This is a genomic window from Halorubrum sp. Eb13 (genome assembly GCF_002252895.1).
Taxonomy (GTDB): Archaea; Halobacteriota; Halobacteria; order Halobacteriales; family Haloferacaceae; genus Halorubrum.
Genome location: NZ_NHPE01000072.1, coordinates 1 through 53,352, shown reverse-complemented (window position 1 = coordinate 53,352; position 53,352 = coordinate 1). Strand labels below are relative to the sequence as shown.

At 70.2% G+C, this 53,352-nt stretch carries 59 protein-coding genes (1 of these 59 only partly in view); 18 read left to right on the top strand and 41 right to left on the bottom strand.

The genetic code is table 11. The annotated features are described in order from the left end of the window. Window positions 1–702: the 5' portion of an amidohydrolase family protein gene (locus DJ75_RS08460; protein ID WP_094524062.1), read on the bottom strand. The gene continues 129 nt to the left of window position 1, outside the view; 702 of the gene's 831 nt are visible here — the first part of the coding sequence; it begins with the start codon at window positions 700–702; its stop codon lies beyond the left edge, outside the window. A gap of 150 nt (window positions 703–852) precedes the next feature. On the opposite strand from DJ75_RS08460, the gene DJ75_RS08455 reads away from it, so the two are divergent. After that, window positions 853–1,320 carry an N-acetyltransferase gene (locus DJ75_RS08455; protein WP_094524061.1) on the top strand — a complete coding sequence of 156 codons (468 nt, stop codon included), beginning with the start codon at window positions 853–855 and terminating at the stop codon, window positions 1,318–1,320. 24 nt (window positions 1,321–1,344) lie between these two features. Here the strand turns inward: DJ75_RS08455 and DJ75_RS08450 are convergent, their stop codons facing one another. Together DJ75_RS08450 and DJ75_RS08445 are read right to left on the bottom strand one after the other, a co-directional pair. Then, window positions 1,345–2,526 carry a redox-regulated ATPase YchF gene (locus tag DJ75_RS08450; RefSeq protein WP_094524060.1) on the bottom strand — a complete coding sequence of 394 codons (1,182 nt, stop codon included), beginning with the start codon at window positions 2,524–2,526 and terminating at the stop codon, window positions 1,345–1,347. Between the two features lie 86 nt (window positions 2,527–2,612). Next, window positions 2,613–3,203: a hypothetical protein gene (locus DJ75_RS08445; protein ID WP_094524059.1), complete on the bottom strand. Its 591-nt coding sequence runs from the start codon at window positions 3,201–3,203 to the stop codon at window positions 2,613–2,615. A 148-nt stretch (window positions 3,204–3,351) separates the two neighbouring features. Between DJ75_RS08445 and DJ75_RS08440 the strand changes: the two genes are divergently transcribed. Beyond that, the gene (locus DJ75_RS08440) at window positions 3,352–3,885 is read left to right on the top strand and encodes a halocyanin domain-containing protein (protein ID WP_094524058.1); all 534 of its coding nucleotides are present in this window, start codon (window positions 3,352–3,354) and stop codon (window positions 3,883–3,885) included. Window positions 3,886–3,995: 110 nt separating this feature from the next. On the opposite strand, the gene DJ75_RS08435 is transcribed toward DJ75_RS08440, so the two are convergent. Then, window positions 3,996–4,514: a hypothetical protein gene (locus DJ75_RS08435; RefSeq protein ID WP_094524057.1), complete on the bottom strand. Its 519-nt coding sequence runs from the start codon at window positions 4,512–4,514 to the stop codon at window positions 3,996–3,998. Window positions 4,515–4,654: 140 nt separating this feature from the next. Here DJ75_RS08435 and DJ75_RS08430 point away from each other — a divergent pair, with 140 nt between their 5' ends. Then, a complete protein-coding gene (locus tag DJ75_RS08430; protein ID WP_094524056.1) occupies window positions 4,655–4,930 on the top strand; it encodes a cytochrome C oxidase subunit IV family protein in 276 nt (91 codons plus the stop codon). Window positions 4,931–5,089: 159 nt separating this feature from the next. Then, a complete protein-coding gene (locus DJ75_RS08425; RefSeq protein ID WP_094524055.1) occupies window positions 5,090–5,839 on the top strand; it encodes a GNAT family N-acetyltransferase in 750 nt (249 codons plus the stop codon). Between the two features lie 46 nt (window positions 5,840–5,885). On the opposite strand, the gene DJ75_RS08420 is transcribed toward DJ75_RS08425, so the two are convergent. Both DJ75_RS08420 and DJ75_RS18610 read right to left on the bottom strand, forming a co-directional pair. Further along, entirely contained in the window at window positions 5,886–6,878 is a 993-nt protein-coding gene (locus DJ75_RS08420; RefSeq protein WP_094524054.1) for an NAD-dependent epimerase/dehydratase family protein, read from the bottom strand. A gap of 73 nt (window positions 6,879–6,951) precedes the next feature. Then, window positions 6,952–7,098, bottom strand: a complete 147-nt coding sequence (locus DJ75_RS18610; protein ID WP_170938263.1) for a hypothetical protein — start codon at window positions 7,096–7,098, stop codon at window positions 6,952–6,954. Between the two features lie 79 nt (window positions 7,099–7,177). Here DJ75_RS18610 and DJ75_RS08415 point away from each other — a divergent pair, with 79 nt between their 5' ends. Further along, a complete protein-coding gene (locus DJ75_RS08415) occupies window positions 7,178–7,663 on the top strand; it encodes a zinc ribbon domain-containing protein (protein WP_094524053.1) in 486 nt (161 codons plus the stop codon). 91 nt (window positions 7,664–7,754) lie between these two features. Here the strand turns inward: DJ75_RS08415 and DJ75_RS08410 are convergent, their stop codons facing one another. Then, window positions 7,755–10,253 (bottom strand): cbb3-type cytochrome c oxidase subunit I, encoded by a 2,499-nt coding sequence (locus tag DJ75_RS08410; RefSeq protein WP_094524052.1) that lies wholly within the window; start codon window positions 10,251–10,253, stop codon window positions 7,755–7,757. After that, entirely contained in the window at window positions 10,250–11,098 is an 849-nt protein-coding gene (gene coxB / locus DJ75_RS08405; RefSeq protein ID WP_094524051.1) for a cytochrome c oxidase subunit II, read from the bottom strand. Before coxB ends, DJ75_RS08410 begins: the two co-directional genes overlap by 4 nt. Before the next feature lie 231 nt (window positions 11,099–11,329). Between coxB and DJ75_RS08400 the strand changes: the two genes are divergently transcribed. After that, window positions 11,330–11,785 (top strand): hypothetical protein, encoded by a 456-nt coding sequence (locus tag DJ75_RS08400; protein ID WP_094524050.1) that lies wholly within the window; start codon window positions 11,330–11,332, stop codon window positions 11,783–11,785. Between the two features lie 103 nt (window positions 11,786–11,888). Here the strand turns inward: DJ75_RS08400 and DJ75_RS08395 are convergent, their stop codons facing one another. After that, a complete protein-coding gene (locus DJ75_RS08395) occupies window positions 11,889–12,089 on the bottom strand; it encodes a hypothetical protein (RefSeq protein ID WP_094524049.1) in 201 nt (66 codons plus the stop codon). Window positions 12,090–12,251: 162 nt separating this feature from the next. On the opposite strand from DJ75_RS08395, the gene DJ75_RS08390 reads away from it, so the two are divergent. Further along, window positions 12,252–13,361: a GTP-binding protein gene (locus tag DJ75_RS08390; protein WP_094524048.1), complete on the top strand. Its 1,110-nt coding sequence runs from the start codon at window positions 12,252–12,254 to the stop codon at window positions 13,359–13,361. Between the two features lie 62 nt (window positions 13,362–13,423). Here DJ75_RS08390 and DJ75_RS08385 read toward each other — a convergent pair whose 3' ends face one another. Then, window positions 13,424–14,572: an acyl-CoA dehydrogenase family protein gene (locus tag DJ75_RS08385; RefSeq protein ID WP_094524047.1), complete on the bottom strand. Its 1,149-nt coding sequence runs from the start codon at window positions 14,570–14,572 to the stop codon at window positions 13,424–13,426. 281 nt (window positions 14,573–14,853) lie between these two features. Between DJ75_RS08385 and DJ75_RS08375 the strand changes: the two genes are divergently transcribed. Continuing rightward, complete coding sequence (locus tag DJ75_RS08375; RefSeq protein ID WP_094524045.1) at window positions 14,854–15,651, top strand: RIO1 family regulatory kinase/ATPase; 798 nt, start codon at window positions 14,854–14,856, stop codon at window positions 15,649–15,651. A 19-nt stretch (window positions 15,652–15,670) separates the two neighbouring features. Here DJ75_RS08375 and DJ75_RS08370 read toward each other — a convergent pair whose 3' ends face one another. From DJ75_RS08370 to DJ75_RS08350, 5 genes are read right to left on the bottom strand one after another with little or no spacing between them, the layout of a single operon-like run. Further along, a complete protein-coding gene (locus DJ75_RS08370; RefSeq protein ID WP_217900378.1) occupies window positions 15,671–16,453 on the bottom strand; it encodes an ABC transporter ATP-binding protein in 783 nt (260 codons plus the stop codon). Beyond that, complete coding sequence (locus DJ75_RS08365; protein WP_094524044.1) at window positions 16,450–17,238, bottom strand: ABC transporter ATP-binding protein; 789 nt, start codon at window positions 17,236–17,238, stop codon at window positions 16,450–16,452. Before DJ75_RS08365 ends, DJ75_RS08370 begins: the two co-directional genes overlap by 4 nt. Continuing rightward, window positions 17,231–18,412, bottom strand: a complete 1,182-nt coding sequence (locus tag DJ75_RS08360; protein WP_094524043.1) for a branched-chain amino acid ABC transporter permease — start codon at window positions 18,410–18,412, stop codon at window positions 17,231–17,233. Before DJ75_RS08360 ends, DJ75_RS08365 begins: the two co-directional genes overlap by 8 nt. Further along, complete coding sequence (locus DJ75_RS08355; RefSeq protein WP_094524042.1) at window positions 18,409–19,368, bottom strand: branched-chain amino acid ABC transporter permease; 960 nt, start codon at window positions 19,366–19,368, stop codon at window positions 18,409–18,411. Before DJ75_RS08355 ends, DJ75_RS08360 begins: the two co-directional genes overlap by 4 nt. Before the next feature lie 9 nt (window positions 19,369–19,377). Further along, window positions 19,378–20,721 carry an ABC transporter substrate-binding protein gene (locus DJ75_RS08350; RefSeq protein ID WP_094524041.1) on the bottom strand — a complete coding sequence of 448 codons (1,344 nt, stop codon included), beginning with the start codon at window positions 20,719–20,721 and terminating at the stop codon, window positions 19,378–19,380. Between the two features lie 182 nt (window positions 20,722–20,903). Between DJ75_RS08350 and DJ75_RS08345 the strand changes: the two genes are divergently transcribed. Beyond that, window positions 20,904–21,794: a proline dehydrogenase family protein gene (locus DJ75_RS08345; RefSeq protein WP_094524040.1), complete on the top strand. Its 891-nt coding sequence runs from the start codon at window positions 20,904–20,906 to the stop codon at window positions 21,792–21,794. Between the two features lie 71 nt (window positions 21,795–21,865). Here the strand turns inward: DJ75_RS08345 and DJ75_RS08340 are convergent, their stop codons facing one another. Next, complete coding sequence (locus DJ75_RS08340) at window positions 21,866–22,603, bottom strand: helix-turn-helix domain-containing protein (RefSeq protein WP_094524039.1); 738 nt, start codon at window positions 22,601–22,603, stop codon at window positions 21,866–21,868. 89 nt (window positions 22,604–22,692) lie between these two features. Here DJ75_RS08340 and DJ75_RS08335 point away from each other — a divergent pair, with 89 nt between their 5' ends. Then, the gene (locus DJ75_RS08335) at window positions 22,693–24,213 is read left to right on the top strand and encodes an aldehyde dehydrogenase family protein (protein ID WP_094524038.1); all 1,521 of its coding nucleotides are present in this window, start codon (window positions 22,693–22,695) and stop codon (window positions 24,211–24,213) included. Window positions 24,214–24,257: 44 nt separating this feature from the next. Here the strand turns inward: DJ75_RS08335 and DJ75_RS08330 are convergent, their stop codons facing one another. From DJ75_RS08330 to DJ75_RS08300, 7 genes are all read right to left on the bottom strand, one after another. Then, entirely contained in the window at window positions 24,258–25,250 is a 993-nt protein-coding gene (locus tag DJ75_RS08330) for a DUF5821 family protein (RefSeq protein WP_094524037.1), read from the bottom strand. 118 nt (window positions 25,251–25,368) lie between these two features. Further along, window positions 25,369–25,686: a CGCGG family rSAM-modified RiPP protein gene (locus DJ75_RS08325; protein ID WP_094524036.1), complete on the bottom strand. Its 318-nt coding sequence runs from the start codon at window positions 25,684–25,686 to the stop codon at window positions 25,369–25,371. A gap of 138 nt (window positions 25,687–25,824) precedes the next feature. Further along, on the bottom strand, window positions 25,825–26,499 hold the full coding sequence (locus tag DJ75_RS08320; protein ID WP_094524035.1) for a helix-turn-helix domain-containing protein: 675 nt from the start codon (window positions 26,497–26,499) through the stop codon (window positions 25,825–25,827). Between the two features lie 214 nt (window positions 26,500–26,713). Next, window positions 26,714–27,256, bottom strand: coding sequence for a halocyanin domain-containing protein (locus DJ75_RS08315; RefSeq protein WP_094524034.1), 543 nt, complete (start codon window positions 27,254–27,256; stop codon window positions 26,714–26,716). A 126-nt stretch (window positions 27,257–27,382) separates the two neighbouring features. Beyond that, a complete protein-coding gene (locus tag DJ75_RS08310) occupies window positions 27,383–27,604 on the bottom strand; it encodes a DUF2249 domain-containing protein (protein WP_094524033.1) in 222 nt (73 codons plus the stop codon). A 111-nt stretch (window positions 27,605–27,715) separates the two neighbouring features. Beyond that, complete coding sequence (locus tag DJ75_RS08305) at window positions 27,716–28,291, bottom strand: hypothetical protein (RefSeq protein ID WP_176451430.1); 576 nt, start codon at window positions 28,289–28,291, stop codon at window positions 27,716–27,718. After that, window positions 28,288–28,671, bottom strand: coding sequence for a DUF2249 domain-containing protein (locus DJ75_RS08300; RefSeq protein WP_094524032.1), 384 nt, complete (start codon window positions 28,669–28,671; stop codon window positions 28,288–28,290). Before DJ75_RS08300 ends, DJ75_RS08305 begins: the two co-directional genes overlap by 4 nt. A gap of 134 nt (window positions 28,672–28,805) precedes the next feature. Here DJ75_RS08300 and DJ75_RS08295 point away from each other — a divergent pair, with 134 nt between their 5' ends. Both DJ75_RS08295 and DJ75_RS08290 read left to right on the top strand, forming a co-directional pair. Further along, window positions 28,806–30,200 carry a hypothetical protein gene (locus DJ75_RS08295; protein ID WP_094524031.1) on the top strand — a complete coding sequence of 465 codons (1,395 nt, stop codon included), beginning with the start codon at window positions 28,806–28,808 and terminating at the stop codon, window positions 30,198–30,200. Window positions 30,201–30,313: 113 nt separating this feature from the next. After that, window positions 30,314–31,123, top strand: coding sequence for a hypothetical protein (locus tag DJ75_RS08290; RefSeq protein WP_094524030.1), 810 nt, complete (start codon window positions 30,314–30,316; stop codon window positions 31,121–31,123). A gap of 127 nt (window positions 31,124–31,250) precedes the next feature. Here the strand turns inward: DJ75_RS08290 and DJ75_RS08285 are convergent, their stop codons facing one another. The 7 genes from DJ75_RS08285 to DJ75_RS08255 form a co-directional block, all read right to left on the bottom strand. Next, window positions 31,251–32,267, bottom strand: coding sequence for an ABC transporter permease subunit (locus tag DJ75_RS08285; RefSeq protein WP_094524029.1), 1,017 nt, complete (start codon window positions 32,265–32,267; stop codon window positions 31,251–31,253). Further along, on the bottom strand, window positions 32,260–32,997 hold the full coding sequence (locus DJ75_RS08280; protein ID WP_094524028.1) for an ABC transporter ATP-binding protein: 738 nt from the start codon (window positions 32,995–32,997) through the stop codon (window positions 32,260–32,262). The genes DJ75_RS08285 and DJ75_RS08280 overlap by 8 nt, the downstream gene beginning before the upstream one ends. A 2-nt stretch (window positions 32,998–32,999) precedes the next feature. Beyond that, window positions 33,000–34,541, bottom strand: coding sequence for a nitrous oxide reductase family maturation protein NosD (nosD, locus tag DJ75_RS08275; RefSeq protein WP_094524027.1), 1,542 nt, complete (start codon window positions 34,539–34,541; stop codon window positions 33,000–33,002). Then, entirely contained in the window at window positions 34,541–35,302 is a 762-nt protein-coding gene (locus DJ75_RS08270) for a hypothetical protein (protein WP_094524026.1), read from the bottom strand. The genes nosD and DJ75_RS08270 overlap by 1 nt, the downstream gene beginning before the upstream one ends. Before the next feature lie 48 nt (window positions 35,303–35,350). Then, complete coding sequence (gene nosZ / locus DJ75_RS08265) at window positions 35,351–37,429, bottom strand: TAT-dependent nitrous-oxide reductase (protein WP_094524025.1); 2,079 nt, start codon at window positions 37,427–37,429, stop codon at window positions 35,351–35,353. Beyond that, on the bottom strand, window positions 37,426–37,809 hold the full coding sequence (locus DJ75_RS08260) for a BlaI/MecI/CopY family transcriptional regulator (RefSeq protein WP_094524024.1): 384 nt from the start codon (window positions 37,807–37,809) through the stop codon (window positions 37,426–37,428). Before DJ75_RS08260 ends, nosZ begins: the two co-directional genes overlap by 4 nt. Window positions 37,810–37,900: 91 nt before the next feature. Further along, window positions 37,901–38,668: a helix-turn-helix domain-containing protein gene (locus tag DJ75_RS08255; protein ID WP_094524023.1), complete on the bottom strand. Its 768-nt coding sequence runs from the start codon at window positions 38,666–38,668 to the stop codon at window positions 37,901–37,903. Between the two features lie 161 nt (window positions 38,669–38,829). On the opposite strand from DJ75_RS08255, the gene DJ75_RS08250 reads away from it, so the two are divergent. After that, entirely contained in the window at window positions 38,830–39,627 is a 798-nt protein-coding gene (locus tag DJ75_RS08250) for an aldo/keto reductase (RefSeq protein ID WP_094524022.1), read from the top strand. A 31-nt stretch (window positions 39,628–39,658) separates the two neighbouring features. Here the strand turns inward: DJ75_RS08250 and DJ75_RS08245 are convergent, their stop codons facing one another. Continuing rightward, window positions 39,659–40,669, bottom strand: a complete 1,011-nt coding sequence (locus DJ75_RS08245; RefSeq protein ID WP_094524021.1) for a phosphotransferase family protein — start codon at window positions 40,667–40,669, stop codon at window positions 39,659–39,661. Between the two features lie 145 nt (window positions 40,670–40,814). Between DJ75_RS08245 and DJ75_RS08240 the strand changes: the two genes are divergently transcribed. Further along, the gene (locus DJ75_RS08240; RefSeq protein ID WP_094524020.1) at window positions 40,815–42,917 is read left to right on the top strand and encodes a hypothetical protein; all 2,103 of its coding nucleotides are present in this window, start codon (window positions 40,815–40,817) and stop codon (window positions 42,915–42,917) included. A gap of 68 nt (window positions 42,918–42,985) precedes the next feature. Beyond that, window positions 42,986–43,129 carry a hypothetical protein gene (locus DJ75_RS18605; protein WP_170938366.1) on the top strand — a complete coding sequence of 48 codons (144 nt, stop codon included), beginning with the start codon at window positions 42,986–42,988 and terminating at the stop codon, window positions 43,127–43,129. A 38-nt stretch (window positions 43,130–43,167) separates the two neighbouring features. Here DJ75_RS18605 and DJ75_RS08235 read toward each other — a convergent pair whose 3' ends face one another. Next, complete coding sequence (locus tag DJ75_RS08235) at window positions 43,168–43,623, bottom strand: DUF5799 family protein (protein ID WP_094524019.1); 456 nt, start codon at window positions 43,621–43,623, stop codon at window positions 43,168–43,170. A gap of 99 nt (window positions 43,624–43,722) precedes the next feature. Between DJ75_RS08235 and DJ75_RS08230 the strand changes: the two genes are divergently transcribed. Continuing rightward, window positions 43,723–44,139 (top strand): halocyanin domain-containing protein, encoded by a 417-nt coding sequence (locus DJ75_RS08230; RefSeq protein WP_094524018.1) that lies wholly within the window; start codon window positions 43,723–43,725, stop codon window positions 44,137–44,139. Window positions 44,140–44,160: 21 nt separating this feature from the next. On the opposite strand, the gene DJ75_RS08225 is transcribed toward DJ75_RS08230, so the two are convergent. Continuing rightward, window positions 44,161–45,312 carry a mandelate racemase/muconate lactonizing enzyme family protein gene (locus DJ75_RS08225; RefSeq protein WP_094524017.1) on the bottom strand — a complete coding sequence of 384 codons (1,152 nt, stop codon included), beginning with the start codon at window positions 45,310–45,312 and terminating at the stop codon, window positions 44,161–44,163. Window positions 45,313–45,315: 3 nt separating this feature from the next. Next, window positions 45,316–46,245, bottom strand: a complete 930-nt coding sequence (locus DJ75_RS08220) for a 1,4-dihydroxy-2-naphthoate polyprenyltransferase (protein WP_094524016.1) — start codon at window positions 46,243–46,245, stop codon at window positions 45,316–45,318. Window positions 46,246–46,351: 106 nt separating this feature from the next. Here DJ75_RS08220 and DJ75_RS08215 point away from each other — a divergent pair, with 106 nt between their 5' ends. Next, the gene (locus DJ75_RS08215) at window positions 46,352–46,894 is read left to right on the top strand and encodes a carboxymuconolactone decarboxylase family protein (protein WP_094524015.1); all 543 of its coding nucleotides are present in this window, start codon (window positions 46,352–46,354) and stop codon (window positions 46,892–46,894) included. A gap of 73 nt (window positions 46,895–46,967) precedes the next feature. Continuing rightward, complete coding sequence (locus DJ75_RS08210; protein ID WP_094524014.1) at window positions 46,968–47,291, top strand: hypothetical protein; 324 nt, start codon at window positions 46,968–46,970, stop codon at window positions 47,289–47,291. A gap of 466 nt (window positions 47,292–47,757) precedes the next feature. On the opposite strand, the gene DJ75_RS08205 is transcribed toward DJ75_RS08210, so the two are convergent. The 7 genes from DJ75_RS08205 to ribH form a co-directional block, all read right to left on the bottom strand. Next, window positions 47,758–48,264: a DUF5797 family protein gene (locus DJ75_RS08205; RefSeq protein ID WP_094524013.1), complete on the bottom strand. Its 507-nt coding sequence runs from the start codon at window positions 48,262–48,264 to the stop codon at window positions 47,758–47,760. A 117-nt stretch (window positions 48,265–48,381) separates the two neighbouring features. Continuing rightward, a complete protein-coding gene (locus DJ75_RS08200) occupies window positions 48,382–49,116 on the bottom strand; it encodes a hypothetical protein (protein ID WP_254921912.1) in 735 nt (244 codons plus the stop codon). 90 nt (window positions 49,117–49,206) lie between these two features. After that, window positions 49,207–50,514 carry an Asp-tRNA(Asn)/Glu-tRNA(Gln) amidotransferase subunit GatA gene (gene gatA / locus DJ75_RS08195; RefSeq protein WP_094524012.1) on the bottom strand — a complete coding sequence of 436 codons (1,308 nt, stop codon included), beginning with the start codon at window positions 50,512–50,514 and terminating at the stop codon, window positions 49,207–49,209. After that, window positions 50,515–50,817, bottom strand: a complete 303-nt coding sequence (gene gatC / locus DJ75_RS08190) for an Asp-tRNA(Asn)/Glu-tRNA(Gln) amidotransferase subunit GatC (protein WP_094524011.1) — start codon at window positions 50,815–50,817, stop codon at window positions 50,515–50,517. Between the two features lie 85 nt (window positions 50,818–50,902). Next, window positions 50,903–51,415, bottom strand: a complete 513-nt coding sequence (locus DJ75_RS08185; protein WP_094524010.1) for a universal stress protein — start codon at window positions 51,413–51,415, stop codon at window positions 50,903–50,905. Between the two features lie 133 nt (window positions 51,416–51,548). Further along, the gene (locus DJ75_RS08180; protein ID WP_094524009.1) at window positions 51,549–52,703 is read right to left on the bottom strand and encodes a pyridoxal phosphate-dependent aminotransferase; all 1,155 of its coding nucleotides are present in this window, start codon (window positions 52,701–52,703) and stop codon (window positions 51,549–51,551) included. A 34-nt stretch (window positions 52,704–52,737) separates the two neighbouring features. Next, window positions 52,738–53,142, bottom strand: coding sequence for a 6,7-dimethyl-8-ribityllumazine synthase (ribH, locus tag DJ75_RS08175; RefSeq protein ID WP_094524008.1), 405 nt, complete (start codon window positions 53,140–53,142; stop codon window positions 52,738–52,740). Between the last annotated feature and the right edge of the window lie 210 nt (window positions 53,143–53,352).

Sequence of the window (53,352 nt, the reverse complement as noted above, 5' to 3'; positions counted from 1 at the left end):
CGGCGCGCCGGAGCCGAAGAGGACGCGGTCCGGGTGCTCCAAGACGCCGCGTTCGAGCACCTCTCGGTAGCGCACGGCGCTCGTGTCGACGTAGAGCCGGTCGTGATCGTCGAGCAGGTCGAGGGTCTCGTTCATCAGGTCGGCGTCGAGCGGGTAGCCGCCGAAGCTCGCGAGGACGACCGGGAGGTCGTAGTCGAGCAGCTCGCGCTCGACCGCCTCGGGCGGGAACTCCCTGCCGGCGTGGACGATGAGCGGGAGGTCGGCCGCCTCAAGCCGCCGCAACACGTCCTCGTTCGGGAGCCCGTCGACGTGGGGGACGAGCGTGAACCCGTGGAACCGGTCGTCGTAGGAGTACTGCTCGACGTCGTCCGGGCGGGCGTGGTGGTCGTCGCGCTCGGCGTAGAGGTTCCGGATCGCCGGAAGGGGGCCGGTCCCCGGATCGCGCGGGCCGTTGAGCCGGGCGAACGCGACGAACGGCCGGTCGATCGAGAGCCGCGCGACCGCGTTGTTCGCGCGGAGGTAGCTCCGGCCGGGCGAACGGCGACCGGGGCTCGCGACCGCGCGCACGACGCCCGCTTGGAGCATCTCGCGCTCCAACCGCTCGGGGGAGATGTCCCGGCCGTGCGTGGCGACCGAGGACTCGTCGGGGTCCAGCGTCGCGCGGGTGTCGACGATCCGGAAGTCGTGTTCCAGCCCGAGCATCTATCGGCCCGTCTCGGGGGATCCGCATGTGCCTGTCGGTCTCACGCCGGATCGCTCCGCGAATCCGGACCGGACCGCGGCGCGGGCGCCGGACGCGACGGCGACGCGCGCCGGACCAATACTGAAGGGCCGTCGCCGCGGTGGGCCGGCATGGAACTCGTCGAAGCCACCGAGGGCGACCTCGACGCGCTCGTCGAGCGGTGGTACGACCTCGCGACGTCGATGGTATCGTACTCGGAGCTGAACGAACTCGCATACGCCGACGCGAGCGAGGTCCCGGACGAGGGGTTTCGCGAGCACCTCGAGGACCCGTCGACGACCGATTACCTCGTCTCCGTCGACGGCGACACCGTCGGGTTCGTGACGCTCGAAACGGGTCACCGTCCCTCCCGAGCGCGGTCCCATTACCTGAAGATCGTGAACCTCGCCGTCGACGAGGAGCACCGAAACCGGGGCTACGGCGCGGCGGTCGTGGAGCGCGTGCGGGCGATGGTTGGCGACCGCGACTGCGACTACCTCACCGTCTCCTGCGAGTGGGACAACGACGGCGCGCGACGGTTCTATCGCGACGCGGGGTTCGAGCCGAAGCAGGTGACGTACGCGCAGCGGGTGGAGTGAGACCGACGGCGGCCCCCGGCGGTCTCAGTTCGTGCTGACGATCCGTATCACGTCGCCCTCGCTCAGCTCGTGGCTCTCGCCGATCCGCCGCGAGGAGCGCGCGTCGACCGCGTGGAGGTACCCCTCACCGATATCGGTGTGGACCGCGTACGCCAAGTCCGGCGGCGTCGCCCCCGACGGGAGGAGGAACGCGTCGGGGAGGACGTTCCCCGTCCCGTCCGTCCACTTCGAGGCGTCCTGCACCGGGTAGACGGTGATGCGATCGAGCAGGTCGTAGACGGCGGCGTTCAGCGCGGTCTGAACCCCGGTGCCGCCGTGTTCGTCCATCACGCCGCGGATCGCGTCGAGTCCCTCCCGCTGCCCATCTGAGAGCTCGTCGAGGATCTCGAACTCCTCGTCGCCCGGGTCGTAGTCGACGACGCCCGCCTCGGCCGCGCGTCGGAGGCCCAGCTCGCCGTCCGCCGTCGCCGGAACGACGGGCTTGTCCGTTCCCTCGCGGATCCGGTCGAGCGCGCCGTCGGGCGCGGCGTCGATCTTATTCGCGACGACGACGATCGGCTTGGTTCGCCGGCGGGTCGCCCGCGCGAGCGCCTCGCGGTCCTCGCCGGTCCACGCCTTCGGGTCGTCCGGGTACTCCAGCCCGCGGAGGACCGCCGTCACGTCGTGTTCGGTCGCGCCGAACCCGGTCAACAGGTCCGTGATCGACGCTTCCAGGTCGAAGTCGGGCGAGCGCGACTTGCGCTCGACGCCCTCCCAGTTGCGGTCGACGATGCCCGCGAGCCACAGGTCCATCTCCTCCTCGACGAAGTCCACGTCGTCGAGGGGGTCGTGCGAGCCGACCGCCACCGGTTCGCCCTCCGCGTTCGTCGCGCCCGAGGCGTCGACGACGTTCAACACGACGTCCGCGTTCGTCAGTTCGTCGAGGAACTGATTTCCGAGCCCCTTCCCCTCGTGGGCGCCGGGGACGAGCCCGGCCACGTCGAGGAGCTCGACGGGGACGTACCGCTTCCCGTCGCGGCAGTTCTCGTTGCCGCACCGCTCCTCGCGGTCGAGACACGGGCACTCGGTCCGGACGTGCGTGACCCCGCGGTTCGCGTCGATCGTCGTGAACGGGTAGTTCGCGACGTCGACGTCGGCCATCGTCGCGGCCGTGTAGAACGTGGACTTCCCGGCGTTCGGCTTCCCCGCCAACGCGACCGTGATCATGGTCGAGGGTCGCGGCGCGGCGAAAAGCGCCTTTCGGTCGCACGCGCCGCGGTCGGCGTTCCTCCGCCGTCACCACCGCGCGGGGGTCACGGGAACTCGACGAGGTCGTCGTCGACGCCCCGGAGGCTCTCCGCGAGCCGCGAGTCCCGCGGCACGGCGTCGAGGAACGCCGCGGAGCCGAACGGGACGTCGCCGTTGACCGACACCATCCCGAGGTCGGCGGGATCGCCGTCGAGTCCGGTGAGGAACGCGACCGTGCGGACCGCCGGGACGTCGTCGACGCGGGCCGCGACGTCGACCGACCCGTACAGCGACCGGTGCGTGGCGACGTGGTGAACGCAGGTCGGCGTGGGCGCGAAACAGAGGAGATAGCGCGCGCCCGGCTCGGTGCGGCCCAGCTTCGGTCGGATCGCGTGCCGTTCGTCGGCGTGGAAGTACCGCTCCATGCGCCGGTACTGCCGCAGGACCTCGTTCGCGCCGGTCGCCCGGCGCACGGCGGCGTCGCCCTTGAGTTCGATCACGTGGTCGACCCGCTCGGGCGTCCGCAGCCGGACGTACGCGTCGACCACGCCGCGTCGCCCCTCGGCGTCGTACGGCTCCTCCAGCCGGACCTCGAGGTCGTCGTGGGCGGCCGCGTAGTGGTCGACCACGGCGGTCGCCAGCTCGTCTTCCCGCATACGTCCCGTTCAGGGCGCCGGCGGGGAATAAATCCGCCGACGGCGCGGTCCCGGCCGACCGGCAGAGGGGCTACTTAACCCCTGCGGCCGTTCCGGCGATCCGGTGTGTATCAAGAGGTTTGTAAGGCTCGACGGCGTATCTAAACTGATGTCTGATAAGCTGAGTAGACGGCGGTACGTCGCCGGAACCGGAGCCGCGCTCGCCCTCGGAACGATCGCCGGCTGTTCCGGCGGTGGAGGGGACGGCTCTGACGGCTCCGACGGCGGAGACGGCTCCGACGGCGGCGACTCGGGCGGTTCCGGGGAGCCGCGCGACGACGTCCCGAGCGAGATCGACGACTACCTCGCGGACGCCCGGATGTACGACGGCACCATCGCGGACTACACCGGACAGGACCAGGTCACCGTCTCCGTCGGCGCCGGCGAGGGGCTGGCGTTCGACCCGGCGGCGATCCGGATCACCTCCAGCACGACCGTCGTCTGGGAGTGGACCGGCGAGGGCGGCGCCCACAACGTCGCCTCCGTAGAGGGGTCCGAGTCCGACTTCGACAGCGGGAGCGCGGTCAGCGAGGAGGGGACGACCTTCGAGCAGTCGTTCGACAACACCGGCATCCAGCTGTACAAGTGTACGCCCCACGAGGGGGTCGGGATGCTCGGCGGCATCGAAGTCGTCGAGAGCTAACGCCGCACTGCGCGCTCCTCAGTAGGCGTTCGATTTTTCCGAGGCGCGACGGCGACGACACCCGTAGCGGAAGCACCGGTCAGGTCGAATCGCCGGCATCGGCGTCGGACTCACGGGAGGAACGACCAGCGCACGTCGACGATGCGGTCGTGCTCGCTCGTCACGGTCGGGCGAGCGAGGTGGTCGTTCGCGTTGACGCCGGCCTCCGCCAGTCCGGTGAGGGCGTCTTCGAGAGACCGGTCCGAGCGCTCGACCGCGGAGTCGCGCTCGTAGGGGGCGTCGATCGGCTCGTCGGGCGCGTTCGCGACGTCGACCTCGTCGGCGAGGTCGCCGCCGATGGCGCGCGGCGGCTGGTGGAAGCGCCAGTCGCCGACCGCGAGGAACAGCCAGACGTCGCCGTTGATCGCGTGGTACTCGCCGGTGACGTGCGCGTCCTCGTGGGCGACGATACGTGAGAGGACCGCCGTCTTCGTCCGGTAGAGGGCGTCTTTCCGGGCGGAGCGGACGTTGCTCTCGGTGACGTCGCCGCGGTCGTAGGCGGCCGTCGCCTCGTCGGCGAACTGTTTCGCGACCTTGTTGACCACGTACAGCGATTCGAGCAGGTCGTCCGTCGGTTCGAGCGGGTCCACGGTGATGCCTCGGGGAGTGATCGCCGTGAGGTCGGCGCGTCGAGGCCAAAGGCGTTTCGGGGTCCTGCGGGCCTCGAACGCGCCGCCGCCCGGTCGGATGGTTAATTCTTTAAGCACGCGGCCGAACGCTCATTCAAGCAATGTCGGACGACTCGCTCAAACTGTACACAGCGATATACGTCGCGCTCCTGGTCGCGGCGACGCTGAACTTCGTTCTCTTCGAGGCCGAGTTCCTCAACTTCACGTACGCCCAGGCGCTCGGCGGGACGCTGGTGATCGCGACCGTCAAGACGCTCCTCATCGTCGCCTACTTCCAGCACCTCCGGTGGGAGAACCGCTCGCTCAGCTACGTGATGGCGCTCGCGCTCGCGCTCACGATGCTGCTGATGGCCGCGGCGACCTACTCCATCTCTTAACCCCGACGTCTCTTCGGTCCCCGGCACGCTCGCTTCTGCTCCGCTCCGTCCCGTCGAGCCGCCGCGCTCGTTCTCTCCGCTCCGAGTCACGACCGTACCGACCCGGCAGTTCTGACACGTTCGGCCGTGTTTTTTGTAGTCGTATGCGAACGGTACAGTATGGAACTCCGCGACGCCACCGCAGCCGACGTCGACGCGATCCGGGAAGTCGCCCGCGAATCACTGCTCGCCTCCTACGGGCACGCGGTCGACGAGGCACTGCTCGCCGAGGCGGTCGACGAGTGGTACGACCCCGACGACCTCGTCGCGGACATCGGCGACGAGGGGACCGTGTGTCCCGTCGCCGTCGTTGACGAGGACGTGGTCGGGTTCGCCGAGAGCTACGTCGTCGGCCGCCGCGAGCGGGTCGGGGAGATCGACTGGCTCCACGTCCACCCCGACCACCGCGGCTCCGGCTTCGGCTCCGCGCTCCTCGAACGCGTCGAGGCGGAGCTCCGGGAGGCGGACGTCGACCGCATCGAGGCGCGCGTGCTCGTCGCCAACGAGGCCGGCACCGCGTTCTACGAGGCCGAGGGGTACGAGCTCGTCGGGGAGCGCCGGGTGGAGATCGGCGAGGAGACGTTCGACGAGCGCGAGTACCGCAAACAGGTCAGTCGCCTGACCGGCATCTCCGAGGGCGTCGTGGAGACGGGCACCGGCGACACCGTTTACGTCGCCTTCGACGAGAGCGAGCGCGGCTCCGAGGGCCCCTTCTACGTCGCGTACTCCGACCCCGAGCGGGAGCGGCGCTACGGCTACTTCTGCGGGAACTGCGAGGGAACGGACGTCGCCATCGACACGATGGACCGCATGGAGTGCGGCGACTGCGGGAACCGGCGGAAGCCGTCGCGCTGGGACGCCGCCTACTGAGCCGCGCGCGGCGATCGACCGATCGGTACGCGACGAGCCGGCCGACCTACAGCGTCTCTTTCACGCCTAACACGCGCTCTTCAGCCTCGCGACCGGGGTCCCACTCGCTTCCGTCTCGGTCGGTCTCCCGGTGTTCGGCGACGGTCCGCGCCATCGCCTCGTCGACGGGCGTCGACTCCCAGCCGAGACCGGCGAGCGCGCACGTGTCGAGCAGGTGCGGGTACTCCCTGTAGAGCGTGAAGTCGTCCGGTTCGAGCCCGCCGGCCGCGAGCGCGTCCCCGCTCGCGGGTACGACCTCGCAGTCGGTCCCGGCGGCCTCGGCGATCGCCTCCAGCGTCTCTTCGAGGGTGAGCGCTCGCCGGTCGCCGACGTTGTAGGCCGAGCCCGGCTCGCCGCGCTCGGCGGCGATCCGGAGCGCGCTTGCGACGTCTTCGACGTACGCGCGGTGCCAGAGGTTCTGGCCGTCGCCCGGGACGACCACGCGGTCGTGCGAGAGGACGCGGTCGATCCAGTAGTCGAGCCGCTCCGTGTAGTCGTACGGGCCGTAGACGATACAAGGGCGGACCGCGGTCGCGTTGACTCCCGCCTCGGCGGCGTCGAACACGATCCGATCGCCTTCGGCCTTCCGGTTGCCGTACGTCTCCATGCTCTCGTCGGCCGCCTGTTCGGGGGAGCACGGGTGCAGCGGCGTCTCCCCCTCTCGCTTCGGGATCTCCTCGGCGGCGTAGCTCGAGCCCGACGAGACGTACACGTAGCCGTCGACGTCGGCGAACACGTCGACCGCGGTCTCCACGTCGCCGGGGTGGTAGGCGACGCAGTCGATCACGATTTCGGGCTCCGCGGAGAGCTTCGCCGTCCGGAGGTCGCGCTCGTTCGTCCGATCGCCCTCGACGTGCGTGACGCGGTCGTCGTCCGAGAACGGGTTCTCGTGGTTCCCGCGGTTCAGCATCGCCACCTCGTAGCCGTTCGCGAGCAGATCGGAGACGGTGTGTCGCCCGATGAACCGCGTGCCGCCGATGACGAGCGCCGTGTCGGTCATATCCTCTCTCGGTCCAGCGAGTTCAAAAGCGTGACCGAACCGGAACCCGGCGTGCGGAGGCGACGACCGGAGTTCAGTCGTCGCGGTTCGCGCGCGGCCCGTCGCCGCGCCAGCGCCGGTAGAGCAGGTACGCGATCCCGAGCCCGAGGAACCACGTGCCGACCCCGAACAGCGCGAACCCGATCCCGATCAGGAACTCTCCGGCCGGGAGTCCGAACATATCACGACTCGGCGTCTCGGCCACATAAACGCTCCGAGCGAGGGGCAGTTACACGGTCCCGGCGCGCGAACGTCGCCCCATGACAGACCGCAGTCGACGCCGACCGTGGCTCGCGGCCGTGCTCGCGCTCGTCGTCTCCGGCCTCGGACACGCGTACCTCCGCCGGTGGGGGCGCGCGCTCGGGTGGTACGTCGCGGTGACCGCGACGCTCGTCGTTATCGTGCCCGACGCGGCGGTGGAGGGACTCATCGCCGGCGACGCGCCGCCGGTCGCCGACGTCGCGCCGGCACTGCTCGTCGTCGCCGCCAGCGTGATCGACGCGTACGTCCTCGCGCTTCGGAACAACCGCGATCACGAACGCGAGCGACGCTCGGCGGCCGCGGAGCGGGCCCGGCCGGAAGCCTTCTCCGGGCGAACGGAGGCCGCGGTACCGCCCGACAGCTCCGGTCAGCCGACGGTCGACCGCGACGGAGAGACGGCCGCGATGTCGTGTCCGCACTGCGGCCGCGAGACCGACCCGTCGTTCGACTTCTGTCAGTGGTGCGCCGAGCCGGTTCCCGAGTGAGAGACCCGCGGCGTACCGCGCGGGCTAACGGGCGCGGTCGGCGGAAAAAAGCGAGCGCGACGGAAAACGGAACTCGGCGGCGAACGCCGGCTCAGAAGAGGTAGAACAGCGGGAAGATAAACACCCAGACGATGTCGACGAAGTGCCAGTAGAGGCCGAAGTACTCGATCGGCCGCTCGTCCTCCATGTAGTGTCCCTGGTAGGCCCTGTAGAACAGGAAGCAGGCGATCAGGAGCCCTCCGACGACGTGGATGCCGTGGAGCCCGGTGGTGACGTAGTAGATCGACGCTTGGATCGGGTCGCCGTGGGCGTTCGAGCCGATCATCACGCCGCGGTCGAACACCTCGTGGTGCCATTCCCAAAGCTTGATTGCCAGGAAGGTGAACCCGAGCAGGATCGTCGCGCCGAGCGAGGCCAGCAGGCCCTTCCGGCTCTTCCGGTGGGCCGCGACGAGCGCCAGGATCACCGTGAACGATGAGGTGATCAGCACGAACGTGTTTATTAGGCCGGGGAGCGACTCCGTCAGCGGCTCCCACGTCATCCACCCGGCGTTGTACCGGACGAAGATGGCCGCCGAGAGGAACGCGCCGAAGACGATCACGTCGGATGCCAGGAAGAACCACATCCCCAGCTTCACCTTCTCGACGCCGTTGAAGGGCCACCGCTCGGCGAACTCGCTCGGCGGCGCGTAGAAGTCCTCTAACCCCCACTTCACGCCGCTGGCGATCATCCCGACGAGGCCGACGATGATGAACACCGGGTACACGACGTTCGATATCTCGACGCTCGTCGACGCGAGCGACTCGCCGACGACGAACGTGACCGCGTCGGCGAACCCGGAGAGCCCGAACATGAAGAATGCGGTCATCAGCGAGAGGGCGAACGGCCAGATGCTCGCGTGGCTCGGGTGTTTGTCCCAGTACGGGTACTCCTTGATGTGGTCGGAGTGCGTGTCGCCGCCGTCGGTCGCGGCGTTGCCGTCGCCGTCGGTCTTCACCGCGGGCCCGCCGTCGGGGACGAAGTCCTTCACGAACTCGAGCTTACCGGACGCGTACGACGGCCGGTTCGGCCAGTTCTCAAGCGGCGGCGGCGAGGAGACCGCCCACTCGGCGGTCCGCGAGTAGTCCCACGGGTTGTCGCCGGCGGGCTCGCCCGCGACGTAGGACTTCGCGAAGTTGTAGAACATGATGAAGAAGGAGAACCCGAGGATGAACGCCCCGATCGTCCCGATCTGGTGGAACGTCTGGAACTCGGGGTTGTACTCGAAGACGCGGCGCGGGGTCTCCCAACCGAGGAACATCGAGAAGTACACCATATTGAAACTGACGAAGAAGATCACGAAGTGGAGCTTCCCGAGCAGCTCGTCGTACATCTTCCCGGTGATCTTCGGGAACCAGTAGTAGGCCCCGCCGAACAGCGCCGTCGCCCCACCGAACATCACGTAGTGGAAGTGCGCGACCACCCAGTAGGTGCCGCGGAACTCGTAGTCGAGCACGATGGCGCCGAGGAACACCCCCGTTATGCCACCGAGGATGAAGAGTAGGAGCGCGCCGAACGCGAAGAGGAACGGCGTCGTGAACTGGATCCGCCCCTTGATCAGCGTGTAGATCAGCGAGAACACGACGAGGTCGAAGGGGAGCGAGATGCCGATGGTGGTCGCCATCATCAGCGTCTTGATCTCCAGGTTGATCGTCGTGAGGAACATGTGGTGCATCCACACGAGGAACGACTGGACGGAGATGAGACAGATGGAGATGATGACCCACTTCCGCCCGACGAGCCGGCGACCGGAGAACGTCTGGAACAGCTCCAGCATGACGCCGAGCGCCGGGAAGAAGACGATGTACACCTCCGGGTGACCGAAGAACCAGAACAGGTGCCCCCACAGGAGGGAGCCGCCCTCGGTCGCCGAGAAGTACACAGAGCCGAGCACGCGGTCGGAGGCGAGAATAAGCCCTGCGGCGAGCATCGCGGCGAACGCGAACAGCATCATCCAGACGGTCGCGAGGATGCTCCACGTGAACATCGGCATATCCATGATTCCCATCCCCTCGGCACGCGAGTGGTGGATCGACACGAGGAAGTTCACTGACGAGGCCGTGACTCCGATGATGAACACCGCGAGCGCGAGGACCGCCCCCGTCGACCCGATGCTCGGCGTGTACATCGGGATATTGAGCGGGGCGTACATCGTCCAACCGGCGCTCAGCGTGCCGCCTTGGAAGAAGCTGATCCCCAGCAGTACGCCGGAGAAGACGTACATCCAGTACGAGAGCGCGTTCAGCCGCGGGAACGCCAAGTCGTCGGCGCCGATCTGTAGCGGGACGAAGTAGTTCGCGAAGCCGAAGGCGAACGGCGAGAGGAACCAGAACACCATTATCAGCCCGTGGGCCGTTACCGCCTCGTTGTACGCGAGTCCGGAGAGGACCTGGTTCGCCGGGTCCCAGAGCTGAACGCGGATCAGAAGCGCCAGCACGCCGCCGAACAGCAGGAAGAACAGCGCCGTGATCGTGTACAGAATCCCGACGTCCTTGTGATTCGTCGTCACCAGCCAGCGCTTGACGGAAGTCGTCGGCGGAAGCTCGCTCATGCGGGAACACCTCCGGCGACGGCGCCGCTCACGCTGACGGCGTCGTCGATGCTGGCGGATTCGTTGCCGGTGGCGGAATCGTTGCCGGTGGCGGATTCGTTGCCGGTGGCGGATTCGTTGCCGCTCCCGGAGTCGTCACCCTCGGTGCCCTCGTACCACTCCTCCCACTCGTCCTGCGGGAGGACCGTGATCTGGCCCTTCATCGCCGAGTGTCCGGAGCCGCACAGCTCGAAGCATTCGACTCTGAACGTCGCTTCGCCGCCCTGCGCCTCAACCTCTTCGGAGCTCACGGAGAACCAGTTGGAGTTGGTCTCTCCGGGGATAGCGTCGGACTTTATCCGTAATTCCGACGAGCCGAAGTTGTGCCACACGTCCCGCGAGGTCACCTCGATGTCGATCCGCTGGTCGGCCGGCACGATCATCTCGCCGGTCGTGGTGTGGCCGTTCGGATACTCGTACTCCCAGCCGAACTGGTACCCCTCGACGAGGATCTCGATGTCGCCCTCCTCGCCGGTGTCGGGGCCCTCCTCGACGTAGAGGAGGATCCCGTACGCGTACACGACGAGACTGATGACGACGATCGCGCTCAGTCCGAACGAGAGGAAGAGCTTCTTCGCCTTCGGACCGCCCTGTCCCGTCGGGAGCTCGCCGACCGTCGGCGCGTCGAAGCCCTCTTTCGGTTCGCCCCCGTCGTCGCGGTACTTGTACACGTTCCACAGCGTGTACGCGACGACGATCGTACCGACGAGCGTACCGAGCGCGAGGAAGACGAAGAAGATCTCGTCGAAGACCTCCGCCTGCGCGCGCCAGTCGCTCCCCTGTTGCAGGATAATTGGATCTATCATGTTCGTCTGTCTGCTCTTGTTTCTCCCTTGGCGATGGCACACTTAGCTCTTGTGTAGCGTGACCGGAAGAGCCAGCTCGCGCGCCCGACCGAGCCGCCCTGACGACGTCGACATCGCAGGGTGACGGCGGGTCGATCCGCGCCTGACCGAGCGGTTCCGGCACGTCGTCCCGGGCGTGTATACGAAGGCTATTTGTACACGCGAACGGACCGCCTAATAACGAAACCCACCATGGTCTCACTCACGCTCTTGAGCACGGCACTAATGGGGCTGCTCGTCGCGGCCACATTCCTCGCCGTCGCGAAGGTCGGCGCGCAGCGAACGGCGCCCGGAACCGACGCGTCGCCCGACAGATACGCCGCGGTCGTCGGGGCGCTCCGGGACGTCTCGCAGAAACCGGTCGTCTGGGCCGTCGCGTTCGTCGCCATCGCGGTCGGCGTGGGCGGACTCGCCCTGCTGGCGGTCGGCGACTTCGGACTCCCGGAGGGGCTCTCGGGGAGCCTCCTCGGCGTCACGTACGCCGCGGTCGGACTGCTGGTGACCGGGTTCGTCTTCCTGGGCGCCTATTTCAGTGCCCGGGGGCGCGGGCTCGGCAACGCACACGGCGTCGCGGCGGGCTCGTTCGCCGCCGGACTCGTCTTCCTCGTCCTCATCGCGGTCCAGCTCCTCGTCGGCGTCGTCGGCTGAGTACGGTTCCGCTCCTCGTTTTCCGTTCGATCGTCTCGTTTCGACCACGGCCGTCCGATCGTCTCGCGTCGACCACGGGCACGCCCCGCAGCGGGGAGACGCGCTACGCGACCGCGACGCCGTTCCGGGCGAGGAAGTCGCTCGCGGCCTTGATTTCGACGGGGCTACCGATGATCCGGTAGTAGCCGTCGGCCTCGACGACGGTCACGGTGAACCGCTCCCGGAGCCGCTCTCCGAGGCCCTCGAGGGCGTGACACGGGAGGACGATCTGGGTGCTGTCACGGAGGCTCGACGGGTCGGGCATTCGACGTGCGAAACCCATCGCACGTCGCGGATATAACCGTGTCGAAGCGTCGACACGATCGTGGCGGGTTCGCACGGTCCGGGGTGGCGTCGGGTTCGCGGTCGGATCCCCAGGCGGGCCGAAGGAACACCTTTAACGAGCCGAACGGCCGACTGTACGCCAATGGGACTGGAAGAGGAGATTGAGGACCTCCGCGAGGAGATCGCCAACACGCCCTACAACAAGGCCACGGAGGCCCACATCGGGCGCCTGAAGGCGAAGCTCGCGGAGAAGAAGGAGAAGCTGGAGAACCAGTCCTCCGCCGGCGGTGGCCACGGGTACGCGGTCGAGAAGCACGGCGACGCCACGGTCGCGCTCGTCGGGTTCCCGAGCGTGGGGAAGTCCACCCTCATCAACGCCCTCACCAACGCCGACAGCGAGGTCGGATCCTACGAGTTCACGACGCTCGACGTCAACCCCGGCATGCTACAGTACCGCGGCGCGAACATCCAGATCCTCGACGTCCCGGGGCTGATCGAGGGCGCGGCGGGCGGCCGCGGGGGCGGGAAGGAGGTCCTCTCGGTCGTCCGGACCGCCGACCTCGTCGTGTTCATGCTCTCGGTGTTCGAGATCGAGCAGTACGACCGCCTCCGCGAGGAGCTGTACGCCACCAACATCCGCCTCGACACGGAGCCGCCGAACATCAACATCCGGAAGACCCACAAGGACGGGATCGGAGTGACGATGAGCGACGACGTGAGCCTCGACGAGGGGACCGTCAAGCAGGTGCTCCGCGAGTACGGCTACGTCAACGCCAAGGTGACGATCCCCCACGACCTGACCATCGACGAGCTCATCGACGCGGTGATGGACAACCGGGAGTACCTCCCGTCGATGGTGACGGTGAACAAGGCCGACCTCATCGACAAGAGCTACCTCCCGACCGTCAAATCGGAGCTCCGCGAGCGCGACCTCGACCCCGACGACGTGCTCTTTATTTCCGCCGAGAAGGAGCTCGGGCTCGACGGGCTCAAAGACCGGCTCTGGAAGGAGCTCGGGCTCATCCGGATCTACATGGACAAGCCCGGTCGCGGCGTCGACTACGAGGAGCCCCTGATCCTGTTCGAGGGCGACACGGTCGGCGACGCCTGCCAGAAGATCGGCGGGGAGTTCGAGGAGCGGTTCAAGTTCGCTCGCGTCTCCGGCGAGAGCGCGAAACACGACGACCAACAGGTCGGGAAGAGCCACGAGCTGGCGGACGAGGACGTGCTTCGGATCGTCGCGCGGAAGTGAACGGGCCGAAGTGAACGCGCGAACCGGTCGCGCCCGACGCCCGCGGACCACGAGACCGCGACCTACAGGCCGAGTTCGCGCCCGAGCACGACGTGCTGTATCTCGCTGGTCCCCTCGCCGATCTCCATCAGCTTCGCGTCGCGGTAGAAGCGCTGGGGCGCGAAGTCGGTGGTGTAACCGTACCCGCCGAGCGTCTGGACCGCCTCCTCGGCGACCTCGCGGGCGGCCTCGCTGGCGTCGAGCTTCGCCAGCGCCGACTCCCGGGTGACGGACTCGCCGGCGTCGTACCTCGCGGCGGCCTTGTGCGTGAGCAGCCGGGCGCGTTCCGTCTGGCGGTGCATGTGGACGACCTTGTCCCGGATGGCGTCGAACTTCGCGATCGGTTTCCCGAACTGCTCGCGCTCGCCGGCGTACTCCTTCGCGGCCTCGTAGGCGCCCTGCGCGAGCCCGACCGACAGCGCCGCGATGGAGATCCGGCCGCCGTCGAGCGTCTTCATCGTCTGCGTCCAGCCGTCTCCCTCCTCCCCGAGCAGGCGGTCCTCGAGGATCCGCACGTCGTCCAGTTGTATCTCGCAGGTCGGCGAGGAATTAAGTCCCATCTTGTCCCAGACCGTCGTGATCTCGAAGCCGTCGTCGTTCTCCGGGTCGACGATGAACGTCGAGATGCCGTCGTAGCCGGCGCCCGGGTCGGTGACGGCCTTCACCAGCACGCTGTTGGCCACGTTGGCGTTCGTGATGAACTGCTTCGTCCCGTTCAACACGTACTCCCCCGCGTCCGCGTCGAACTCGGCGGTCGTGTCCATGTCGGAGGCGTCGGAGCCGCTCCCGGGCTCCGTGAGCGCCCAGGCGCCGATCTCGCCGCCCTCGGCGAGCGGGCGGAGCCACTCCTCCTTCTGTTCCGGCGTCCCGAACAGTTCGATCGGCTTCGCGCCGAGAGAGGTGTGCGCGGCGTACGAGAGGCCGATCCCGCCGGAGACGCGGCCGATCTCCTCGGTGACGAGGGCGTACATGAGCTGGTCGCCGCCGAGCCCGCCGTACTCCTCGCTCACGGGCACGCCCATCATGTCGAGGTCGTTCAGGTCGGCGAACACCTCGTCGGGGAACCGGTGCTCGTCTTCGATCTCCTGGGCGATCGGCCGGATCTCCTCCTCGCAGAACTCCCGCACCGTGTCGCGTATCATCCGGTGTTCCGCGGGCAGCTCGAAGTCCATAGGCAAGAATTGCGACCCGTCGGCATAAACGATGCGAACGACCGTGATCGATCGCGGGCGCTTCGACCGTCCCCGTTCTCCGCCATCGGTCTCCTTCGGCGGGCCGACTCCCGAGCGCCCGTGCCGGCCGTACGACTTGTTCCACGACCGAGCGGCCCGCCTCGGTCCCGACGCGGTCAGCGTCGGGGACCCCTCCCTGAACCGCCGCGGCTCCGAGACGCTCGCGCGGCGATCCCGCCCGAGGACGTGATTTAAGCGTCGCCGTCGCGTTCGGTCCTGACATGGAGCTCCGCCGGCTCGTACGCGGTCGCGTGGACTGGCCCGACATCGAGCGGGTCGCCCGAGAGCTGGCGGACCGGTACGACCGCGAGGAGATGCGGGTCCGGTTCCTCGACGCCGACAACTGGCTGTCGACGCCGATGGTCCTCGACGACGACCTGTTCGTGAAGGTGATCACGAAGCAGAACACGCTCGTCCACACGCTGTTCACCACCGGGCGGAACCTCGGCGCCGTCTCCGCCGGCACCGAGGGGTTCTTCGAGCGCTACGAGACCCCCTACGAGATGGCTCGCCACGAGCTGGAGGCGACCCGAGAGGTCAGGGAGCTCGGAGTCAACGCCCCGGAGCCGATCGAGGCGCTGGAGGTCGGCGACCTCGGCGTCCTCGTCCTGGAGTACCTCCCCGAGTTCCGGACGCTCGGCGAGCTCGATCGCGAGGCCGTCGCCGGGCTGGCGCCCGAGCTGTTCGCGACGCTCCGGACGATCCACGACGCCGGGCTCGCCCACGGCGACCTCCGGGCGGAGAACGTCCTCGTGCGGGACTGCGACCTGTACGTCATCGACGCGACGAGCGTGAGCGAGGAGGGTCGCGAGTCGGCGCGGTCGTACGACCTCGCGAGCGCGCTCGCCGCGCTGGAACCCCTGATCGGCGCGCCGGACGCGATAGACGCCGCGCTCGAGAGCTACTCGACCGACGAGCTGCTCGCCGCCCGTCAGTTCCTCGACTTCGTCGCGATCCGTCCGGACCACGACTTCGACGCCGCGGAGCTGAAAGGGGAGCTGGAGAAGCGGACGACGTAGGGACGAGGCCGGACGGAGTTCAGCCGCCCAGGTACAGCTGCGAGACCTCGTCGTCGCTCAACAGCTCCTCCGGGGTGCCCTCGAACCGGACGGTCCCCTGGTCGAGGACGTAGCCGCGGTCCGAGATGCCGAGCCCCTTCGTCACGTTCTGCTCGACCATGAGGATCGCCGTGTCCATGTCGTTGACCTCCTGGACGTCCTCGAACACGTCGTCTGCGGTGTTCGGCGCGAGCCCCGCGGACGGCTCGTCGATGAGGAGCACGTCGGGCTCCATCACCAAGGCCCGGGCGAACGCGAGCACCTGCCGCTGGCCGCCCGAGAGGGTCCGCGCCTTCGCGTTCCGCTTCTCGTCGATGATCGGGAAGCGGTCGTACAGCGTCGCGATCACCTCGTCGAGCCCGCCGTCGCGGGCACCGCCGCCCATGCGGAGGTTCTCGTCGATCGTCAGCGAGCCGAACACGTTGTCGGTCTGCGGGACGTAGCCGATCCCCTCGCGGACGATCTCCTCGGGCGCCATCCCGCCGATGTCGCGGCCGTGGTACTCGACGCTTCCGACCCACGGGGTCAGCATGCCGAAGGCCGTCTTGAGGACGGTCGACTTCCCGGCCCCGTTCGGACCGACGAGACAGACGATCTCGCCCGGATCGAGCCGGATCGAGCAGTCGTCGAGCACCTGCACTTCGCCGTACCCGCTGTCGACGTTCGACAGCGAGAGCACGGGATCGGTTCCGTCGCCGGCCGCTTCCGCGGGCCCGGTTCCGCCGTGAGCCCCCTCCGCGGGGCCGATGGTGTCGTCGCTCATGCGCCGCCTCCGAGGTACGCGTCGATGACGCGGTCGTCGCCGCGGACCCCGTCCGGCGTCCCCTCGGTGAGGACGTGCCCCTGATCGAGGACGACGATCGGGTCCGCCAGGTCCATCACGAACTCCATGTCGTGTTCGATGAGCAGGAACGTCGTCCCCTGCTCGTTGAGCCTACGGATCTGCGACTTCAGCTTCTTCGCGAGCGTCGGGTTCACCCCCGCCACAGGCTCGTCGAGCAGGAGGACCTCCGGCTCGGCGAGCATCGCGCGTGCGAGCTCGACGAGCTTCATCTGGCCGCCGGAGATGTCGGTCGCGGGCTGCGCCGCGAGGTGGTCGATCTCGAACTCCTCGAGGATCCGCTCCGCGTCGGCGAGGTTCGCCGACTCGCTCTCGCCGACCGAGCCGGGCGAGGCGAACAGCCTGAGAAACGACTCGCCGGGCTGGTTCCGCGGGCCGACCAGCATCGCCTCGCGGACCGTCATCCCCTCCAGCTTGCGCGGGGTCTGGAACGTCCGGATGAGCCCGTGTTCGGCGACCTGGTACGGCTCCATGCCGGTCACGTCGGTCCCGTTCACTTCCACGGTCCCGCCGTCCGGCTCGTAGAAGCCGGAGATGAGGTTGAACAGCGTCGACTTTCCGGCGCCGTTCGGGCCGATGAGCCCGGTGATCGTGCCGCGCTCGACGGCGAACGTCGCGTGGTCGGTCGCCGCGAGCCCGCCGAACGACTTCTGAAGGTCGTCGACCCGGAGGACGGCGTCGTCCTTGGGGAGGGCGCCCTCACTCATCGCCCCCACCTCCCTTGCGCTCCCGGACGCCGCTGTCCGGCGTCTCGGGCGCCCCGCCTCCGTCGACCGCGCTCGGCCAGATCAGCTCGCGCTGCGGCGGCAGGATTCCCTGCGGCCGGTAGCGCATGACGGCGACGATCACGACCCCGATCAGCAGCAGCCGCAGCGGCGCGGGGTCGATCGGGAGCGCCACGTCGTTCAGGAAGCGCGTCCCCTCGCGGATGGTGACGATCACGACCCCGCCGAACAGCGCCCCGCGGTTGGAGCCGCTGCCGCCTAAGATCACGGCGACCCACGCGTAGAACGTCGTGATCGGGTCCAGGTCGCCCGGCCCGACGTACAGGTTCAGGTGCGTGTAGAACACGCCGGCCAGCGCCATGATCAGGCTGCCGAGGACGAACGACTGCATCTTGAACGAGTACGTGTTCTTCCCGAGCGCCCGCGCGAGGTCCTCGTCGGATCGGATCGTGCGGAGCACGCGACCCCACGGGGACCGGTGCGCGCGCCGGAGGATTACGTACACCGCCCCCGCGAACGCGAGCACCAACAGGACGTTCAGCAGGGCCTGCCAGAACGAGGCCTCGAGGAAGATGGGCGATCCCGGAACGATCTCGAGGCGGAGCCCAGGCATCGCCTCCGGGAACGTTGACAGCACGGGCCAGCCCTTGAAGAACCCCGGGATCCCGCGGACTCCCGCACTGCCGTTCGTCAGCCACCGCTCGTTGAGCACGATCAGCCGCATGACCTCCGCGAGCCCGAGCGACGCGATGGCGAGGTAGTCGGCCCGGAGCCGGAGCGTCGGGATCCCGATCAGCAGCGCGAGCGCGAGCGCGACGACGAGCGCGACCGCGAGTCCGACGAGCGGGTTGAACCCGCCCGCGATCGGCGAGCCGCTCGCGGTCATCAGCGCGGAGCCGTACGCGCCGATCCCGAAGAACGCGGCGACGCTGAAGTTGATCAGGCCGGTGAACCCCCACTGGGCGTTCAGCCCGAACGACAGCAGCGCGTACATTCCCGCCAGTCCGACGAGGAACAGGAAGTAGGTCGGCCCGAGCGCGCCCGTGAGCAGCGCGGCGAGCAGGAACAGCAGGAACGCGACGCTGACGCCGAGCACCCACCCCTCCGGGCGGGTCAGCTCCGCGATCGCCCCCTTCGGATCGGTGAGGGCGCTCATGTGGCCGCCTCCCCGGCGATACCGTTCGGCCGGACGAGCAGCACCGCGACCATGATCACGAACGCGATGGCGTTCGCGTACTCGATGCTTATCAGGCTCTCCAGCGCCGCCGCGAGCCACCCCGGCCAGATCGGGAGCGCTTCGACGACGGTGGAGAAGAACGGCGTTAGCTGGTTTATCATGCCGATGAGGAAGCCGCCCGCCATCGCGCCGTAGACGGAGCCGATCCCGCCGAGGATCACCGCGGCGAAGATGACTAGGAGGAGGTTGAACCCCATCCGCGGCGCGAGTTGGTTGAACAGCCCGAGGAACACGCCGCCCGCGCCGGCGAGGCCGGCGCCGATGACCCACGTCCAGAGCTTGACTCGCTTCGTTCGGATCCCGCTGACCCGCGCGAGGTCGGGATTATCGGCCATCGCGCGCATCTTCCGGCCGAGGTCGGTGTACTGGAGCAGCACGTGGAGCCCGACGACGAGCACCACCGCCGAGCCGACGATCGCGACGTCGTGGAGCGTCACCCGGACGCCGTACGGCACCAGCGACTCGATCGGTCGCTGCGCCCGGATGTCGAACCGCGTGAAGTCAGACCCGAACCGGATCTGGATCAGCGCGCGGTAGATGAACGCGATCCCGATCGACGTGATCAGCAGGCCGATCGAGTCGATGTCGAGCGGCTCGTAGATCAGCTTCTCGGTGGCGACCGCCACGACCGCGGCCGCGGCGATCCCGACGACGAGCGCGAAGAAGAAGCCGAACGGGAGCCCGAGCACCGCGCCGCCGAGCCCGCCGACGGCGCCGAACGTCACGAGCGCCGCGTACGCGCCGATGGTCATCGTGTCGCCGTGCGCGAAGTTCGCGAAGTCGGCGATGCTGTACACGAGCGACAGCCCGATGCTCCCGAGGACGATGATGCTGCTGAACACCAGCCCGTTGGCCAGGTATCCGAGGACGGTCATGGGTCGGGATTAGCCTTCGACGAAGTCGATGCCTTCGTACGCGTGGTCTTGGACCTCGAGGACCTGCAGGAAACCGACCGGGTCCCCGTCCTCGTTGAAGTCGATGGGGCCGCTGACCCCCTGATAGTCGACGTCGTCCGGCCCGCCGCCGTTCGCGAGGATCTCGCTCGCGGCCGCGAACGACGTCACCGTCTCGCCCTCGGGGCCGGAGACGCGCCGGACGGTCTCCTGGAGCGCCGCGCCGGTGAACTCGTCGGCCGCCTGGATCGCGAGCGCGGCGTTGATGACGCAGTCGAAGGCGTACGACGCCCACGACGTCGGCTGTTGGCCGTATTCCGACTCGAAGGCGGACGCGAACTCCTGGTAGTTCTCCTCCTCGATCGGCGCGGAGGGAACGACGATCTTCATGCCGTTCATGCTCCCCTCGGGCGTGTTCTCGAGGACGCTGTCGCCGGAGACGGAGTCGGCGCCGTAGAACTGCGCCTCGTATCCGGAGGAGAACGCCTCGTTGACCATCGTCGCGAACTCGGCCTGATACGTGATGAACAGCCACGCGTCCGCGCCGGAGCCGTTCATCTCCGAGATGACGCTGGAGTACGACTGCTGTTCCTGGTCGTGGGGGTTGTTGTAGACGACGTCGCCGTCGTACGCGTTCACGAACGCGTCGGTGAGGCTCTGCCCGTAATCGTTGTTGACGTAGGTGACCGCGACCTCGTCGTACCCGTCGTCGGCGATGATGTTCGACAGCGCCAGCGACTGGCTGCGACCGGACGGCGACATCCGGAGCAGTCCCGGGAAGTCGGTGAGGCTGAGGCCGGTGGAGTTCTGGCTCAATTGGACGACGTCGGTCCCCTCGACGACGCTCTCGTAGATGGCGAGCGAGACGCCCGAGCCGACCGCGCCGATGAGGAACGGGACGCCGTCCTGGTTGACGAGCTTCTGTGCGGCGGCGATCCCGCCCTGGTTCTCGCTCTCGGAGTCCTCGACGGCCAGCGAGAGCTCTCGCCCGTCGATGCCGACGTCGTTGACGCGGCTCAAGGCCATCTCGGCGCCGCGCTGGTTCCGCTCGCCGAACGCCGACAGCGACCCCGTCAGCGAGTCGACCATCCCGATCTCGTACGGATCCATCGACTCCCCGCCGTCGTCGCCGTCGCTCCCGTCATCGCCGTCGGAGCCGTCGGAGCCGTCGTCGCCGTCGCTCCCGTCATCGCCGTCGCCTCCGTCGGAGTCGTCGCTCCCGTCCCCGCCGTCGTCGGTCGTGCTCAGACAGCCCGACAGGGCGAGGAGCCCCGCACCGCCGGTCAGTTTCAGCAGCGTACGCCGGTCCGCCACGTCCGTGGTATCTCGTGACATATGTGACCTGATATTTCAGTTGCCATCCGGGTATCTTAACCCCGGCCCGTCCATGGTCGGGCCGGCCGCAGATGTTCCCCTCGGCCGCCGCGCGGTCCGTCACGGCGTTTTATTCGTTTTCAAGGACCTCACAACAATTGGTCGGGTGCCCATATATACGGGTGGAGATCCGCTGTCTGCACATGATTCCGCCCATCGCGAGTAACTTTGTCGCCGGAGAGACTCCCGAGGCGGCGCTCGCCCACGTCGAGGGGCTCAACGACCGCGGCGTGGCCGGCATCCTGAACCTGCTCGGGGAACACTACGAGGAGCGACCCCCCGCCGACGCCGACGCCGACGCGTACGTCGACCTCGTCGAGGCGATCGCGGAACGCGACGTCGACGCCTGCGTCTCGGTGAAATCGAGCCAGATCGGGCTGGACGTCGGCGACCGCGTCTTCGAGGAGAACCTCGCGCGCATCGTCGAGGCGGCCAACGCCCCGACGGCGACCGACGGCGACGACGGCTCCGACGGCGACGAGAGCGGCACGTTCGTCTGGATCGATATGGAGGACCACGAGACCACGGACGTGACGCTCGACGCCTTCGAGCGACACGCGGTCGAGACGGACGGTAACGTCGGCGTCTGCGTGCAGGCGAACCTGAAGCGGACTCGGGACGACCTCGAACGGCTCGCCGACCTCCCCGGGAAGGTCCGGCTGGTCAAGGGCGCGTACGACGAACCCGCCGAGCTGTCATATAAAAAGAAGGCCCGCGTCGACGAGTCGTACCGCGACTGCCTCGCGTACATGTTCGGGGCGTTCGACGGCGGCGTCGCCGTCGGGAGCCACGACCCGGCGATGATCGAGTACGCGACGGAGCTGTACGCCGACCACGGGACCCCCTACGAGGTGCAGATGCTGACCGGCGTCCGGGAGTCGGCGCAGTTCGAGCTCGCGGCCGACCCCGACACCGACGCGGAGGTGTACCAGTACATCCCGTACGGCTCCAAGTGGTTCTCCTACTTCTACCGGCGGATCCGGGAACGCAAGTCGAACGCGCTGTTCGCGCTGCGGGCGATCGTCGGGAACTGAGCGGCCCTCAAAAACTGAGCGGCCCTCGGGAACCGAGCGGGCTTCGGGAATCGGGCGAGCGTCTGCCCGAGCTACGGGTCCAACAGCTTCGACTCCGCCTTCCGGAGGTGTTCGAGCAGCGTCGTCTTCGAGACGCTCAGCTCCTCGGCGAGCTCGCGGGTCGACGCCTCGCGGGGCCACTCGTAGTACCCGGCCTCGCGGGCGTGTTCGTACACCTCGCGCTGGGTCGTCGTCAGCGTGTCGAGCCGCTGCTCGCGGGGCGTGCGCCCCGCGTACCCCGACGACGACATCGACTCCACGGTCACTTCGGCGCCGGAGTCCGCCTGAACGCCGTCGAGCGACTCCCGGATGTCGGTGCGCTCGCCGACGAAACACACCTGCCACTCCTCGCGGCCGTCCTCGATCCGGACCGGCGCGCTGTGAACGAAGCCGTGTTCGAGCAGCGTCGGACACACCATGTCGGCCGGGTCGTACTCCAGGAAGAACTCGCGGACGACGTTGCCCGGCGCGTCCCGCGCGCGTCCGAATCGCTCCTTCAGTTCGAGGAGGTTGCCCGCGCGGTCGGAGTCGCGGATCGCGTCGAGCAGTTCCTCGACCTCCTCGTTCGTGTCGGCGAACGCGGTGAACAGGCCGTTCACCGAGTTCGGCGCGTCGGCGTCGGTCCGCGGCGAGTTGTAGATGGCGTGCGCGAGGACGCCGCCGTCGGTGCTGCTCGTCGCGTCGATCGCCCAGCAGTTCGGATGCCACAGGTCGAGCGTCAGTCGAGTCCCGGCCCACTCCTCCGCCCCGTTCGCGTCGGTCGTTGCCATTAGTACCGTTTCAATGGTACCGCATCACAAAGGCTCTGCCGACCATGGTCGGGTGGGATATTTGAACGTGGCGGCGGAAACGACCGCCCATGGCGCAACCGTATCAACACTACATCGACGGAGAGTGGGTCTCGGGCGAGGGCTCGGAGACGTTCGAGAGCGAGAACCCGGCGACCGGGGAGTCCCTCGGCGAGTTCCGGCGCGGCGCCCCCGAGGACGTCGACCGCGCGGTCGACGCGGCGGACGAGGCGTTCGACGAGTGGCGCGAGCTGTCCCGGATCCAGCGCGCAGAGTACCTCTGGGACGTGTACCACGAGCTGCGCGAGCGAACCGACGAGCTGGGCGAGATCGTCACCAAGGAGTGCGGGAAGGAGATCAGCGAGGGGAAAGCCGACGTGGTCGAGGCCGCGCACATGGTCGAGTGGGCCGCGGGCGACGCCCGCCACCCGTCGGGCGACATCGTCCCCTCGGAGATCCCGTCGAAGGACGCGTACATGCGGCGGAAACCCCGCGGCGTCACCGGCTGTATCACCCCGTGGAACTTCCCCGTCGCCATCCCCTACTGGCACATGGCCATCGCGCTGGTGGAGGGGAACACCGTCGTCTTCAAGCCGGCCGAGCAGACCCCGTGGTGCGCGCAGATCATCGCGGAGATGTTCGACGACGCCGGGATCCCCGACGGCGTGTTCAACATGGTACAGGGGTTCGGCGACGCCGGCAACGCGATCGTCGAGAACGACGACGTCGAGACGGTCATCTTCACCGGCTCCGCCGAGGTCGGCCACCTGATCCAGGACAAGCTCGGCGGCGTCGCCGGCAAGCGCGCCGCCTGCGAGATGGGCGGCAAGAACGCGATCGTGGTCACGGAGGAGGCGGACCTCGACGTCGCGGTCCACTCCGCGGTGATGTCCTCATTCAAGACCACCGGCCAGCGCTGCGTCTCCTCCGAGCGCCTGATCGTCCACACCGACGTGTACGACGAGTTCAAAGAGCGGTTCGTCGAGGTCGCCGAGAGCGTCGCCGTCGGCGACCCGCTCCAGGAGGACACGTTCATGGGGCCGCTCATCGAGGCGGAACACCACGAGAAGGTCGCCGAGTACAACCAGCTCGCCCGCGATGAGGGCGTGAACGTCCTCGTCGACCGCACCGACCTCGACGCCGACGAGATCCCCGACGGCCACGAGGAGGGCCACTGGATCGGGCCGTTCGTCTACGAGGCCGACCCCGACGAAGACCTCCGGTGTACCCACGAGGAGGTGTTCGGACCGCACGTCGCCCTCCTCGAGTACGACGGCGACATAGAGCGCGCGGTCGAGATCCAAAACGACACCGAGTACGGGCTCGCCGGCGCGATCGTCTCCGAGGACTACCGGCAGATCAACTACTACCGCGACCGCGCCGAGATCGGGCTGGCGTACGGGAACCTCCCCTGTATCGGCGCCGAGGTCCAGCTCCCCTTCGGCGGCGTCAAGAAGTCCGGCAACGGCTACCCCTCCGCCCGAGAGGCCATCGAGGCGGTCACCGACCGCACCGCGTGGACCCTGAACAACTCGAAGGAGATCGAGATGGCGCAGGGGCTCTCGGCCGACATCAAGACGAAGGACGACTGAGACCGGTCACCGCCGCGCCGCATCCGTTTTATTCATTTCATCAGTTATTCGACCGCGTCCAGCGCCGCGGCGACGGCCTCGCTCGGACCGTCGGCGTCGGCGAGCGCGCCGCGAGCGACCAGCCGCTCACGGGGGCGGCCGACCGGCTGCGGGACCGACTCCGTCGCGAGCAGTCCCGCCTCCCGGAGTTCCCGTTTGATCCGCGTGAACGTCGCCGAGCTCCCGAGGCCGGCCTCCTCGCAGGCGCGACGCAGGTCGCGGTCGAGCGCGCCGTGGCGGACGCCGACGACGTACGCGCGACGCCGCGCGTCGGCCAGGTCCGGCTCGTCGGGTTCGATCGCGGCGTCCGCGGCGCCCGCGACGCCGTCGCCCTCGACGGCTCCGGGGTCGATCGCCCGGACCACGTCGTCCGCGACGGCGACGCCGCAGCGCTCCCGGACCGACTCGTGCATCCGCCGGCGGCTCGGCGTTCGCAGGCGGCGCTCCTCGGCCGATTCGACGAGCGGAACGTAGCGTTCCCGGAGCGCCGGATCGTCGCCCACGCGACACCACCTCGCCGGCGAGTCGGCGCTCGCATCGACGCCGTCTCGGTATCCGCCGGCGACGAGCACGGACCCCGTTTCCCGACCGACGAGCGCCGCGTTCGGCTGCGGCTCCGTCAGCGTCAGGAACTCCACCGCGCCCGTCTCCGCGAGCGCCGCGAGCCTGCTCGCGGGTCGGAATCCGTCGGTGACGGCGTCGACCGCGCGGTCGCTCGCGAGAACGGCGAGCGCCGGGAGCGACGAGGAGAGCGTGTCCGACCGGTCGGGGCGGTCTCCCGTTGCGGCGGGAGCCTCCGTCGCGGCCGGTGAATCACCACCCGACGCCTCGGCTCGCAGCGTCTGGACGGACGGCTCGACGACCTCCGGCGCCGCCGCGCGGTACGCCTCGACGACCGCCGTCAACAGCGACGGAGTCGGGTCCACGAGCACCGGATCGACGAACCCGCCGATCGGTTCGGGTCCGTCAGCGAACGGCAGCGTCGGCTCGGTGGACACACCCGCACCTACGCCGCGGACGAATTAAGAATGGCGGCGGATGCCCGCTCTCGGCACCGCCGGCCGGGAGGTATCGGTCCGTTCGGCCCGCGTTCGCCCCCGTCCGATCGTCCGCGTCTCAGGGAACGTCAACGCGGGTGACGTGACCGCCGCAGCCGCACCGTTCGACGTACTCTGGGTCGACGTCGCCGCGCTCCTCCCGGAGCGCGTCGTAGAGGAACTCCTCGGGGTGGCCGAGGTCGCCGTGAGTGACCAGGTTGACGTGGTTTCCGGCGGTCGTGTGGTCGATCGCCGCGAGCGCGTCGCGGACCGCGAGCTCCGGGGCCCCGGCGTACTTCGGCGTCTCCAGGTTCGCTGACCAGGAGTTGTCGTGGACTCGGTCGGTGATCGGTTCGGCGGTCTCGTCGTGGTCGTGGTCGTCGGTGGATGCGGTCATGGGTGTGTCGTCGGTGGTCGTCAGGGGTCGGTAGTCGTCAGGGGTCGGTGGTCGTCAGGGATCGAGAGTAGCTGTCTGGGGCCGTCGGCGATTGTCCGGGGCGACGGACGGTGCGGCCGCGGTCCCGGCCGAGCCGGTCTACGGATCGACGGCCGCGACCTCCGTCTCCTCGTCGACGGGGTGACTGGGCAGGTCGTCGACGAACTCCCGGACCACCGTCCGCTCGACGCGCTGGAGCGTCTCGCTACAGGTCGACTTCGCGATGCCGACGTGCTCCGCGACCTCCGTCAGGGTGGCTCGGCGCGGCACGTCGTAGTAGCCGAGGTCGACGGCCGCGAGCAGTAGTTCCCGCTGTCGGTCCGTCAACAGGCGAGCGGGGTTGACGCGTTGCCGCACGCGCTCGACCTCGAACTCCAGACCGAGGTCGCTCAGCCGCCGGCCCATCTCTGCGACGCGCTCGTGTTCGCCGGTGACCTCGACCTCCGCCACGCCGTCCTCGATGTCCAGCGGCATCTCGATCGGGAGCCCGGAGCGCTTCGCGGCCAGCAACAGCAGCGGCGCGTCGGTCTCGATCCGGACGGTCGCGACGCCGTCCTCCCGCGCCATCACCGACACCGAGGCCAGCGCGTCGTGGGACTCCATCGCCGACAGGACCGCGTCGACGTCGCGGGCGCTGACTCTGACCAAGGCGAAGCCGGCGCTCTCGCCGGGGACCGCGGTGAGCACGCGGAACCCCGCGTCGGGGAACTCGCGCGAGACGTCGGCTATCCACGGTCCGTCGGGCAGGTCGACGAGGAGGCGTGCTTGGGGCATGGGTGGGTGGTCGGTCGTCGGTCGGTCGCGGTCGTCGGCCGGGTCGTCGGTCAGTCGCGGCCAGCTGTCAGTCGCGGTCGTCGGTCGGAATCGTCGGCCGGGTCGTCGCTCGGTCGCAGTCGTCGGTCGGAATCGCCGCTCGGTCGCAGTCGTCGGTCGGAATCGCCGCTCGGTCGCAGTCGTCGGTCGGAATCGTCGCTCGGTCGCCGCGGCGTTACTCCACGTACACCGCGCCCTTCATTCCGACCGCCTCGTGGGGGGTACAGACGTAGGCGTGCACGCCGGACTCCTCGAAGGTGTGCTCGAACGTGTGGCCCGCCTCGCCGACGGTCTCGCTCTCGAAGTTACCGTCGGAGCCGGCGACGTTATGCTGTCCGCCCTCCCCAGTCCACTCCCAGGTGACGGTCGTCCCGGACGATACCGCGACCGCCGCCGGGCCGAACGCCAGTCCGTCGCCGGCGCCGACGTCGACGGTCACTGAGTCGGCGTCCGTCATGTCGGCCGTCCGCTCGTAGTTAGTGGCGTCGTCGAGGAAGCCGCCGTAGTCCGGCTCCTCGGAGAGGTACTGCTGGTCGCCGCTGCCGCCGTCGCTGCCGTCACTTCCGTCGCTACCGTCGCTGCCGTCACTTCCGTCGCTGCCGCCGCTGCCGCCGTCGCCGCCGTCGCCGCTACCGCCGCAGCCGGCGAGCGCGGTGGTCACACCGAGCGCCGCAGTCGTTCGAACGAACGTTCGCCGGTCGAGTGTGCGTCGGGTCATGCGCTTCGGCGTAGGGTAGTAGGGGGAATACCTTCGGCGGGAATTCCCGTGCCGCGGCGTCGGGAGGCGAACTATTCGGGGCGGAGTATAAAAGGGGTCGAGGGAGGTGCGAGCGTCTCCCTCCGTTCAGGCGGGCTCTATCGTGACGTGCCACTCGTCGTCGGTAATCCGTTCGGTCTCGTGTTCGAAGCCGCGGTCCGCCAGCACGTCGTACAGCGGGGCCGGTTCGAAGTCGTTCACGAGCCGCAACCGCTCGTCCGGCCCGAGCTCGTCGAGCGCGTCGCTGATGACCGGAAACGGCGGATCGTCGCGCTCGCGGACGTCGAGCACCGATTCGGCGTCGTTCATATCCGATCGCACGCGGCGGTCCGACATGCACGTTCGCGGGAACATGTTCGACCGACGCGGCCCGCGGCGGTGCGTCTCGCTCGACTCCGCGACGGAAACCGCCAGCGGCGTTCAGAAGGGGGTCGTCGGACCGCCCGCGCCGTCGTCGTCCTGAGCGCCCGTTCGATCGACGCCTGCCGGGTCGGCGTCGGCCCGGTCGTCGTCACTCGCCCCGCCGTCACCCACCTCGCCGTCGCCGGACTCGAGCCGTTCGAGCCGGTCGTTGACCGCCTCGCTCCCGTTGAGCGAGGGGTCGACGCGCACCCGGACCAGGTCGTAGCCGTGGTCCGCGACGGCGTCGAACGCGCGGAAGGCGCCCACCGCCAGCGGCTCCGCCTGCGGACAGAACGCCGTCGTCGGCGTGAACTCGGCGCGGAGCGTCGTCGGGTCGTCGGCCTCCTCGGCGTAGCGGAATCCGGCGTCCGGATGCCGCGGGTCGAGGTTGAGCCGAGCGAGGTTGTAGCCGAACGTGGCGTCGTACACGCCGTGTTCCTCGAAGGCGTCCGCGGCGTGACGGTGCACGGCGACGTGGTCCTCGCCCGCGAGGACGTCGCGGTCCGCGAGGAAGGCGCCCGGCTTCGGGACGTGCTCCGACACGAACTCGTTCTCGTCGTCGAACTCGGGCTCGGAGCCGCCGAGGAAGCTCATCGGCCGGCCCCCGCGGCGCTCTGAGTGTCCGTCGTCGTCTCCCCGTCCGTCGTCGCTCCGCCGTCTGTCGCCGCCTCGCCGTCTGTCGCCGCCTCGCCGTCTGTCGCCGCCTCGCCGTTCGCGACCCAAATCGCCGTGACGACGCCGTCGTCCGTCTCGACCGCGTCGTGCGCGTAGCCGCGGTCGTCGAGCTTCGGGAACAGGAGCTGCGGAACTCGGTCGTTGCGCTGGACGAGAACGGTCTCGGCCGGCAGGTCGGCGAGCAGTTCGAGCGTCCGCCGAAGCGGCTCCGGCGGGCCGAGGTCGGCGACGTCGAGCGTCTCGACCGGCCGGTCCGTCGGCGCGTCGGTCTCCTCGAGGGCCGCTGTCTCCCGTGACATGGACCTGAGTTCGTTCTCCGCGCGCCCGTCGTTTACCCCGAACCTGTTCGGGGGCCGTCGTTCGTCGATGGGCGGCCGGACCCCCGAACGCGTTCGGGGACGTGACCACGGACGCGCGGACCGTACGCGGGGACATGCGAGGCGTCCCCGGCGATCTCACGACCTCGACGCGCCCGCCGACCACGATTCCCCTCCGACACTTCCTCGTCGCGCTGGCGTTCCTCGCCGCCGGGGGAGCGCTCGCGCTCACGCGAGTCGTCGGGATCGAAGGAGCCGGAGCGGGCCTCGGCCGAATCGCCGCGGCCCACCTGCTGCTCGTCGGGTGGGTGTGTCTCACGGTCCTCGGCGCGATGACCCAGTTCGTCCCGGTCTGGTCGGGGGTCGAGCTCCACTCGGACCGGCTGGCGACGCTCCAGCTCGTCGCCGTCGCGGTCGGCGTGAGCGGGTTCGCCGGCGGGCTGTGGATCGGCCGGCCGGCCGACGCGGCGCTGTTCGCCGGGCTCATCCTCCTCGGATTCGCCGCGTTCGTTTATAACCTCGCGAGGACCCTTTGGCGCGCCCGTCCCCTCGACGTCACGGAGGGGCACTTCGCGCTCGCGCTCGGCTTCCTCGCGCTCGCGGCGGTCCTCGGGGGGAGCCTCGCGGCCGACTACCGCTGGGGCGTGCTCGCCCCGCTCGGCCTCTCGCGGACCGCGGTCGTCGACGCGCACGTCACGCTCGCCGTCCTCGGCGTCGTCCTCACGACCGTCTTCGGCGCCCTGTACCAGCTCGGCCCGATGTTCACCCAGACCGACGCGCTCCCGGTCGAGGACCGGCTCGCGCGCGTCGAGACCGCGGCGTACCCGGCCGGCGTGACCCTGCTCGCCGCCGGGCGGCTGTTCGCGGTCGCTCCCCTCGCGACCGCCGGCGGGTTGCTCGCCGCGGGCGGCGCGGCGGTCGCCGGGGGGATACTCCTCCGGCGGCTCCGCGACGCGACGGCGACGGCGACGCCGATGCTCTCGCGGTACGCCGTCGTCGCCGTCGCGACGCTCGCGTGGAGCGCGACCGCGGCCGCGACGTGGACCGTCGACCCCCTCGGGCCCGCCGTCCGGTTCGGGCATCCCGCGGTCGGTCCCGTCCTGCTCGGCGCGCTCGTCGGCTTCGTCGTCGTCGGGAGCCTCTACCACGTCGTCCCCTTCATCGTCTGGCTCGACCGATACGCCGACCGCGTCGGGCTGGAACGGGTCCCCGCCATCGACGACCTCTACCACGCCCGCGTCGCCGCGGTCGACCTCGCCGCGACCGTCCTCGGCGCCGGCCTCCTGCTCGCGGCCGCGGTCTCGCCCGCCGTCGCGTCGGTCGGAGCGGTCGGCGGGTCCGCCGAGGGCCTCGTCCGACCCCTCGGCGGCGCGCTCGTCGTCGCCGGCGCGCTGCTGTTCGCCGGCAACATGGTCGCGACCGTCGTCCGGCACGGCGGGACCGCGATATTCGGCGGAGTCGGATCGGCGGCGACGACGCCCTCGGAGGCGACAGACGCCGACGACCGATGATCGGGCCGGGAGTGGATCGATGACCGCGCCGGGAGCCGGCCGGTTCGCCCGCGAGCCGGCGGCCCGCGGCCGCGGTCCGGAAGATATTTCATTGATACGACAATATCTCCGGCATGGAACGCCGTGCCCTCCTCTCAGCACTCGGAGTCGGAGTCTCGTGCCTCGCCGGCTGTACCGACGGGATACGGGGAGCCGACGAGTCGGGATCGAACGGGCAGTCGGAGCTCCCGGAGGAGTACCCCGACGGTGCGGGACCGGACGGTATCGACTTCACGACGCTCGAGTCGGACGACGAGACGCCGTTGCACGCGCCGAGGGACCACTGGGACTCGTACGCGATCGTCTTCGACGAGCCGCCCGACCGTCGCCGCGTCGAAGGCGACTACTACGTGAACTCGTCCACCGGAGAGGTGATCTCCGAGCTGTGGTACGGCGCGAAGGACTACCGAAACGGCGACGCGTACGCGTACGTCCAGCCCGCCGACGGACTGCCGGACCACCAGCCGCGCGACGAGTGGGAGTCGGACCCGCAGTTCACGTATCACGACGCGACCGACGCGTACTACCGGTACGACCCGCAGTACGGTCAGATCGCTCCCACGAACATCGGCCGACACACGGAGATGGTCGAGCCGTACGGCTGGGAGGCGGTCGGCACGGCGACGCACCACGGCGTCCCCGTCGTCGCGTACCGGCTCTCGGACGCGGAGCCCGAGGACTCGCGGGCCACCCCGGCCGTCGAGGCCTCCCTCGAGCTCGGCGTCGAGGACGGGATCATCTACGCGTTCGACCTCGCGCTCGACGCCGAGGGCGAACCCCGGTACACCTACGCCGTCCGTCCGGAGCCGTTCCCGGACCACGAGTGGGTCGAGACGGCCCGGAGGATCAGCGGTTCAGCCGACGGCGCCAACGAGAGCGCGTGACCGACGGCGCTAACGACAGCGCGTGACCGACGCCGCCGACGGCAGCGCGTGACCGACGCGGCCTGGAACTTAGTCACGTAGCGGCGGCTCGACGAGACGGATGGGTTCAAAAGACACGCGGGGCGTTTTATTTCCGCTTCGAGCGGAGCGCCACCGCGGCGACGCCCGTCGCGACCGCGACCCACCCGAGCAGGACGGCCACGAGCACGCCGACCGAGAGACCGCTGCCGTCGAGCGCGGCCGCGAGCCCCGCACCGCCGGCGTCGGTCGGGGCGAGCGCGAGCAGCCGGTACGTCGAGACCGGGTTCGCGGCCACCGCGACGGCGACGAACCGCCCCGCGCCGTCGAGCGCGGCCAGCACGCCGAGCGCGAGCAGGTCGTGGACTAGGGCGAACCACGCCCAGACGAGCAGGGCGCCCGCGAGCGCGACCGTCGAGGTCGGCGCGACCGCGGAGATCGCCACCCCCAGCCCGAGGAGCGCGACGGCGACGGCGACCGTCGCGAACAGGAACCACGCGAACGTCGGCCAGCCGGCGAGCCCGAACCCCCGCAAGAGGAGCAGCCCGGGGACGCCGAAGCCGACGACGACCGACGCCGAGAGCACCGCGGCCCGCCCGGCGTACACGCCGATCGCGGTTTCGACCCGCGAAACGGGCAGCGTCAACACGACCCCGAGGCGCCCGCGCTCCGCCGCGCCGACGATCGCGCTGTGACCGAACGCCAGCGCGGCCAGCGGGACGAGGTACGTCGCCAGTTCGACGTAGCTCGCGACGACCGGCTCGTAGCCGGTCGGCGCCACGCTCGACCCGCTGAACGTCGCCAGCAGGAGCCCGAACGCGGCGAACACGACCGTCAGCGCGACGGCCCACCCCCGGCGGGCGGTCAGCCGGGTCTCGCGGCGAGCGATCCGGAGGACGATCCCGGGACGCGGGAGGGGAACGGAGATCCCCTCGGCGTCGGTCGCGGTCTCGTCCGCGGTCTCCGTCTCCCTCTCCGTCGCCTCCGCGGAAGCGTCCGTCCGCGAGGCGGCGGTCGAGCCGTCGACGACGACGCCGCCGTCCGGGGCCGGGTCCGAGTCAGACGCCGTGTCGGCGTCGGGCGCCTCGCCGTCCTCGGGCGCGGCTCCGCGCCCGCGCTCAGGCATCTCGACCACCCCCGGTGAGCGAGACGAAGGCGCCTTCGAGACCGGCCTCGTGGTCGGCGGCGAGCCCGTCGGGCGTCCCCTCCGCGACCAGCCGCCCGTCGTCGAGGACGCCGACGCGGTCGCAGACGCGCTCGGCCTCCCGCAGCGCGTGGGTCGCCATGAGCAGTGTCACACCCGTCTCGTCACGCACGCGGGTCAGGACCTCGCGGAGCGCGGCGACGCCGTTCGGGTCGAGCCCCGCGGTCGGCTCGTCGAGCAGGAGCACCGCCGGATTCGCGAGGAGCGCGGCCGCCAGCCCGAGCCGGCGGCGCATCCCCTTCGAGTAGCCGTCGATGGGGCGGTCGATCGCCTCGGCGAGCCCGACCGTCGCGGCCGCGCCGGCGATGCGCTCGGCGGCGTCCTCCGGGCCCGACCCGACTCCGCGGACGTCGGCGTGGAAGCGCAGGGTCTCGCGCCCCGTCTCGCCCGGCGGAAAGCCGGGCTCCTCGGGTAAGATTCCGATCGCCTCGCGGATCCGCCACCCGATCTCGCCGACCTCGCGGCCGCCGACCGAGACGGTCCCCGCGTCGGGGCGCTCGCGGCCGGCGATCAGCCCGAACAGCGTGGACTTGCCGGCGCCGTTGGTTCCCACGAGGCCGTACGCGTCGCCCGATTCGACCGTGAGGTCGAGCCCGGCGAGGGCCTCGACGTCGCCGTACCGCTTGTGAACGTGCTTAATATCGATGCGCATGGTTACTGGTGCCGCTGGTGGTGGTCGTCTCCCGGGTCCGAGTCGTACTCGACGGTCGCGTCGACGGCCGCCGCGTACGGGCGATACGGCTCGACGTCGTGGACGGGGTCGGCGAGCGGGCGGTGGTCGACGACCCCGGCGGTCTCGACCGCGGGGAACCGGCTCTCGACCAGCCGGATTGCGTCGAACGCCGGGCCGTCCGCGAAGACCGCTGCGGCGGGGTGCTCCTGCACGAGCCGCTGGGCCGCGCCGGCCGGCCGATGCCGCGTGTCGCTTATGCCGTCGCCGTCGGCGTCGGCGACGCGGGCGTCCGACCAGTAGTTGCCCCGGTCGGAGCCGTTCCAGGCGACGAGGTCGCGGGTCGTCGTCAACACCGGCTCCTCGTTCTCGACGAACCCGTTGCCGGCGACGGTCGTCTCCGAGGTCCCGGCGGAGTGGTGGACCCCGACCCCGTTGGCGTACAGGAGGTTCCCCCGGACCTCGTTGTGCTGGGCGTTGTAGAGGAAGATCCCGTCGTCGTTGGCGACGAGGCGGTTGTCGCGGACGACGCTGCGGTCGATCTCCTTGAGCAGGATCCCGTGGCCGCTCTGCCCGCGGTTCGCAACCGCGGTGTTGTTCACGACCTCGATGGAGTCGCTGACCATCAGCGCGTACCCCACGTCGTTCTCGAAGGCGACGTTGTCCGCGATCCGGTTGTCGTCTGAGTACATGTAGTGGACGCCGTAGCGCAGGTCCCACAGCGTGTTCCCGGTCGCCTCGACGTCGGAGGCCCACGAGTAGTAGATCCCGTCGCGCACGTCGGTGATCTCGGTGTCGCGGATCTCGCTCCCCTCGGTCTCCCAGAGGTTGATCCCGTTGCCGCGGTTCGCGAACCGCGGCGCCTCGGTGCCCTCGATCCGCGAGTCGGCGACCGTCACCTCGTCCGCGCCGTTCACCCAGACGCCGAAGGCGGCGTCGGTGAGGTAGAGCTCCGAGAGCGTCGCCCCGGAGGCGTTCCCGGCGACGTACACCCCGGCGTCTTGCGACTCGAGGTCCTCGCCGGTGTCGTGGATCCAGACGCCCTCGATCGCGGCGTTCGGCGCCTCCAACACGACGACGCTGTCCTCGCCGCGCCCGTCGACCAGGGCTCCGTGAGTCTCGCTCGCCCGGACCGTCACGTTCGGCTCGTCGACGACGACCGGCTCCGTCGGCTCGAAGACGCCGGAGAGCTCGACCGCGTCTCCGGGCTCCGCGGCGTCGACCGCGGCGGTCAGGCTCTCGTACGTCCCGGCGGTCGCGTTCTCGCCGTCGGTCGCGTTTCCTCCGCCGTCGCTCACGACCGTCGCGGTCCCCGTCGCCGTCGGCCGCGCCGGGTCGTACGTCGGCGGGTCGACGACGAGCCCGTCGGTGCCGTTGGCCGCCTCGGTCCCGCTCGCGTCGCCGGACACGGCGCCACCCCCCGCCGCCGCGGCGACGCCGCCGAGGACGGCCGCGAGCACGACGGCGGCGGCCACGAAGACCGCGCGCGCCGAGACGAGGCCGGCGACCGACGGGCGTCGGGTCATCAGTTCACCTCCGCGCCGGGCTCGTCGGTGGTCGCAGGCGGCTCGTCGCTCGACCGGTCTCGGTCGGGGCCGTCGCCGTCGCTCCCGCCCCCGAGGCGGTCGCGGAGCCGCTCCGCGGCCTCGCCGACGGTGACCTGCGAGTCGCGGAGCAGGTACGCCGCGACCAGCAGGAGGAACCCCAGTCCCGTCATGTACCCCCCGTGACCGAACCACGCCACCCCGCTGATGTTGGCGATCTCGTAGCCGCCCAACAGCGGCGGGGTGAACTCCGCGACGCCGACGACCGGCGCGTCCTCCCCGAGCGCGTGGCCCGCCTGGTACAGGCGGTACTGGACGATCGCGAACGTGCCGACGAACGCCACGGTCGCCCCGACGAGCTGGCCGAGGAGGCCGTAGCGGAGCTTGCGCTCGGTCGGCGCGACCGCCACGAAGACCCCCGCGGCCGCCACCGCGAGGAACAGGACCGGCCCGAGGATCCACTCCGGCGCGGCGATCGCGTCCGGGTGGACCGCGTAGTTCGGGTCGACGAACACCGGGTCCGGGTAGTAGAACCCGACGTAGTGGTTCAGCGCCTGCACCTCGGCGAAGTCGCCGCCGAGCCGCGGGTAGGCGTACAGCTCCACGAGGAGCCCGTCCGGGTACTGGGGCGCCTCGAAGGCGATCTCCCAGACGGGCACCGCGAGCGCGGCGACGAACAGGACCGCCGCCGTCAGCGGCAGCGCCCGTCTGAGTTCGGTCAGTCGGTCGAGTGCGGGTGTCATAGGGTGGGGGGTGGTGGGTCGGGGTGTGGTCGAGTGGCTGTTCGGTCCCTACGCGGACGGCTCGACGAGGATCCGCGAGCGCATCTCCAGGTGGAGCGCGCTACAGAAGTACGCGCAGTACGCCCAGAACACGCCCGGCTGGTCGGCGGTGAACGTCACCTCGCGGGTGTCCTGCGGCGCCAGCGCGAGGTTGATGTCGTACTCCGGGATCGCGATCGAGTGGATCACGTCGCTCGTGGTCTCGATGTTCGAGATCTTGAGGCGGACCTCGTCGCCCTCCCGGAGCGTGACCTCCGGGAACGCGTACTCGTTGCGGCGCGCCCACATCTCGATCTCGACGGTGCTGTCGTCGACCCGCTCGAAGGACTCCTCGCCCTCGGCGACGTACTCCAGCTCGTAGTCGTCCGGGTCCCACGTCTTCGCGGGGTCGATCTTGTCCTTGTGGACGATGCTGGCGTCGTGCGGCTCGGGGTACGACGGCTTGTCCTTCACCAGCTGCATCCCGGCGTCGTCGTCGCCGATGTGGAACAGCTGGTCGTTCTCCGGGTGGATCGGCCCCACCGGCAGGAACCGGTCCTTCGAGAGCTTGTTCAGCGAGACGAGGTAGTCGCCCTGCGGCGACGCCGTGTACGACTCCGCGGCGATGAGGTGGCCGGGGTTGTAGTGGACGTCGTGGCGGTCGACGACCGGCTCCTCGGAGCCGGCCTCGGCCTCGACGGCGGCCTCGTAGTCCCACTTGACCACCTCGCTGTCGATGAACGTCGTCGTGTACGCGTGGCCCCGCCCGTCGTAGGCGGTGTGGAGCGGCCCCATCCCGATACGGGGCTGGCCCACGATGGCGTCCTGCGGGTCGTCGACCTCGGCGATGGCCTCGATGTCGATGACGGTACAGCTCGGGTCGAGCTTTCCGGAGGCGATGGCGTACTTCCCGTTCGGCGTCACGCTGACCCCGTGCGGGCTCTTCGGCGTCGCGACGTAGCGGACGATCGGGCGGTCGCCCTCGTTCAGCGGGCTGTCCTTCGTCCCGTCGACGACGGGCACGCCGCTGATCTCCTCGTACTGGCCGCTCTCGACGGCGTCCCAGATCGCGGGGATGTCGAACGCCTTCACGTAGTCGCGGTCGGAGCGGGCCATCTCGCCCTCGGTGGTCCCCTCCTCGCTGTTGTAGCCGGTGGCGAAGAACCAGCGGCCCTCCTTGCCGCCGTCCCCGTTGTCCATGTTGCCGTCGACCTCGACCTGCCACTCGACGTCCATCGTCTCGGGGTCGATGGCGGTGATGACGGAGCCGTACTCGTCCGGGCTCTGCACGTCCCGGCCGTCGTTCGGCATGGGGACGCGGAACTCGCCGACGCCGAAGACGAGCTGCGTGTCCGGCAGCTGCATACAGGCGCCGTGGACGCCCTGACAGTTCGGGACGTTCGTGATCGCGTCCGTCTCGAAGTACTCCAGGTCGACCCGGGCCATCCGCCCGTTGGCCTTGTCGTTGACGAACAGCCAGCGGCCGTCGTAGTCGTTGTCGGTCTGCGAGACGCGCGGGTGGTGGGTGTCCCCCCACACGTGGCCGTCGCCCTCCTCCTCAAGCATCCGGCTCGACTTCGCGTCGTGACCGTAGCCGCGCGCGCTCTCCGTCTGGAACACCGGGATCCGCATCAGCTCGCGCATCGACGGGAGGCCGACGACGCGGATCTCGCCCGTGTGGCCGCCGGAGAGGAAGCCGTAGTACTCGTCGTGCTCGCCGGGCGCGACGGAGTGCTCGCCGCTCCCGGCCGCGCCGCCGGAGTCGTCGTCCTCGTCCGCGAGGATACTCGTACAGCCCGCGAGGCCGCTCATGGCCCCGACGGCGGCGCCGGCCTTCATGAAGTCGCGCCGCCCGAGCTCCAAGCGCGGCAGGTCGAGGCTCGGCCGCTTCGCCGCGGTCGCGTCCGTCCCCTCCGCGGTCGAGGCGATGTCGCGCTCGTGGTCGGTGAGCAGGTGCTCGATCGTCCGCCCGTCGACGATCTCGGGCTCGCCGTCGGCCGCGTCCGGTCCGTCCGCCGGTCCCGTCTCGCCCGCGTCCGCGGGCGTCTCGTCGCGCTGTTCGTCGGCTCGTGCCGTCGGCTCGTCGCTGGCGTTGGGTTGGGAAGTCATTGTCTGGTGGTGGCGTCGGCGCTGCCGTCCGCTCCGCCGTCGCCGTCGGAGTCCGTTCGGACCGCGATCCGCTCGACCGCCCGATCGCCGAGGACCGCCCGCAGCTCGGCTTCGATCTGCGGGACGAGCCGGTCGCGGGCGGCCTCGGCGTCGAAGCGGTAGCGGTGTCGCGTCGTCCCCCGGCGCCGCTCCGCGCCGCGGTCGACGAGCCCCTTCTCGACGAGCCGGTCGACGGTCCGCTTCACCGTCGTGTACGCGACGTCGTCGCCGCGGTCCGCGACCGCGTCGTGCAGGTCGCGAGCGGCGAGGGGTTCGTCGGCGCGCCGCAGGACTGCGAGGAGCTCGCGTTCCCGCGGTCCGAGCTGTGTCCACTGGGTCATGGGTGGTCGGAGCCGAACCGGTCGGTTCGACTCCGCTACTGATCAGTACGCTCTAACCCCGGGGGTAGCTGTCGGCGAACAGTTCGGAGGTTTAAGTACCGTCGCCGGTCCCGAACGTCTGCGAAAAGAGCGCCGCCGTCACGGTCCGGAGGTGTTCCGACACCGTGGACTTCGCGAGGTCGAACTCCGCCGCGACGTCGGCGGCGGAGGCGCCGCCGGTCTCGAAGTACCCCTTCTCGGCGGCGACCGTCGCGATCTCGGCCTGCCTGTCGGTCACGCCCGCGAGGTCGACGGGGACCACGTCGGGGCAATACTCGTCCCCGTCGCCGCGAGCGCGGTCGACGCAGAGCCGACGGAGCTCGACGTCGAGGCCGACCGCCTCGCACTCGTCGACGATCGCCCGCAGTTCCTCGTGGCCGCTCAGGACGAACGAGACCCGGATCTCGCCGTCGACCATTTCGGTCCGGCGCGGCGACACCGGGAAGTTCGCGAACGCCGCCGGGAGCCCGCCGCAGGAACAGCCCGCACAGATCCCGCCGTCGGGATCGGTCGGCGAGGGGTCGAGCGAGGAGGGCTCCGAGCGCGGGGCCTCCTCGGAGTTCGGCGCCCCGAGATGGACCCCGCCGTCGGTGGCCGGACGCTCGCACTCGATCTCGTACCGACCGTGCGCTCGGCCGCCGAACTCGACGAGGTCGAGCCCGGTCGGCGGGTCGTCGGGCGGATCGGCGGCGACGAACTCGACGCGGTCGTCGGTCGAGTCGACCCGTACCTCCTCGACCGGCGTGCTGGCCGAGAGGGCCGCGACGGGACAGCCGTCACAGGAGGAGAGGGCGAGTTCGGCGTGAATCCCGGTGCTCATGTGCGAAGCTAGGCGCTCCGGGACTCATATAACGCCGAGCGGTTTCCAGCGCGGTGAAAAGACCGCTCCGGCCCCGCGATCGATCGCGGGAAGCCAGCCGGAAGCCCGCGATCCGTTCCGGTGAGCGCGCCCTTATGAATCCGGGGTCGGAATCGGGCGACATGCCGCCACTGGAACTCCCGCTCGGCCTCGGCACGTCGGGGCTCGACGACCCCGCGGAGTGCACCGCCACCGTGACCGCCGCCCTGGAGGCGGGGTACCGCCACGTCGACACCGCCCAGATGTACGACAACGAGGCCGCGGTCGGCGAGGGGATCGCCGCGGCCGACGTCGAGCGCGACGAGGTCGTCGTCGCCACGAAGGTCCACCCCGAGAACCTCGCTCCCGAGGACGTCCGCGAGACGGCCCGCGAGAGCCTCGACCGCCTCGGGCTCGACCGCGTCGACCTGCTGTACGTCCACTGGCCGATCCGCGCGTACGACGCCGCCGCGACGCTGCCGGTCTTCGACGAGCTTCGCGACGCGGGGCTCACCGACCACGTCGGCGTCTCGAACTTCACCCCCGAACTGCTCCGCGAGGCCCGCGAGATCCTCGACGCGCCGATCGCCGCCCACCAAGTCGAGTGTCACCCGCGGTTTCAGCAGGCCGAACTGCGCGGGCTCGCCGCCGAGTTCGACCACCGGCTCGTCGGCTACTCGCCGCTGGCCCGCGGCGACCTGTTCGACGACGAGGAGTTCCTCGCGATCGCCGACCGGGCCGATCGCTCGCCGGCCGTCCTCGCGCTCGCGTGGGCGCTCGCTCGAGATGTCACGCCGATCCCGAAGGCGACGGGCGACCACGTCGCCGAGAACCTCGACGCCGTCGACGCCGAGATCGATCCGTCCGTCCTCGACGCCGTCGACGGGCTGGAGCGGGGCGACCGACGGATCGACCCCGACGACGCGGCGTGGAACCGCTGAGGGGCGGCAGATCCCCCCCGAACGACGGCCCTCACACCGCCTCCAACCGCGCCTCCATCTCCGCCTCCGCCCGGTCGACGAGGTCGGCCATCGGCTCGTCGACGTACGTCGTCCACTGGTCGACGAACCCCGAGCGGCCGAGCATCCGGACGACCTCGTAAATAGGCCTCCGGGCCGCGAATCCCGCCGGGAGCCCGTCGGCGCACTCGGCGTACCCGGCGCGGAGCGCCGCCGCGTACCGCTCGGGCCCCCGCTCGTCGAACCCGTTGAGGAGCTGGTCCTCCGCCCTGACGAGGTCGCGGGCGGGATCGCCGACGTGGGCGAGCTCCCAGTCGATCGGAGCGATCCCGTCGTCTACCTCGGCCTCGCGGTCGCGTCCGGTCCCGGCGCCGACGACGAACAGGTTCGGCATCGCGACGTCGCCGTGGAGGAGCGCCGCGGGGGCGTCGCGGAGGCGGTCGCGGTTCGCCTCGACGCAGTCGACGACGGCGTCGTAGTGGTGGCCGAGCCGCTCCGACGTGCCGATCTCGCGGGTTCGCTCGATCGTTTTTAAAAGCACGTCCGGCCACGGCGCGGGATCGAGCGCGAGCCCGCCCCGCCCGTCGCTCCCGACGATCTCGCCGTGCGTCTCGAACCGCTCGGCGTGGAGGGTCGCGAGCGTCGCGCCGACGCGCCGGAGCAACGCCGCGCGGTCGGCCTCACCGCCCTCTCGTTCCCCGAGCTCGTCCCACAGGTCGAGGAGCTCGCGTCCGGGAGCGGGCGCGGTGACGAGGTACGGCACCGTCGCGTCCGGGTCACCGGCGAGGACGTCCGGGACCGCGATCGGCCGCTCGGCGGCCAGGTAACGCAGGACTGCCAGCTCGCGGGCGATCCGGGTGCCGTCGCCGTCGACCGCGACCTTGCAGAACGCCCGACCGCCGTCCGCGAAGGCGACCCCGACCGTCTCGTTGGCCCCGTTCCACGAGGGGCCGACGCCGGTCAGGCGCTCGACCGACCGCTCCGGGAACGCATCGGCGAGAGCGGCCGCCGCGGCGTCGTTCATGGCGATGCGTCGCGGCCGGGCGGTGTTAAAATTGCTGTCACTCCTGTTAACACGAGGCGGTGAAATGCCTTTGTTGCGGCCGAGAGATGCCGAATTCAGAGAAGCACCGATAACCTGATAACTGTTGTCGGTTTATCAATTGGTAGTGAGAGACGACGCGATCGGAGAACGAGTACGCCTCGAGACGCGGGGTGAGACGCTCTGCGTTCGCGACGCGTTGGAGGGTGAGGAGCTCCGGCTCGTGTCGGACACCGAACCCGATCCGGAGCCCGCGCTCACGGAGCTGTTCCCGTTTCCGGTCGACAGAGCGGTCAGCTTTGAGGCGGGGTCAATCTCGGTTCCCGACTACTCGGCGGTGACCGTGCGCAGGGCGGACGGCGAGTTCGTCGCGCGGCTCGACGACCCGATGGAGCTCCGACGAGGGTCGTACTGCTTCGACGTCAGCGGGGTGGCCAAGGCGCTGATCCGCGCGACCGACGTGGCGGTCTCGACGACCGGCATGGCCGACTCCGGGGCGGTCGACCTCGAGTTCGACCGATCGGTCACCGTCACGGTCGGCGCGCGGTCGCTTCACACCCGCCCCGAGGCGACGATCACGGTCCCCGACGACCCGGCCGCGCTGGCGGAGGCGGTCTCGGTGCTCGGCTCGTCGATCAAGGAGTTCTCCGCCGAGCGGTCGTGGCCGACGCTCCGCGGCTACCCGCCGCGGATCGAGCGCGGCGACGCGCTCGACATCCCGAGCCCGTTGGTCCCTCCCGACACCGGCGTCGAGGTCGTCGTCCGCCCCGACTACGCGGACGTCTACCGGCTCTCGACGCTGTCGTACTACCTCGGGGCGCGGATGGTGACCGGAAACGCGCCCGCGATCCGGCTCGCAAACGGCTACATCGAATCGCTGCCGACCGAGGGGGTCGCGCTCGAAGAGCGGGCCGCGGAGCTGCTTCGGACGTGGTTCTTCCTCGATACGCTCACCCGGACCGAGGGGTACGTCCCGTCCGACCGGTACGAGTACGAGCTGGTCGGCTCGGAGCTCCCCTTCTACCCGCCGAAGCTCGCGGACCTGTCGATGAGCGAGCGGCTGATGGAGTACCTCGAAGTGGATGCGGAGACCGTCGCGCCGTACGCGCCCGACTGGCCGACCGAGGCGGTGCTCCGGCCGAATCCGACCGGCGCCGAACTGCTTCCCCACCTCGCGCACGTGCTGGCGCCGGTTCGGGTGCGCGGCACGGCCGAGCCCGCCGATTCCGGAGCGCCGGACGCGCTCGCGACCTCGCCGTGGCTCGCTCCGGCGGGTGGAACCCCGAGCCCGGACGACGACCCGCTTCCGGCGGGGACGTCGGTGTTGACGCCGGCGAGCTACGAGAACCGGCTCCGTCGGGAAACGACCGCCAGCGGCGATGTCCGGTTCGTCGCGCTGGTCGGCTCTGCTGAGCGCGCGACGAGGACCCGTCGCGCGCTTTCGGAGCCGGCGGTCCCCGATGGCGTCGGGGAGTGGGAAGTGCTCGACGAACCCGACGCGGAGGCGGTCGGGACCGTGCTCTCGGACCCCGACGTCGACGTCGCGTACTGCGCGCTCCCGGTCGCGGACGGCGCGGTCGCCGCGGCCGACGACACGGTCGCGGTCGCCGATCTCGACGGCGCGCCGGCGCTGACGGTCTTCGAGGGGACCGACGGCGTCGACGGCGGACTCGCCGCCGTCGAGAACGGGGGGCTCGGTTCCGTCGCCGTCGCGGGACCGCCGTCTTCCACGGCCCTCAGGTCGGTCGTGGCCCTGTTAGCGGCGGGGACATCGATGACCGCGAGCGTTTCGCTGTCCGGTCTCGCAGACGAGACTCGGATCCGCTGCGTCGGCGATCCCGGCGTCCCGGTGGCGTCCAACAGCGTGTCGGCGATGCAAGTGAACACGGTGCGGTCGGAGTCGCCGACTTCGCATCGGTTCGAACGCGGATCGGTGCTCTCTCTCCAGGATCGGATCGGAATCGAGCAAACGCAGCTGTTCGAGGGGTTCGACGAGCTGAGCGAGCTGGTCGGAACGACGCGGACCAACGGTCCCGCTGTCGACTCCTCACAGCTCCTCGCGATGCTCGAACAGGACGATTCGATCGTCCGTTTCAACGATCGCCTCCTGCTTCCGAGCGACGACCTCTCCGAGGCGGACGTCGAGCGAATGGCTCGCCGAGCCCTCGCGGAGGACGCGTCCGAGGGAGCGACATCGGGCAGTCTGGCTGAGGAACGTCGGCCGGACTGACGGCCGGCGGTCTCAGCTCGTCCGAACTCACCGAGGATTTTTATTACGTAGCCGACGAATCGGCGCGTATGCCTCAGATCCACCTAGACGAGGAGACGGTCGAGCGCCTCGACGCGCTCCGGGTCGACGACGAGGAGTACGACGAGATTGTCAGGGAATTGATCAACATCTACGAGGCCGAGGGGCTGACGCTGTTCCGCAGCGGCGACTAGAATAACGACAGAGAGCCTCGTCGGTCGCGGCCGTCCGGTTACTCCTGATACGCGAGCCTGACCTGTTCCCACTTCCCGTTGTCTTCCAGGTGCGCTTGCAGCTCGTCGGCGTACTCCTGGACGAGCTGTTCGGCGGCGGCGAGCTCCTCGTCGCTACCGCCGCCGCCTCCCGAGCCGCCGAGGCCGAGCGCGCCCTTGATCGAGTCGACGAGGCCGCCGCCGGAGCCGCCGCCGTCCCCCCGGTCCGGCGCTCCGCCCATCGCGGCGACCTGCGACCGGACGTTCTCGAGTTCCGGCATGATCGCCGGGAGGCTGGAGGTGTCGGCGACGATGCGGGCCTCCTCGGGGTCGGCGGCATCCTCGATCTCGAGCTCCGTCGCCGTCATGATCAGGCCCCACTCCTGGCTGGAGAACCGCGAGGCCGACACTCGGTCCGTGAACTGGTTGTCGACGGTCATGCGGTCGCCGACGATCGCGTCTGTCCACTCGCTCATACTCGACCCTTCGGCTGCGGCCGTACAAGCCCCTTTCCCTCGTCGCTCTCGGAGCGTCGCTCTCGGGACGTTTTATACCGTTCGGCCCTTCGAACCGCCATGAACACGCGAACGCGACGAGAGCTGCTCGCGGGCGTCGGCGCCGCCGCTGCCGCCGGACTCGCGGGGTGTACCGGGGCGTTACTCCCGGGAGGCGACGGCGGGGGCGACGACGCGGCCCCGGTCGATCGGACCGGCGAGGAGAGCGTCGCGGTCGCGGTGGGGGCGGACGGCGGCTTCTCGTTCGCGCCCGCGGCGGTCCGGGTCGACGCCGGCACGACGGTCGTCTGGGAGTGGACCGGCGTCGGCGGCAGTCACAACGTCGTCGACAGGGGCGGCGCCTTCGACTCCGGGCTCGCCGCGGCCGAGGGCCACACCTTCGAGCGCGAGTTCGCGACGCCGGGCACGTACGAGTACGTCTGTACGCCCCACCAGACGCGGGACATGGAGGGAGTCATCGAAGTCGTCGAGCGGTAGTCGCTACCGGGAGGCCGCATCTCAGCGAAGCCCGTCGAAGGCGTCGCCGGCGAGACCGGGGGCGTCCGGAACCGCCACCTCGCCGTCGGCGACCGGGCAGGGGTCCGGCGCGAGGTCCTCGTCGAGCAGCGAGGCCGTGGCGAGCCCACAGGGGGCGACCTCGGGGACCGCGGCCGCGACGTGGACCGCGGCGGTCCGCGCGACGACCGCGTCGATCGTGGTGGTGATCACGGGCTCGACACCCGCGGCCCGGGCGGTCGCCGCCGCCGCCAGCGCGCGGTCCGGCCCGCCGAGCGCCATCGGCTTCAGGACGACTACATCGGCCGCGCCGGCGTCCAGGACGGCGTCGAGGTCGCGACGAGCCAGCGACTCGTCGAGCGCGATCGGGACCGGAGCGTCGGCGTCGTCGCCGGCGCGGTCGTCTCGGTCTTCTCGGTCTTCTCGGTCGTCTCGGGCCTCTCTGTCCTCTCGACCCTCTCGACCGCTCCTGAGGGCCGCCGCGCCGGCGAGGTCCTCGGCGGGGAGCGGCTGCTCGACGTAGGCGAGGTTCAGCGGCGCGAAGCGGTCGAGCGCCTCTCGGGCGGTCGACCGGTCCCACGCGCCGTTCGCGTCGGCCCGGAGCGCGACGTCGTCGCCGAGCGCCTCCCGCACCGCGCGGAGACGTTCGACGTCGGCGTCGAGGGCGCGCGCGCCGACCTTCACCTTCACGCAGTCGAACCCCTCCGCGACGGCTCGGGCGGCCGCCGCGGCGGTCGTCTGGGGGTCGCCGTCGCCGACCGTGGCGTTGACCGGGACCGTCTCGGTCGGCGTCGGGAGCCCGCGATCGGCCGCGAGCCGCGCGGCCAGCGACCGCCCCTCGCCTCTCGCCGCGGCGTCCGCGAGCGCGAGCGCGAGCCCGTGACGGGCCGCGGGCGTGGCTCCCGGGTCGAGGCGGTCGAGCGCGTCGTCGACGAGGGCACCGCCGTCGTCCGCGACGCCGCGCAGGGCCGACTCGCACGCCGACCGCGACTCGGTCCAGCCCGGGAGCGGGGCGGCCTCGCCGAGTCCCGGGACCGAGATTCCGGCCCGGTCGTCCGGCCCCACGCCGACGAGGAACCCCTCGCGCTCCGTGATGGCGCCGCGGGCGGTGCCGAGCGGGCTCGTCAGGTCGAGCGAGAAGGGGCGGAGCCGCATCGGTCAGAGCGCGAGGCCGACCGCGAACGCGACCGCGTAGGCCGCGAGGAGCTTTCCGGTCGACTCCAGCGCCGGGTTGAGCGCGTCGCCCGAGGTCTCGGTCAGGACGGTGCGCGCGACGGCGGCCGCGAGCGGGAGCGTGACGAGCGGGAGCAGCACCGTGGGGCCGTCCCCGCGGGCGAGGAACCAGAAGGGGGTGAGGTAGGCGAGCGCGAGCAGCCCGACGTACTGGACGCGCGAGAACCGGTAGCCGAACCGGACCGCGAGGGTGCGCTTGCCGGTCGCCGCGTCCTCCTCCAGGTCGCGGACGTTGTTGACGACGAGGATGTTCGTCGAGAGCGCGGCGATCGGGAGGCTGGCGACGACGGCGGCGAGGGTGACCGTATCCTGGGGAATCCACAGCGGGAACGCCTCGCCGACGAGCGCGGCGGCCTGCACGTAGTAGGTGCCCGTGACGGCGATCACGCCGAAGAAGACGAAGACGAAGAGGTCGCCGAGGCCGTGGTAGCCGAGGGGGTACGGGCCGCCGGTGTAGGCGATCCCGGCGGCGACGGACGCCAGTCCGATCACGAGGATCGGGACGCCGCCGACGGCGACGAGGTAGGTGCCGACGAGGATCGCGGCCGCGAACGTCAGCCACATCGCCCGCTTCACTTCGGCCGGTTCGATGAGGCCGCTGGCGACGACGCGGGTGAACCCCTCGCGGTCGTCCGTGTCGGCCCCCTGGATGGCGTCGTAGTAGTCGTTCGCGAAGTTGGTGCCGACCTGGATCAGCGCCGCGCCGACGAACGCCGCGAGCGCCGGGAGCGGGGCGAACGCGCCCGTTCGGAGGGCGAGCCCGACGCCGACGATCACGGGCGCCGCCGCCGCGGGCAGCGTCTGCGGCCGCGCGGCGATCACCCACGCCCGCCGCCGCGACACCTCGGTACTCATTGGCAGCGATACGCGCGTGGCGTCCCTTAACCTTGCCATCCCGGATCGATCCGGCGGGGTCGTCCGGGACACCCACAGCTATGCCGGTCGGCGGCGAGGCCCCGGCATGGCCCGCGTACCATACGTCGACGCGTCGGACGTGCCCGAGGAGTACGAGGAGCTGCTGGAGTCGTCGCTCCAGGGGAAACCGCTCCACGTCTATCGGTCGCTCGGCAACAACCCGGAGGTGCTCGCCGGACTGCGCTCGTTCCTCGGCTCGCTGTGGACCGACAGCGGCCTCTCGGACCGGGACCGCGAGCTCGTCATCCTCGCCGCCGCGAGCGAGACGCGCAACCGCTACGAGTGGCACCAGCACGTCAACATCGCCCGCGGCGTCGGGATCGGCGACGACGTCATCGCCGGGATCGGAACCGACGACCTGACCGACCTCGACGCCGACGAGACGACGCTGGTCGAGTACGCGGTCGCGGTCGTCCGCCGCGAGGTCGACGCGATCGCCCACGGCGAGGTCGCCGCCGCGTACGACGACGAGACCGTGGTCGGCATCGCCGCGCTCGCGCAGGGGTACGCCGGGCTCGGCGGGATGATCGAGGCGTTCGACCTCGAACTGGAGCCGGGCGACGAGTTCCACGGCTGGGACCCGCGGTAGGCGGCGCCGCGCGGTGCCGAGGTCGGGTCCCGACGACCGACAGATACGACAGGGACCGGCCCCTACCGGTGGTATGAGCGACACGACGGCCGACGGGGAGGCCGGAGCGGAGTCGACCGAGAGCGAGTCCAGCGAGGCCGAAGCGAACGGGGTCGCGGCGCGCTACGAGGAGACCGACGGCGAGCGGCTGCTCACGTTCTCCGCCGACGGCGCCGAGGCGACCGTCGCGCAGAACGTCGACGGCTACGCGATGCTGAAGGTTCGCCCGGGGCCGAACGGCGACGAGCTGGAGCGGTACTACGGGTTCGACATGGCGCTGGACCACGCCGCGGAGCTGCTCGGCGTCGCCGTCAACGACCTGCCGGTCCCCGACGCCGCCGCCGACATGGGGATGTGACGCGGGGGAGTCTCGATAGCGCGTTCAGTAATTGGTTATAAACGGTATGCGGCGGCGCGCTCCGGTGAGCGCCCCACCGGGCGCGAACCGAGCGCGAGGGAGGCGGCGGGCCGGCGCGGCTCCGCCCGCGCCGGGCCGGCCGCCGAGGCTGGGGAGGCGTGAGGTGCGGTCGCTGTGCGGGTGGACTCAAAGGGGCAGCCGCGAGGAGCACGCAGGCGACGCAAGTACCGCAAGGAGCGAACGAAGTGAGTGACTGAGGAACGCAGCGAGCGTGCGTGCTCCTCGCGGCTGGGGCTCCGGAGGTAGTCACCGGCGATCCGAAATCAATCACTTATAAGCGAGCGGCTGGGGCTTCGGAAGCGTTCTCAGCCGAACACGGTTTGGATATTTATAAGCCGGCGACCGAGGCGACCCGATTTCCCCCTCCCTCGACAATCTCCGCTCCGGCAGCTACCTTCTAACTCAACTATTCGCTCACTTCGACCGTGATCTCGTCGCGCTCGACGGCGAGCTTGAACGTCGGCACGGTCCGGTAGACGACCTCGACGACGTTCTTCCGTTCGAGCGTCCGGAGCGCACGCCGCACCTCGTCGACGTCGGGGTCGACGTCGAACGCCTCCCGAACCGCGTTGAGCACGCTGACGACCGACTGCGAGCGCTCGTCGGGGTCGGCCATCACCTCGAACACCTGCGCCACAAGCTCCGGGACGCGGATCGTCTCCGGCGCGCCGCCCCTCGCGACCGCGTCCGCCTCGATTCCGGGCTCGACGTCGACGAGGTCGTTCGCCTCGGCCGTCGACCGGATCAGGCTGTCGTCGTCGCGGTAGTAGTACTCCTTGAGGTGGTTCTGCAGGTACTGGTGCACCTCGCTGCCGCTGTCGAGCTCCCACGCGTCCTGCAGCTCGCCGTTCTTCGTCGGCTGGAGCCGGACGATGTCGGCGAGCCGGCTCCGCTCCTCGTCGGTCAGCGCCATACAGTCACCTCCACCGGGGCAGGTATGGACGTTCCGGATCGCAGTCCGGGACGGGGGGCGGGGGCAGTCGACTCGGTCGGGAGGTCGGCGGCTCGTTCAGGAGGTCAGTCGACTCGCTCAGGAGGTCGGCGGCTCGTCGTCGGACGCGTCCGCGTCCGCGTCGGCGCCCTCGTGCGCGGCCTCGTCGGCGTTCCAGCGGTCTTCGGTCCAGTGCGTGCGCGAATCGGTCGCGTCGACCTCGGCCGTCCCGGCCGGCGACTCGTCGACGTCGGCGGACCCCGCTGTCGTCTCGGAGTCGTCCGCGCCGGCGTCCTCGTCCGCGCCGGACGATTCGGGTCCCGTCACGCGGTCGGCGACGTGCTCGGAGAGCGGATCGACGGTCACGGTCAGCCGCGCCACGACGAAGACGAGCGGGACGAACGACGCGATCAGGAACGCGGCGTCGTACGCCCACGCGAAGCCGTCGATCAGCGGGACGATCGCGCCGGCGAGCCCGCGGTGCGCGACCAGCACGGCGGCGAGTACGACGAGCCAGTAGGCCATCGCGCCGCCGTTCTCGGCGATGCGCTCGACGCGCTCCGCGGCGTCGGTCCGATGGAGGGCGGCGCGCGTCAGCGAGGCGACCTTCGGCGCGGCGTACGCGAGGAGGGCGACGACCGCGACCGTCACCGCGGCGCTGGCGACCGCGGCGAACGTGACCGGCGTCAGCGGAACCAAGCGGCCGACGCCCGGGAGCAGCGTGAACAGGGACAGCACGCCCACCAGCGCGAGCGCCGCGATGGCGATCCGGCTGGCGGATCGAACAGAGTCGCGATCGAACGCGTCCGTCGACGTCGATTCGGTTTCGGTCATGATGCGCTCGGGACGAGGGGTACGAGGCACATAACCGGCCGAGACGCTCAACGCGGTTTTACGCGAGTTAAGAGTCGCAGTCGGCGGCCGCTATTCGGCGTCTTCGACCGCGCTCGCGGCGCGGATCACCGTCTCCTCGTCGAACTTCGGGCCGACGATCTGGAGGCCGACCGGGAGCCCGTCGGCCTCGCCGGCCGGCACCGAAACCGCCGGGAGGTTCGCGAGGTTGACCGGGGTCGTGTTCGCGTCCGCGAGGTACATCCGCAGCGGGTCGTCGAGGCTCTCGCCGAGCTCGAAGGGGAGCACCGGCATCGTCGGCGACGCGATCACGTCGACGTCGTCGAACGCCGCCTCGAAGTCCTGCCGGACCCACGCGCGTGCGTCCTGCGCCTTCTCGTAGTACTTGTCGTGGTAGCCCGCCGAGAGCGCGTACGTGCCGAGCAGGATCCGGCGTTTGACCTCCGCGCCGAACCCCTCCTCGCGCGTCTCCGCGAACGACTCGTTCCAGTTGCCGTCCGACTCGGCGCGGTTCCCGTACCGCACGCCGTCGAAGCGCGCGAGGTTCGAGGACGCCTCTGCCATCGCGATCACGTAGTACGCCTGCACCGCGTGCTCGACCGACGGCAGCGAGATCTCGGTCGTCTCCGCCCCCCGGGCTTCGAGGTCCGCGATCGCGGCCTCGACCGTCTCGACGACGCGCTCGTCGGCGCCCTCGAACAGCTCCGTCGGGATCCCGACCGTGAGCCCGTCGACGTCGCCGTCGGCGGCCGCGGCGTAGCTCGCGTCCGGGTCGGCGCCCTCGACATCGGCGAGGTCGCGGGTCGTGCCGTCGTTCGGGTCCGGCCCGGCGATGACGTCCAGCGCGGCGGCCGCCTCTTCGACCGTGCCCGCGATCGGGCCGATCTGTTCGAGGGAGTTCGCGTACGCGACGAGGCCGTACCGCGAGACGAGCCCGTACGTCGGCTTGATCCCGACGACGCCGCAGAACGCCGCCGGACAGCGCACGGACCCGCCGGTGTCGGAGCCGAGCGCGAGGTCGGCCTCGCCCGCGGCGACCGCCGCCGCCGACCCGCCAGAGGAACCGCCGGGGACGCGCTCCGGGTCCGCGGGGTTCCGCGTGGGGCCGAACGCCGACGTCTCCGTCGTCGTCCCCATCCCGAACTCGTCCATGTTCGCCTTCCCGACGACCGTCGCGCCGGCGTCGGTCAGCCGGTCGACGACGGTCGCGGAGTACGGCGGGACGTAGTCGGCGAGCATCTCGGAGCCGCAGGTCGTTCGGACCCCCTCGGTGGAGATGTTGTCCTTGACCGCGACGGTCGCGTCCGCGAGCGGCCCCTCGGCGTCGGCGTCGCCCTCGATCGTCGCCTCGGTGATGAAGGCGTTGTAGTCCGCCGCCATCTACGACACCTTCGGGCCGACGAAGTAGCCGTCCTCGGTCTCTTCGGCGTTCGACAGCGCCTCCTCTTGGGAGAGTCCCGTCTCGACCTCGTCGGGGCGCATCACGTTGACGAGCTCCTCCTCGCGCTCGGTCTCGGGGACCTCGTCGAGGGCCTCGAAGTAGTCGAGGATGTCGCCGAACTGGGCGGCGAACGCCTCGACTTCCTCGTCGGCGAGGCGAACCCGGGCCAGCTCCGCGACGTGGCGGACCTCCTCGGCGTCGACGGCGGCCGCGTCATCCGTCGACTCGGACGTATCGCTCATACGTCGAGGTGTCCCGGACCGGGAGTAAGGGTTTCGGAACGTCGCATCGGCGACGTTCGACTCGGCGAAGACGGGACCCGCGCGGTCACTCGTCCTCGTCGGCCCGGACGGTCACCACCGGCTGGTCCGCCATCCGTACCACCTTCTCCGCGACGCTGCCGAGCAGGTAGCGCTCGACACCCGTCCGACCGTGGGTCCCCATCACCACGAGGTCGATGTCGTGCTCGTCGGCGTAGCGGATGATCTCCGAGTGCGGCGTCCCCATTTCGACGACGGTCGTCATGTCGATCCCGTCGAGCGATCCGGCCGAGCTCTCGACGAGCTCCTCCGCCTGAGCGGTGAGCTCGTCCTCGATCTCGTCGCTGTCGGGGCTGTCCTCGTGCCTCCCGATGTACCCCTCGTCGGGCGACCGCCCGCTCATCGCTTGGCTTTCCTCCTCGAGGAACGCCCCGCTCAGGCCGAGCCCGCCCCCGCGCATGTCGATGACGTGCAGGACGTGGACGGTCGCGTCGAACGCCGACGCGAGTTCCGCCACGTGCGCTGCCGCCGCTTCCGACCCGGTGCTCCCGTCCGTCGGGTACAGTATATTGTCGTACATCGTACCACCCAATTGAAACTTCGCGGAACAGCGATAAAAACGCACCGCAGATTCCCGCTAACGGCGGATCCGCAGTCACGACCGGAGCGGGACCGTCGATCGGTCACCAAATCGGCCGGGAACTCGACCGCGTTTATAACAGGTCGTTCGAGACGAGCCGGTCGACCGCCTCGCGCAGGCGCTCCTCGCTGGCGGCGTAAGAGATCCGCGCGTGTCCGGGAGCGTTGAACGCGCTGCCCGGTACGCACGCGACCGACGCCTCCTCGATGGCGGCCTCGCACCACGCCTGGTCGTCGTCGTCGACGGGGAGCATCATGTAGAAGGCGCCGTCGCCGACGTCGACGTCGACCCCGTGCTCGTCGAACAGGTCGACGAGGAGGTCGCGGCGGTCGGCGAACGCCCGCCGCATCTCCTCGACGGACTCGTCGGCGTTCTCCAGCGCCTCCACGCCCGCGCGCTGGACGAAGTTCGTCGCGCAGGAGACGGAGTGGGAGTGGAGCTTGCCGGCCTGCCCGACGAACTCCTCGGTCGCGTGGAGGTAGCCCAGCCGCCAGCCGGTCATCGAGAACGCCTTCGAGAAGCCGTTGATCGTTATCGTGCGGTCGGCCATCCCGTCGAGGCTCGCCAGCGAGACGTGCTCGGCGTCGTAGATGATGCGCTCGTAGATCTCGTCGGAGATCACGGCGATGTCGTGTTCGACGGCCAGGTCCCGGACGCCCTCCAGGGCGGCCTCGGAGAAGACCGCGCCCGTGGGGTTCGACGGGGAGTTGACGACGAGCAGCTCGGTGTCGTCGGAGACCGCCTCGGCGAGGTCGTCGAGCGCGGGTTCGAGCTGGAAGCCGTGGGAAGCGAGGTCGACGCGGGAGAGGTCGCCGCCGGCGAGCTTCGCCATCGCCTCGTAGGAGACCCACGCGGGGTCCAGCAGGACGACCTCGTCGCCGTCGTCGATCAGGGTCTGGAACGTCTCGTACAGCGCCTGCTTGCCGCCGGGCGTGACGATCACCTCGTCGGCGTCGGCGTCGATGCCGGTGCCGCGGAGCTTCGCCGCGATCGCCTCCCGGAGCTCCGGGATCCCGTTCGAGGAGGTGTAGCCCGTGTGGCCGGCGTCGAGGGCGTCCTTGCCGGCCTCGACGACGTTCGCGGGGGTGTCGAAGTCGGGCTCGCCGACCGAGAGGTCGACGATGTCGGCCCCTTCGGCCTCCTTTTCAGCCGCCAGGTTCGATATCGCCAGCGTCGCGCTGGGCTCTACGCGTCCGATCCGGTCCGAGAAGTCGTATGCTTCGCTCATTGTCGTGTGTTCCGTCGGGGGTCGTCTCCGGCGCTCATTCGAGCTCCGTCGCGAGGTCGATCGCGGCCTCGGCCGCCTCCGCGCCCTTATCGATGCGCTCGCGCGCCTCCGCGCCGGACATCCCCGGGCCGCTCACGCCGAACGTGACGGGGGTGTCGCGGTCGAGGCTCACTCGCGTGAGCTGCTCGGCGGTCGCGCTCGCGATGACGTGGTCGTGGTCGGTGTCGCCGGTGACGATGGCGCCGATAACCGCCACGGCGTCGACGTCGTCCCGGCGCGCGAGCCGGTCGGCGGCCAGCGGGCTGTCGTACGCGCCCGGCACGCTCAGTTCGTCGACGACGACGGCGTCGCGGTCGGCGGCCGCCTCGCGGGCGGCCTCGGCCATCGGCTCCGTGACGGAGTCGTTGAACCGCGCCACCACCAGTCCCAGCGAGACCATACGCCCGCTCACACCGGCGGCGGCAAAGGTCTACCGTTCCGGAGCAGGGTTGCCGGTCAAACGGGTTCGGGAACGGGGGCGGCGTGGACGTAGTTCGGTTATAAATGAACTACGCGGGTGGCGCGCGCCTCCGAGCGGCCGGTCGGCCGCGAGGAGCCCGTGCGAGGGAGTCGCTGGCGGCACCAGCCGCCAGCGACGAGGCTGGGGAGG

Excerpts from the sequence above, each read along its gene's own strand:
- DJ75_RS08455 (WP_094524061.1), top strand. The coding sequence starts at position 853 with ATGGAACTCGTCGAAGCCACCGAGGGCGACCTCGACGCGCTCGTCGAG.
- DJ75_RS08450 (WP_094524060.1), bottom strand. The coding sequence starts at position 2,526 with ATGATCACGGTCGCGTTGGCGGGGAAGCCGAACGCCGGGAAGTCCACG.
- DJ75_RS08445 (WP_094524059.1), bottom strand. The coding sequence starts at position 3,203 with ATGCGGGAAGACGAGCTGGCGACCGCCGTGGTCGACCACTACGCGGCC.
- DJ75_RS08440 (WP_094524058.1), top strand. The coding sequence starts at position 3,352 with ATGTCTGATAAGCTGAGTAGACGGCGGTACGTCGCCGGAACCGGAGCC.
- DJ75_RS08430 (WP_094524056.1), top strand. The coding sequence starts at position 4,655 with ATGTCGGACGACTCGCTCAAACTGTACACAGCGATATACGTCGCGCTC.
- DJ75_RS08425 (WP_094524055.1), top strand. The coding sequence starts at position 5,090 with ATGGAACTCCGCGACGCCACCGCAGCCGACGTCGACGCGATCCGGGAA.
- DJ75_RS08420 (WP_094524054.1), bottom strand. The coding sequence starts at position 6,878 with ATGACCGACACGGCGCTCGTCATCGGCGGCACGCGGTTCATCGGGCGA.
- DJ75_RS18610 (WP_170938263.1), bottom strand. The coding sequence starts at position 7,098 with ATGTTCGGACTCCCGGCCGGAGAGTTCCTGATCGGGATCGGGTTCGCG.
- DJ75_RS08415 (WP_094524053.1), top strand. The coding sequence starts at position 7,178 with ATGACAGACCGCAGTCGACGCCGACCGTGGCTCGCGGCCGTGCTCGCG.
- DJ75_RS08410 (WP_094524052.1), bottom strand. The coding sequence starts at position 10,253 with ATGAGCGAGCTTCCGCCGACGACTTCCGTCAAGCGCTGGCTGGTGACG.
- coxB (WP_094524051.1), bottom strand. The coding sequence starts at position 11,098 with ATGATAGATCCAATTATCCTGCAACAGGGGAGCGACTGGCGCGCGCAG.
- DJ75_RS08400 (WP_094524050.1), top strand. The coding sequence starts at position 11,330 with ATGGTCTCACTCACGCTCTTGAGCACGGCACTAATGGGGCTGCTCGTC.
- DJ75_RS08395 (WP_094524049.1), bottom strand. The coding sequence starts at position 12,089 with ATGCCCGACCCGTCGAGCCTCCGTGACAGCACCCAGATCGTCCTCCCG.
- DJ75_RS08390 (WP_094524048.1), top strand. The coding sequence starts at position 12,252 with ATGGGACTGGAAGAGGAGATTGAGGACCTCCGCGAGGAGATCGCCAAC.
- DJ75_RS08385 (WP_094524047.1), bottom strand. The coding sequence starts at position 14,572 with ATGGACTTCGAGCTGCCCGCGGAACACCGGATGATACGCGACACGGTG.
- DJ75_RS08375 (WP_094524045.1), top strand. The coding sequence starts at position 14,854 with ATGGAGCTCCGCCGGCTCGTACGCGGTCGCGTGGACTGGCCCGACATC.
- DJ75_RS08370 (WP_217900378.1), bottom strand. The coding sequence starts at position 16,453 with ATGAGCGACGACACCATCGGCCCCGCGGAGGGGGCTCACGGCGGAACC.
- DJ75_RS08365 (WP_094524044.1), bottom strand. The coding sequence starts at position 17,238 with ATGAGTGAGGGCGCCCTCCCCAAGGACGACGCCGTCCTCCGGGTCGAC.
- DJ75_RS08360 (WP_094524043.1), bottom strand. The coding sequence starts at position 18,412 with ATGAGCGCCCTCACCGATCCGAAGGGGGCGATCGCGGAGCTGACCCGC.
- DJ75_RS08355 (WP_094524042.1), bottom strand. The coding sequence starts at position 19,368 with ATGACCGTCCTCGGATACCTGGCCAACGGGCTGGTGTTCAGCAGCATC.
- DJ75_RS08350 (WP_094524041.1), bottom strand. The coding sequence starts at position 20,721 with ATGTCACGAGATACCACGGACGTGGCGGACCGGCGTACGCTGCTGAAA.
- DJ75_RS08345 (WP_094524040.1), top strand. The coding sequence starts at position 20,904 with ATGATTCCGCCCATCGCGAGTAACTTTGTCGCCGGAGAGACTCCCGAG.
- DJ75_RS08340 (WP_094524039.1), bottom strand. The coding sequence starts at position 22,603 with ATGGCAACGACCGACGCGAACGGGGCGGAGGAGTGGGCCGGGACTCGA.
- DJ75_RS08335 (WP_094524038.1), top strand. The coding sequence starts at position 22,693 with ATGGCGCAACCGTATCAACACTACATCGACGGAGAGTGGGTCTCGGGC.
- DJ75_RS08325 (WP_094524036.1), bottom strand. The coding sequence starts at position 25,686 with ATGACCGCATCCACCGACGACCACGACCACGACGAGACCGCCGAACCG.
- DJ75_RS08320 (WP_094524035.1), bottom strand. The coding sequence starts at position 26,499 with ATGCCCCAAGCACGCCTCCTCGTCGACCTGCCCGACGGACCGTGGATA.
- DJ75_RS08315 (WP_094524034.1), bottom strand. The coding sequence starts at position 27,256 with ATGACCCGACGCACACTCGACCGGCGAACGTTCGTTCGAACGACTGCG.
- DJ75_RS08310 (WP_094524033.1), bottom strand. The coding sequence starts at position 27,604 with ATGAACGACGCCGAATCGGTGCTCGACGTCCGCGAGCGCGACGATCCG.
- DJ75_RS08305 (WP_176451430.1), bottom strand. The coding sequence starts at position 28,291 with ATGAGCTTCCTCGGCGGCTCCGAGCCCGAGTTCGACGACGAGAACGAG.
- DJ75_RS08300 (WP_094524032.1), bottom strand. The coding sequence starts at position 28,671 with ATGTCACGGGAGACAGCGGCCCTCGAGGAGACCGACGCGCCGACGGAC.
- DJ75_RS08295 (WP_094524031.1), top strand. The coding sequence starts at position 28,806 with ATGCGAGGCGTCCCCGGCGATCTCACGACCTCGACGCGCCCGCCGACC.
- DJ75_RS08290 (WP_094524030.1), top strand. The coding sequence starts at position 30,314 with ATGGAACGCCGTGCCCTCCTCTCAGCACTCGGAGTCGGAGTCTCGTGC.
- DJ75_RS08285 (WP_094524029.1), bottom strand. The coding sequence starts at position 32,267 with ATGCCTGAGCGCGGGCGCGGAGCCGCGCCCGAGGACGGCGAGGCGCCC.
- DJ75_RS08280 (WP_094524028.1), bottom strand. The coding sequence starts at position 32,997 with ATGCGCATCGATATTAAGCACGTTCACAAGCGGTACGGCGACGTCGAG.
- nosD (WP_094524027.1), bottom strand. The coding sequence starts at position 34,541 with ATGACCCGACGCCCGTCGGTCGCCGGCCTCGTCTCGGCGCGCGCGGTC.
- DJ75_RS08270 (WP_094524026.1), bottom strand. The coding sequence starts at position 35,302 with ATGACACCCGCACTCGACCGACTGACCGAACTCAGACGGGCGCTGCCG.
- nosZ (WP_094524025.1), bottom strand. The coding sequence starts at position 37,429 with ATGACTTCCCAACCCAACGCCAGCGACGAGCCGACGGCACGAGCCGAC.
- DJ75_RS08260 (WP_094524024.1), bottom strand. The coding sequence starts at position 37,809 with ATGACCCAGTGGACACAGCTCGGACCGCGGGAACGCGAGCTCCTCGCA.
- DJ75_RS08255 (WP_094524023.1), bottom strand. The coding sequence starts at position 38,668 with ATGAGCACCGGGATTCACGCCGAACTCGCCCTCTCCTCCTGTGACGGC.
- DJ75_RS08250 (WP_094524022.1), top strand. The coding sequence starts at position 38,830 with ATGCCGCCACTGGAACTCCCGCTCGGCCTCGGCACGTCGGGGCTCGAC.
- DJ75_RS08245 (WP_094524021.1), bottom strand. The coding sequence starts at position 40,669 with ATGAACGACGCCGCGGCGGCCGCTCTCGCCGATGCGTTCCCGGAGCGG.
- DJ75_RS18605 (WP_170938366.1), top strand. The coding sequence starts at position 42,986 with ATGCCTCAGATCCACCTAGACGAGGAGACGGTCGAGCGCCTCGACGCG.
- DJ75_RS08235 (WP_094524019.1), bottom strand. The coding sequence starts at position 43,623 with ATGAGCGAGTGGACAGACGCGATCGTCGGCGACCGCATGACCGTCGAC.
- DJ75_RS08230 (WP_094524018.1), top strand. The coding sequence starts at position 43,723 with ATGAACACGCGAACGCGACGAGAGCTGCTCGCGGGCGTCGGCGCCGCC.
- DJ75_RS08225 (WP_094524017.1), bottom strand. The coding sequence starts at position 45,312 with ATGCGGCTCCGCCCCTTCTCGCTCGACCTGACGAGCCCGCTCGGCACC.
- DJ75_RS08220 (WP_094524016.1), bottom strand. The coding sequence starts at position 46,245 with ATGAGTACCGAGGTGTCGCGGCGGCGGGCGTGGGTGATCGCCGCGCGG.
- DJ75_RS08215 (WP_094524015.1), top strand. The coding sequence starts at position 46,352 with ATGGCCCGCGTACCATACGTCGACGCGTCGGACGTGCCCGAGGAGTAC.
- DJ75_RS08210 (WP_094524014.1), top strand. The coding sequence starts at position 46,968 with ATGAGCGACACGACGGCCGACGGGGAGGCCGGAGCGGAGTCGACCGAG.
- DJ75_RS08205 (WP_094524013.1), bottom strand. The coding sequence starts at position 48,264 with ATGGCGCTGACCGACGAGGAGCGGAGCCGGCTCGCCGACATCGTCCGG.
- DJ75_RS08200 (WP_254921912.1), bottom strand. The coding sequence starts at position 49,116 with ATGACCGAAACCGAATCGACGTCGACGGACGCGTTCGATCGCGACTCT.
- gatA (WP_094524012.1), bottom strand. The coding sequence starts at position 50,514 with ATGGCGGCGGACTACAACGCCTTCATCACCGAGGCGACGATCGAGGGC.
- gatC (WP_094524011.1), bottom strand. The coding sequence starts at position 50,817 with ATGAGCGATACGTCCGAGTCGACGGATGACGCGGCCGCCGTCGACGCC.
- DJ75_RS08185 (WP_094524010.1), bottom strand. The coding sequence starts at position 51,415 with ATGTACGACAATATACTGTACCCGACGGACGGGAGCACCGGGTCGGAA.
- DJ75_RS08180 (WP_094524009.1), bottom strand. The coding sequence starts at position 52,703 with ATGAGCGAAGCATACGACTTCTCGGACCGGATCGGACGCGTAGAGCCC.
- ribH (WP_094524008.1), bottom strand. The coding sequence starts at position 53,142 with ATGGTCTCGCTGGGACTGGTGGTGGCGCGGTTCAACGACTCCGTCACG.